Origin of the sequence: Pedobacter sp. BS3 (assembly GCF_008274585.1) — a bacterium.
Classification (GTDB): domain Bacteria; phylum Bacteroidota; class Bacteroidia; order Sphingobacteriales; family Sphingobacteriaceae; genus Hufsiella_A.
Window position 1 is genome coordinate 1 of the sequence record NZ_VTRT01000007.1, and the last position, 57,438, is coordinate 57,438.

The following is a 57,438-nucleotide window of genomic DNA, read 5'->3' on the forward strand; positions in this document are numbered from 1 at the left end:
CAGTTCATCAATAAACAGAATAACAGACCGCTAAATCATTTAAAATATGCTTTGGCTTTTTAATCGCACAACACGTTGTAAACAATAAAACCATATTGAGCGGTGATATAGGAACCGCGAATAATGTTACAGACAACAGTTACCATATCATGGCTATTGCGTATGATGAAAATTCCAGCGTTCACAATCCCATAGATAATTCTACGGTTATTGACGGTTTTGAGTTTACATCGGGAAATGCTAATTCAGGTTCTGTTACCAATGATGGTCTATATCCGCGGTTTTCGGGCAGTGCAGTATTTATAACCTCGTGGGGAGAAGAAGTTAATATTACGCCAACCATTAGTAATTGTACCTTTATTAATAACAGAGCGTTTCAAAGCGGGGCAATATATTGTGATGCTGCCGCTACATCTTCAAACCGGTTAAAAATAAGCGGGTGCCGATTTGAGAATAATTATGCGGAATACGAGGGAGCGGCTATCAATCTATTCAATCTGGCTGATGCGGGTTATGAAGGCGTAAGCGGTTCGTATTCAGCTGAAATTAGCGGATGTACTTTTGTAAATAACAGTGTCAATAATGCTTCGCAGGGTGGAGTAAATGGAGGTATGGGCGCTGCAATCATGGCCTTTGGACAGGGGAGTACCACAATTACAGGCTGCGTATTTGATAATAACCAAAGTACCAATTATGGTTCCGCTATAGCGCTACGGAAAAATGCTACGGTATCAGTAAACAACAGCTTGTTTTATACTACCGAAAATGGCGCTTTTGTGCTGGTATATAACAACCAGTCAAATCTGCAACTGCTTAATTCAACGCTGTATAGTCAGTATGGCGGCGTTTTGCAGGTAGACGGAACTACTGCCTTTGATTTAAGCAATTCTATTCTATGGACAGATGCCAGCGGAACAAATGTAGTAACAGCGGCCGATGCCAATGGCGAGGTGACCAATTGCCTGATAAACAGTACCTATTCGGCTCCCAATATGTTTACAACCAATGTGATAAACCAGAATCCGTTATTTGCCGATATATCTTCTGATAATTATACCTTACAGGCAGGTAGTCCGGCCATCAATGCCGGGAATAATGGCTTATATGCCGGTTTGGATGCCAGCACCACTGATCTGGCAGGTAATCCGCGGGTATATAATTATGCATCGGCAGGGGTAATAGATATAGGCGCTTACGAATATCAGGATGATACTCCGTTGCCTGTTTCTCTGCTCACGTTTACTGCGAAAGCCGATGGTAACCGGGCTTTGCTGCAATGGCAAACAGCTTCGGAGCAGAACAACCGCAAATTTATTGTTTACCGCAGCGGCGATGACGGGAAATTTATTCGGATAGGAGAGAAAGAGGGTGCAGGAACTACAACAATAACCAGTAATTATATTTTCTATGATGCTGCGCCATTATATGGTAACAACTACTACAAGCTGGTACAAGTAGATTTGGATGGTAAGACCACCGAGCTGGGTGTAAAACTATTAACGTATAACTTACAACGTATAACCTATAACATTTTTCCCAATCCAACTACGGGTAGTATCCATGCTAACTTCGAAAAGGGTAAGTACAATAATGTAATACTTACGGATATGACGGGAAGGATATTAACCGAACAGGCGATGGACCACGAGGCTCAAAGCGCTGCTTTTAACCTTTCGGGTTACCCGGCAGGTAATTATTTCCTGATGTTTGTGGGGAATGGCGTTAAGGTAACTGAAAAAGTGATAAAGAAATAAAAAGATTTGCAACGCTGTCAGGGTTTTAAACCCTGACAGCGTTATATAATCCCATTAATGCCCGGAAGCCTGGTTGATGGCTTGCTGCTCTTTCAGCCCTTCCACATTATTTTTATTGCCGAAATTTTCGGTTTTATCGGCAAAGTAAGCCTGGATAGCACTTATGGTATCAAGGTTGTCAGAAACGCGTTGATGCATATCGGTCAGGTCTTTTTCCAGACGTTTATCGCCCAGTTCAATGTTATCAACTTCAATTTTCCCGATCTTCTGAATGATTGCCTGTTGTGAATGCTGCAGATCTTCCAGTTCGCGGACAATTTTTTGCATCAGTTCAAATTTTTTTAACGTGTCCATAAAGTAATTATGTTGGTTTGTATACATACAACCAATTACCTTGCCAGAATCAAAAAATCAGTACCTGATTTTAAAATGCTCTTTTGCCTGTCCTGTTTTAAAGAATACCAGGCCGATCCAGAACAGGTCTACGGTTACGGTTACCTGCGGATGATCTTTGATGCGTTGCCAGGCTTCCATCATACCGGCGCTCCAGTAAATATCATCAAATATCAGTATGGTATCTTCGTGCACTTTGGGTAAGCTCCAGTTAAAATAGCTCAGTGTGGCATCCTTACGGTGATTACCATCGATGAACATGAAGTCTATCCGGTCAAGATCATGAATAATACCGGGAAGGATGGTATCGAAGTTGCCTGTAAGCAGCTCAACATTTGCCGCTGATGCCTGTTTGAGGGTTTCGCCGGCAATGGCCGAAGTTTGCGGACATCCTTCTATAGAAATGATCCGGGCTTTGGGGGCAGCTTTGGAAAGATACGAGGTGGTAATGCCCAGGCAGGTACCAAGCTCGATGATGGTTGAAGGATCAGATCTTGCGGCAAGCCGGTAAATCAACTGGGCCAGCTTAGGCGGTTTTAAGGCATGTCTGGCGATCTGTTTTACCTGTCTGGTACGGTTTTTATTCACATGCGAACCGGCGCCCAGATCGGTAACGGTAATGCTGCGCTCATCATGCAAAAGCTGGCGTCGTAACGCTTCAATTTCGTGGTAAACGGGCTTCGCACCGGTATCGTATATAACCTCATCCACCAATCGGTATACAAACGGCGAATGTACGCCATGACGGGTTTTGGCCGGGAAATAATGTTGTAAATAATTTCTTACAAATTGCAGGTTAACCATGCGGCGAAGTTACGGCTTTAGATTTTTAGTTTGTTAGGTGTCCGTCTTTCATTACTCGTTCTTCGACTTCTACTTTCTGCCTTAATAAAAATTAAACAGATTATTGGTAAATTGCAATGCTTGAAAAATGTGGACGATGTTATGGATGTAAAAGAAATAGAAGCACTGATTAAATTACTGGATGACCCGGATACCGAAATTGCCAGCCATGTGGAAGACCGGCTTTTTACACATGGCAACGAGGTGATCTCGCATCTTGAAAATGCCTGGGAACAATCTTTTGACAGCGTTTTACAGCAGCGTATTGAGAACCTTATTCATCGCATCCAGTTTCAGAACGTTAAGAACGATTTGCAGCTGTGGCAGCTAAGCGGCGCTTTTGACCTGCTACAGGGCGTTATCCTGGTTAATAAATATCACTATCCCGACCTGGATGAGCAGAAGCTGATCAACCAGATCGAAGATATGAAGCGTGAGATATGGCTGCAACTGGTGTATGATATGAGCGCTATTGAGAAGGTGAAGCTGATCAATCATGTTTTGTACAATATTTACGGCTTTTCGGGCAATACTACCAATCACCAGGATGCTAAAAATTCTTACCTGAGCCAGGTGCTCGAAACCCGGAAGGGTAACCAGATATTGCTGGCCACCATTTACTCTGTTATTGCGCAAAAGCTGGATATACCGGTTTATGGTGTTAACCTGCCCCAGCATTTTATTTTAGCTTATGTTGACGAAAGCCAGAAGGACAATTTCGAAAATGGCGTTATATTCTATATTAATGCCTTTAACCGGGGATTTATCTTTGGACGGCGGGATGTTGATTCGTTCCTGAAGCAGCTAAATATAGCACCTGACAGGCAGTTTTATGAACCTTGCAGCAATTCGGCCATTGTTCAGCGTATTATCCGCAACCTGATCAGTGCGTATGAAAAATCAGGCTCCCAAGAGCAGGTGAGAGAGCTGGAAGAGCTACTGGAAATATTTTTATAGCCTCACCCCAACTCCGCCAGTTGGCGGAAGAGGGAGTAACTTTTACATTGTGTCTTGCTTCTCATTACGGATCTCAGACAATATGCTATGAACCATGAACTATAAGCCATCTTATACCGTAAAACTTATATAACTTAATCCGTTTCCCGGTCAAGGCTGCCGAAGATCATTTTTATAATAGCCAGTACAATGGCAAACAGCATAGCCGATAAAAAACCATTGGTGTTAAAGCTGTCCATGAACCTGTCAACTAACAGCACCATTAAAACAGTAATGATGAACGACATTAGCCCCAGCGTCAGAAAATTGATCGGGAAGGTAAGTATCCGTAATATGGTGCCAATGGTAGCATTAGCCAGTGCAATTAAAATACCGGCAATAATGGCGCTGCCAAAGCCGTCAACATGTACACCCGGAATCAAGAATGCAGCTACCGAAACGGCAATGCCCATTAATATAATTTCAATAATAAGTCTTATCATGGTACGCAGGTTAATAATTAGTTATCCGCCAAAATACATATATTGAATGAATAAAGGATATTTTGGTAGATTTGTTTTCGGGGTGACGCTAATTATATAAAATACGTAGCTTATCAGCCAGATTCGGTGCGGTTAACGGATCGGTGTAATTGCCGTCAAAACGCTTTTGCACACTGGCCAGCAAGGCCGGGCGTTCAACATATCCATACCGGGCCGGATGCTCAATGATCATCTTCATGCAGATAAGCTTATACACGTATGTGCCCGTTTCCGGGTTAAGCCTGAGCTTGAAGTAATTATCCTGGTTCTGGCGGTTGATCTGCTTTTTCAGCTTCACATCGCCAAGGTTATAGGCCGCGGCAACCAGTGTCCAGCTTTTCAGATCGTTGAACATAGAGCGCAGATATTTACAAGCCGCAACGGTCGATTTATGTATGTCCTGCCGTTCGTCTGTTTGTTTATTGACCTTTAACCCGAAAATACGTGCCGTGCCTGGCATAAACTGCCAATAACCAGAGGCGCCTTTGGGCGATGTTCCGGAGCGTAATCCGCTTTCAACCAGCGGGATGTATTTAAAATCATTGGGAATGCCATACATTTCCAGGATTGGCTCTATTACCGGAAACCATTTTGCCGCCTTGCGGTGTAAAACCATTGTTTGCAGGTTAGAATACCGGTGAGCGTTGAGGATTTTTGTCATCCGGTAATCTATTTTTGCATCACCAACAGGTATGTCTTCGTTCGCGAAGTTTAAAGAACTTTCCAGATCATTCTGAAAAGATTCAGCGTTAGGTATTGCTGTGCGCTGTTGAGGTATCGCTACCTTTTTGGGTGTATGTATGCTGGCCGCTATACGGGCCGAGAGCGTTACGATCAGCATCACAGAACACGCTACCAGGTGTTTCTTAATCATGTGATCCTTTCTTGTTTTTAATAAAAAAGTTAGCAAAGATATATAATATGTGCTTAATTGCCAAATAGTTACAAAAATGGCCGTTTTTCAACCCGTTAAAACGGTTTTTTGAATGGCGGCTTACAACCTGATAATAAGCAAACTGAAGGGCCAATTGTTTGTTAATTTTTGTACCTTTGTGCCCCTTTACAAGCAAAGGCAAAAAAGCATCGTATGCCACAACAGTCTAACAGGAAAAGTCGTGACGACAAGTCCGGAAATTCAGGCAGGTCAACATCAGGCCGGTCGCAAAAATCTACCTCAAAAAGAAATTTTAGTGGCGAAAGATCAGCCCGGAGCGGAGACCGTCCGTCTGATAACAAACCGGGCAGGCGTAAGCCATATTCAGGCGATTCTACAGAGTGGAGTGATAAAAAAACGTTCAAAAAGCCTTACGGCGAAAGAGGAACATCCGACAGGAGCAAGCCTTTCGGCGAAAAGCGGTTTTCTGACGACCGGAAATCCCGCACTGGCGATAAGCCGTATGCCGGTAAAAAGCCTTTCGGCGATAGAAAGCCATTTGGTAAGCGTACGGCCAATACACACTCCAACCGAAACGAGGAGCCAGGCTGGACCAGCGAGGAAAAATTTCATGTGCCTACCCGCAGTAAGAAAGCGAAAGAAAGTGATGAGCTGATCCGCCTGAACCGGTATATTTCCAATGCAGGTATCTGTTCACGCCGCAAAGCCGACGAACTGATCGCAGCCGGTGTGATCACCGTAAATGGTGAGGTGGTATCGGAGCTGGGGCATAAGGTTAATCCGGCAAAAGATGCTATCCGCTATAATGGCGAGCTGCTGAAACGTGAAAAAATGGTGTATGTGCTGCTGAATAAACCCAAAGATTATATCACCACTACCGATGATCCGCAGGAGCGTCGAACCGTTATGCAACTGATAGAAAAAGCATCGCGGGAGCGTATTTATCCCGTCGGCCGTTTAGACCGGAATACTACAGGCCTCTTATTGTTTACCAACGACGGTGACCTGGCCGAGAAGTTGTCGCATCCTAAAAATAATATCACCAAGCTGTATCACGTAGAGCTGAATAAAAGCCTTTCGCAAGGCGATCTGAATAAAATAGCATTTGGCCTGGAGCTGGAAGACGGGCCAATTAAACCCGACAGTATAGCTTATGTGCAAGGCGGCAGCAAACGCGAAGTAGGCATACAGATACATAGTGGTAAAAATCGTATTGTACGTCGTATATTTGAACATTTAGGTTACGAAGTGGTTAAGCTGGATCGGGCGGTATATGCTAATTTGACCAAGAAGGATCTGCCACGCGGTAAATGGCGTTATCTTAACGAAAAAGAGATCATCCAGCTAAAACATTTGATACATTAGAAGGTTGAAGGCGTAAGAGGGTAAATGATGACAGTTGACAGATGACAATTGACAGATGATAATTGACAGCTGACAGTGTCTATGGTTCATAGTTCATGGCGGATAGTTGGAAAGGGACAAGAAGGTAAAAGACGGGAAGAAGGTAGACGGTTTAAGGCATAAAGCAAACAATTAATCACATGGTTTATCTTAATACTAATTACTGCGACCTGATACTGATAACGAACAACGAAAGACGAACAACGGAATGAACAGAAACTTTTTCGGCAAGAAGATTATATTGCTTTTCGCATTTATCAGCACAATGGGAATAACAGAAGCGCAAACCTATAATCTGCTCATTGGCACTTATACCAAATCGGGCAAAAGCGAAGGTATTTACGTATATACGTTCAATGCCGAAACCGGATTCCTGAATCCTAAAAATAAGGCTACAGGTATCGAAAATCCATCGTACCTGGCGCTTTCACCAGACCTTACCAAAGTGTATTCTGTTTCGGAGTTCGGTAAAGAACGCAACGGAAGCGTATACGCCTATGATTTTGATGCGGCCACAGGTGGGCTTAAATTTCTTATTAAAAAACCCTCGATTGGTGCAGGCCCATGCTATATTGCTGTTGATGCCCATGCTAAGTATGTATTTACCGCTAATTATGCCGGAGGCAGCTTAACCGCTATTCCGCTTAACAACGATGGTTCATTAAGCGACAGTGTGCAGCTTATTCAGCATACCGGCAAAAGTATCAATCCCACCCGGCAGCAGGAACCGCATGTGCATAGTACGGTATTGTCGCCGGATAATAAGTTTGTTTTTGTGTCTGATTTAGGGACTGATAAGATTTATAGTTATCGCCTTTCGGCGGATAATAAGTCAAAGCCGTTAGCTGCCGCGAATCCTCCGTATGTGCAGGTTAAGGCCGGGAACGGTCCGCGGCATTTGGTGTTTAGCAACAATGGTAAATTTGCCTACCTGATAACCGAAATGGGAAGCAACGTGATCGCCTTCCGTTATAAAGATGGTATGTTAAAACAATTGCAAAGTACAAGTATGCTGCCCGAAGGTTTTACAGGGAAAGCAGGAGCGGCAGCCATTCATATCTCACCTGATGGCAAGTTTTTATATGCATCAAACCGGCTTGATTTGAATGAAATTGTGATCTATAAAATCAATACCCACACCGGTAAATTAACATACGTTGGCCGGGAATCGTCAAAAGGTACGCACCCGCGTGATTTTGCCATCGACCCAACCGGCAATTTTTTGCTGGTTGCCAACCAGGATACCAATGACATCTATGTATTCAAACGCAATAAAACCACCGGACTGTTAACCTATAACGGTAATAAGCTGGAAGTTGGCCAACCGGTTTGTTTGAAGTTTGTACATTAAACAATTGCTTGTCGCGATGTGTATGGCGTATGTTCTCACATCATAATCTTGTGTAAGCCAGGTGATAGCGCTCGTTTGTAACGAGTGCTTTATTTTGTTGTGATTGTATCACAAACAAGCATTTTTTTGTGGCGTTATAAACACCTGATAAGGCTGCACTCGTTACAAGCGAGCGCAAGCGGTTTGTTTGAAGTTTGTACATTAAACAATTGCTTGTCGCGATGTGTATGGCGTATGTTCTCACATCATAATCTTGTGTAAGCCAGGTGATAGCGCTCGTTTGTAACGAGTGCTTTATTTTGTTGTGATTGTATCACAAACAAGCATTTTTTTGTGACGTTATAAACGTCGGATAAGGCTGCACTCGTTGCAAACGAGCGCAAGCGGTTTGTTTGAAGTTTGTACATTAAACAAATTGTGTGTTGCGATGTGTATGGCGTATGTTCTCACATCATAGTCTTGTGTAAGCCAGGTGATAGCGCTCGTTTGTAACGAGTGCTTTATTTTGTTGTGATTGTATCACAAACAAGCATTTTTTTGTGACGTTATAAACGTCGGATAAGGCTGCACTCGTTGCAAACGAGCGCAAGCGGTTTGTTTGAAGTTTGTACATTAAACAAATTGTGTGTTGCGATGTGTATGGCGTATGTTCTCACATCATAGTCTTGTGTAAGCCAGGTGATAGCGCTCGTTTGTAACGAGTGCTTTATTTTGTTGTGATTGTATCACAAACAAGCATTTTTTTGTGACGTTATAAACGTCGGATAAGGCTGCACTCGTTGCAAACGAGCGCTAACCGGGATAGTCTCAATACGCACTACCCAATACTAACCCAAAGGCTGGGGAGAAGCTCCCAAATGACCTGCAATCCTCTCAGCAGTGAGGCTCATGCCATCCAGGATATGCTGCGCTTGTGAATAAAATTGTCCGCGGGTGGCCAGCCGTTCGCGTATCAGGTTAACCAGCGCTTCGCCACGCAGGTTTTGTAAAGCCGGCCGTTCATGTACATTCGGTGTATCGAGACGTGCTGCCAATGCTTCGGGGGACATGGAGATATAAACCGTGGTGCCATGTTCATTCATCCAGGTCATGTTATCAAAAAAGCAGGGTAATCCGCCACCGGTTGCTATCACTACGTTTTCGCTAAAAGGATAGGATTGCAGCATATCCCGTTCATACTCACGGAATGCCTGTTCGCCAAACCGGTTGAAATATTCGGGTATTGACATTCCGGTGCGATCTTCAAACAGTTTATCCAGGTCGATAAATTCATAATTCAATTTATTGGCCAGTTTGCGGCCATGCGTAGTTTTTCCGCAACCCATAAATCCTACCAGGAAAATTCTCATAGCAAACCCTCCCGTTTCATAAAGATATAGTCGGTAACCGGTGGCTGATATCCGCCTTTGCGGAAAATAGAAGCAATTTGTGCCCGGTGATAGGTTGAATGATTGATAACGTGAAATAAAATATCGCCTACAGCATCCGTAAATTCTTCACCTTGTGAATTGGCATAGCTTACCCTGGTTTCCAGCGGGTAGGTATCCAGGCAATATCGCAATAAGCTGGCATTTTCGGCCTGAATTTGCCGGAAATTGCTGACAGAATGATGCTGAAACCGTTCGTATTCCTGCGGTTCGTATTGCATACGCTTAACCCAAATGTGTTGTGAGTTTAATACATGGCTGAACAGGGCTTCGGCCTGGGGAATAGGTGAGGTCATGCTTTCAAATACCGAGATAATACGTTTATCGGCTATAAAGGTATAGTTTAGTAGATCATCAAGTTTATCGCGAAAGCTTTGCATGATTATTAAAGTCAAAATTAAAAATCTTATAACTGGCTTATATTGGCCTGATCCCGGATTTTAAATCCGGAGTTATAGCCATCGGGATTACAAATCCCGATGAGCATTACCCTCACTTAATAATGCTGAAAATACTTATTCTCAAGCTCCTGGTAACCCGGTAAGGTGTGATAATGCCACTTATTAATCACCACGCCATTTTTTAATAGCAACAACCCGGGATTAGCCCTTACCATACTTTTTAGCGGAACGGCATCGGCATAGAATATTTCCATCATCAACTTATTTTGTCTGGCAAAAGCCTGTGCGTCCTGCGCCGATGCCGATGTGAGCAGCACGGTACGAATATTATAATTTTCGGCGGCATTAATTGCCAGCGCATTCATATCGCCAATGGCATGAATGTCGGTTGCCTTCAGATCGTATGCAACAATAACCAGGTTATAGTAAGGATTTTCAAGCAGTTCGCTGGTATAATCGGTGCCTTGTGCATCGGTAATTTTCAGATCGCTGATCTTCGCGTGATAACCTTCTTTTACCAGCCGGCTTTTCGGTTCGCCGGTAATTAGCCAGTTCTCGTCCTTCCATATTTCCGTTTTCAGGTATTCTTTATCGGTCATGATTTTCTTTTCACCGGTTTTTTTGTTGACGAGGTTATAGGTGATCTCATATTCATCCAGCGGTGCTCCCGGAGGTATTTTCATTTCCTCGGGTAAATTAGCGCCGATCTTATAGGGAAGAAAATCCATCACCGGCAGGTAATTGTAGGTGTAAATACCCACTCCAAAGCCGATCATGATAATGAGCAGCAGCACAATTTGCTGTGCTTTCGCGGATGTAATAACCGGTTGTATCCGTTTTCGGTTAACAAACAGGACAATAATCAATACCAGCAATACCAGGTCTTTGCTGAACGATTGCCAGGGCGTTAACGGAATGGCATCGCCAAAGCAACCACAGGTACGCACCACATCAAAGGCTGCCGAATAAAAGGTAAGAAATGTGAAGAATATAATGAGCAGCAGTAAGCCCCAGGCTACTTTAATACCCTTAATGCCCAGTATCAGGGCGGCTCCTAAAATAATTTCGAGGGCGCACAGGCTGATAGCAATTGCAGTAGCAAAATCATTGAGAAACAGCAGGTGAAAAACTTCGAAATATTCCTGCAATTTATAGCTGAACCCCAGCGGATCGTTGGCTTTGATCAATCCTGAAAAGATAAACAATAATCCAACCAGCCATTTAGCGGCTTCAACCACAAACTTGTTTGCAGAAACGGTACGTTTTTCCATATCAGCTTAGTTTAATCAGGGCAAAAACGGCATAATTCAGCATATCCTGGTAGTTTGCTTTTACGCCTTCGGATGCCAGGGTTTGCCCCTGGTTATCTTCAATCTGCTTCACCCGCAGCAGCTTCATCAGTATCAGATCCGTTAATGAGCTGATACGCATATCACGCCAGGCTTCACCATAATCGTGATTTTTAGCGAACATCAGTTCCCTGGTTTCGGCTACTTTTTTATCGAACAAAGGTTCAACTTCTTCAGCGCTCAGTTCCATCTTATCGTTGTCGCTCAGTTCCAGTTGCATCATGGCAATAGCACAATAATTCACAATGCCTATGTATTCAGATACAATACCCTCGCCAACTTTAGATATTTTTTTCTCTTCGAGTGTGCGAATACGCTGGGCCTTGATAAATATCTGGTCGGTAATAGAGCTGAGGCGAAGTATGCGCCATGCCGTGCCGTAATCGGTGGTTTTCTTTAAAAATAAGTCCTTACAGGTTTTAATAACCGAATCGTATTCTGCTGATGTTCTGGCTGACAAGCTTTCTGTGTTTTTTTGGTGAAACAATCAAATTGTTAGTACTTTGCTGTACTAATTTATGTGCGATAAAAATACATTTTTTAATTCAAAGACAACGTTAAATGCAGCGGGAAAGCTGATTGATCTTTCCCTGCCCAGGGTAATGGGAATATTGAACATTACGCCCGATTCTTTTTTTGATGGCGGCAGGCATGATGTTCCCGATAAGGCCCTGCAACAGGTGGGCCGGATGCTGGAAGAGGGGGCTACCTTTATTGATATTGGCGCTTATTCATCGCGACCGGATGCGGCCGATATTCCGGAGAGTGAGGAATTGCAGCGATTGCTACCGGTAATACAAGCTATCGTGAGGGAATTTCCTGAAGCCATTATTTCGGTAGATACCTTCAGGTCGGCGGTTGCCCGTGCTGCTATCGGAGAAGGAGCGCATATTATCAATGATATTTCGGCTGGTGAGCTGGATAAGGATATGTTTGATACGATGGCGAACCTGAATGTTCCGTACATCATGATGCACATGCGGGGAACGCCCAAAACCATGCAAACATTAACGGATTATGACGATCTGGTGGGCGAGATGATCGCCTATTTTAGCGCTAAAGTTCAGCGGTTAAAAGAGCTGGGTGTACCCGATGTGATCATTGATCCGGGCTTTGGATTTGCCAAGACCCTGAAAGATAATTACAGGTTGCTTAACGCGATGGAGCAGCTTAAGGTGCTGGAACTGCCGGTACTGGCGGGGCTATCCCGAAAATCGATGTTGTATAAGCTGCTCAACATAACACCGCAGGAAGCATTGAACGCAACAACGGCAGCAAATACCATCGCTTTGCTGAAAGGCGCTTCAATTTTACGGGTGCACGATGTAAAGGAAGCTGTGGAATGTATTCAAATTGTGTCGGTTACAACATCGACGGTATTGCCTTTTACTTCCGGCTAACTCGCCCTTCGTCCATGCAGCAGCTTATCCACCGCATCCTGTAATGAACCGGCACGAACCACTTCGCCTGAATTGACAAAATAAATTTCGTCGGCATTTTCAATGGTATTTAAGCGATGTGCAATAATCACCAATGTGGTATCTTTTGGTAGCTTGTTCAATATTTTATCCAGCAGCTTTTCGGTCACCGTATCAATATTGGCTGTTGCTTCGTCTAAAATCAGCACCTCCGGATTACGAAGTACGGCCCGTATAAAGGCAATAACCTGTTTCTGACCAAGGCTGATGCTGTTCGCTCCGGGCAGCACCTGTGTTTCCAGTCCGTTTTCAAAAAGCGCCAGCAATTCTTCCAGTCCGGTTGCCCGGATAAGCTCGTACAATTGTTCATTGCTGTAATCGCGGTAAAACTCGTTCCCGTAAAGGATATTATCCTTAATCGTGCCGGTAAATAAGAAAGGTTCCTGTAAGATAAAGCCAATTTTCCGGGTACGTTCAGTATCGCTATATGAACGGATATCCTTACCGTCCAGGAAAACGGTTCCCTGGGTAGGGTCGTACAGGCGGGCCATTAACGAAGCGGTTGTAGTTTTCCCGCCTCCGGTAGGGCCAACCAGGGCGTAAGTTTTCCCGCGTTCCAGCCTGAGGTTGATGTGGTGTAATATTTCTTTGCCTCCCGGATAGCTGAAATGAACGTCCTTAAATTCAAGCAGGGCATCAGCCGAACCGGCTTCCGGGTTATCTACAACAGTTAAATTGGTATCAAGCGCCAGTATGAGCGAAATGCGGTCCCATCCGGCCATAGCCACCTGGAAGTTTGACCACAGGGCGGCCAACTGCCTCAGCGGATTATAAAAATTGGTGGTATAAGAGAGGTAACTCACCAGTAAACCGATGCTGAACTGTCCGGCGGCAATCAGGTAGATACCAAATGCGAGCACAATGAGCTGGGCGATGCTGGCGAATAATCCATAAACGGGCATGAAGATATTATTGGCCAGACCGGCGCTAATAGCCGTGCGGTAATTCTGCCGGTTAGCATCGTTAAACCGTTTGCGGAAATAATCACGGCGGTTAAACGCGATAATAACTTTAAAGTTATCCAGGCTTTCCTGGATTTCGGCGCTCATGCCGCCCACGCTTTTCAGGTTAACGGCATTCTTTTTCTTCACCCAGGGTGATACAATTCTGGTAAACAGTAAGATAAATACGGCGGGAACCAGCGCAGCGGCACCAAGCTCAACGTTAATGACCAGCAGGAAAATCCCGGCGCCGAGCATGGTAAAGATGCTGCCGATAAACTGCATCAGCGATTGCGAAAAGAACTGGTTGATTTTATCGGTATCGTTATTGACCCGTGAAATGAGGTCGCCGGCCTTATTCTGGTTAAAAAATGCAACCGGCAATTGTTGCAGCTTATTAAAGATAGCATTACGCAGGGTAAACAGCATGCGTTGTCCCACGCTGCCCATCAGCTTGGTTTGCAGGTAGCCGGTTACCAGCGCCATAAGGTACATGGTGAACAGTATGCCCGAAAAAACCAGCACGCCATGATATTGTTTGGTGACCACATACGTATCAATGGTATGACCAATCAGGAAAGGCCCCAGCAGGTTTAATGCGGCATTCAGGAGTATCGCTATAAAGGCCAGCGTCAGGTTTCTTTTTTCGTGCTGGATAAGCTGGAACAGCTTTTTGAGTGCGGCGTAAGTTGAAACGTTTTTTTGCTGCTCAAAAAGTTGATTGAGGTTATAATTCATAGTTGCTGGTGCTTTGTTGTGATTCAAGTATCTGGATATATTCCGGACTGTTGGTCAGCAGTTGCTGATGTGTGCCTCTGGCAATCATTTCGCCTTCCATTAGCAGGATAATCTGGTCGTAATGCTCAACCGAAGCAATTTTTTGTGTAACCGATAACAGGGTCAGGTCAGGATAATTCTTCCGGATATTGGCTAATATTTGTTGTTCGGTATGTGTATCTACACGGGCGGTAAAATCATCCAACAGCAGGATTGTAGGATTAACAGCCAGTGCCCTGGCCAGCATGATGCGTTGTTTCTGTCCGCCAGAAAGGCTGGAACCACGTTCTGAAACCAGGGTATCTAATTTTTCGGGCAGGCTTTCAATGAATCCGCCGAGCTCGGCGGTAGCTATGGCTTTTTCCAGCGAGGCATCCGTCACAGTATCGCTAAAGGCGATATTCTCGCGGATGCTCATGTTGAAAATAATGCTATCCTGGAATACAAAACCAACCTGTTTATAAAAGGTTTCGGCGTGGTACTCGCTAATGGCATGACCATCATACAGAATGGTACCGGAATCAGGCTGAACCAACCCGGTGAGCAGGTACAGCAATTGCGTTTTTCCGGCCGCTGTAGGTCCGATAATGGCTGTCCGGGAACCAGGTTCGACCGAGAAGGAAATATGTTTTAATGCCGGTTTCTGGTGGTAAGTTAATGTCACGTCTTCCAGGCTGATTGCGCCGCTTAACGGTGTGTTCAATGTTCCGGTGCTTGCTGTTACCGGCGCTTCTATCACATGGCTTATCCGATTATACGAAGCTGTGGCCTGGGCAATCACATTGCTCATAAAACCAATAACCAATATCGGGAAAATCAGCATGGCCAGGTAACTGTTAAATGCCGCAAAATCGCCCAGGCTCATGTTGCCGTTTATTACAAAATGTCCGCCCAGCAACAGGATAGCCAAAGCGGCCATGTTGGCTGTAAAAACAATGACCGGTATTAGCCCGGCAAATAGTCGTAAGATGGCTAAACCGAAGCTTTTGGCTTTGGTATTGGCTTCGAGGAATTTATTGTACTCCAGTTGTTGTGAGTTAATGACGCGGATGAGCGCTGAACCTAAAATACTTTCGTTAATGACCTTGTTAAGCCAGTCTATTACGCCGCGGCTTTGGATAAATAGCGGTCGTACCTTGCGCAAAACCAGGAAGAATGTTCCCCCGATAATTGGGATAATGGCAATAACTGCCAAAGCCAGTTTCCAGTTAATGCTGATGAGCAGGATGCTTGCCCCGATAATGATGAACAGCGATGAGGCAATGGAAACAATGGCTTGTGCCACAAACTGCTTGATGGAGTCTACATCGGCGGTAAGATTGGTTAACAGCTTGGCCGGGTTAGCTTCTTCGATGAAGGCAAAGCTTTGTGCCGATATTTTATCTGAGAGCTGTGTCCGGAGGTCGCGGGCTACCCGTTCTGAAGCATAGGTTTGGATAATGCTTTGCAGGTAAGTGAACACAAATACCACCACGGCAATGGCAGCAAATTGTATAATGATGCGGTTAAACGAAAAATTATCGTGATTGAATGCATCAATGCCGTTCCCGATAATTTTAGGTAGCCATAGGTTTAAGCCGTTACCCAGCAAGGCCAGTAGAATAAGCAATGCCAGCAACCCGCTGTAGGGTTTCAGGAGACTAAAAACTCCCGGTTTATTGTTATTTGTTGGTTTGTTCATGTGTTTGCTTTGTGGCCTCACCCCTCTCTCCAAAGGAGAGGGAGGTAGTTTATGCTCTTTATCTTGTTTCTTGATTCTATGTTCTTGTATCTCTTTTATCGCTTTTCACTTTCAACTTTTCACTTTCAACTTTCATCCGGTTTCAGGCCTTTTAATACAATTTCCAGGGTTTGGTTCATAATATCTTCCGAAAGGGTGAATTTATTTCCGGCCATATTTACGCCTAACTGGTGAAACTGTACCAGGCTGTACAATGGCGCAAATGCCACTGACCAGTACACTTCCACCGGGACTTTGACCAATTCTTTTCGCTCAATGGCATGGTGCACAAACCGATCCATTTTATCTTTAAACGTTTCATTTACCATACCAATTACTTTTTCGTGAAGTGATGAATGCCGGATTTGCTCTATGAAAATTGCTTTGTCTTTATGCTCCATAATGTATCTTGAGCGATTCATCCATTGGATGCGCAGCCCTTCGCTGAAAGGCATAGCCGGGTCGAAATTTTTCATGGTTTCTTCGGACATTCGCTGACTTTCTTCTTTGTATAAGCTCAAAATCAGGTCCTCTTTATCTTTGTAATAAATGTAAATGGTGGCCGGCGATACTCCTGCAGCCCTGGCCAGCTTTTGTATGCTGAATTCGTCCAGGCCCTTTTTTACAATCATATCCAGGGCAGTTTGCCTGAGCTTTATCTCTTTATTACTGTCACGGTTCCTCATTCGCCGATAAATATAAATGAATGTTCATTCTTTTAAAAGGGTCAAGAGAAATTTCTTATAGAAATATTACAGGAATGATAATTGCATAAGAAGTTCTGCAGTACCGTTGAAGAATATCTTATGAACTTAAAGCCTAAAGAAGTTTTAACGGATGAGGAGATACAGAAAGGATTGCGGATAGTTATCTGGGACGGCCTGTCTGTCGAGGTGATGACCGTTTTTACCGGCGGGGCGTTCCTGGTAGCCATGGCTTTGCTGCTGGGAGCTAATAACGTACAGATTGGTTTGCTGGCAACGTTATCGCTGGTTACCAATATTTCGCAAATGCTTTCGATCTGGCTGGTTCGCAGATTTAATAACCGGCGGGCTATTGCAGTGTATTGTGCTTTTCTGGCACGGATACCGCTTATTATTATTGGCGTTAGCGTGTTATGGTTTTCGAATGGCACGCTTAACCTGCTTATCTTCTTCCTGTTTTTTTACTATTTCTTCGGTTCTATTGCCGGACCAAGCTGGAATTCGTGGATGAAGGATATGGTTCCTGAAAATATGCTGGGTAGTTATTTTTCACGTCGCAGCAGGTACACTCAAACTCTTAATGTGGTGCTTAGTATCATACTGGCGTTGGTATTAGACTTCATAAAAGAACGTTATAAGCAATACGAGCTTACCACCTATGCCATTTTCTTTATAATAGCCGGTGTAATTGGCGTTACCGGCGGGTACATCCTGTCAAAGGCTCCTGAACCGATGGCTCACGTATCGAATGCCAATATGTTTACCTTATTCAGACAGCCGCTTAAAAATGCTAATTTCCGGCGTTTGCTGGTATTTAATTCGGCCTGGGTATTTGCCCTGAATATCGCTACGCCGTTTTTTACGGTTTTCCTGCTGAAGGGCCTGGGATTACCGCTTTCGTATATAATTATTCTTACTATTGTTAGTCAGTTGTTTAGTATTCTGACCTTACGGATGTGGGGCATTTTCTCCGACCGTTACAGCAATAAAAGTATTATCGCGTTAAGCGCACCGCTGTATATTGTATGTATTATAGCCTGGTGCTTTGTGGGCATTTACTCGCAACGGTATGCAAACCTTATTTTACTGGCTATCATTTATATGTTTACGGGTATCGCTACTGCGGGCGTCAATCTTTCGCTAACCAATATTGGCCTGAAGCTGGCGCCAAAAGAGGATGCTATTGTGTATCTTTCGGTAAAAAATATCGTTACAGCGATATTCTCTTCGCTGGGCCCGTTATTGGGCGGCGTTCTGGCCGATTATTTTACCAACCGGAGCCTGCATATTTCGGCTCAATGGATTAGTCCGCATATTAATAAAGTATTTCGTTTGGTTGAGCTGCACGAATGGAATTTTCTGTTCCTGATTGGTGCGTTGCTCGCACTGTTCTCGCTGGAACTGCTGACACGTGTAAAGGAAGTGGGCGAGGTGGATAAAGATATTGTGAAGCGGATCATGCGCACCAGTATCCGCAGTAACCTGAAGGAATATTTCCTGATCGGAAACATCATCAGCTGGCACGAGCAGCTTAAGGCCATTTTACGAAAGAAAGGACGGCCTTATACAAAGATCTGACAAAGACCTTGATACAGGAATTGTCTACGCAATAACTATTTCAGCTTCGCCAACGCTTCCCGAACCCGTGGTATCATGGCTTCAATATCCGCCAGCGAGCATGCGCCAACCGATGCCCGGAACCAGGTCAGATCATGGCCGGTGCCGAAGGCTGAGAAAGGTACCAAAGCGCCTTTAGCCTCCTTGATCAGGTATGAATTAATATCAGCCGAATCGTTCAGCACTTTACCATCCGGTGTGGTTTTGCCTTTGATATCGATTTGAACCGTCAGGTAAATAGCGCCCATTGGCTCAATAGCGTTAACCGGGAAACCTTCCGATTTCAGTTGCTGAAATCCGGTATATAACGCGTCCAGACTTTTACGGATACGCTGTTTAAAATTGTCCAGGAAATTATCCACGGCAGCAGCATTACGCAAAAAACCGGCCATGGCTACCTGTTCGGCTTTTGGTGCCCAGGCGCCCATGTGCCCTACAATGGCTTTCATGTTATCAATAATATGTGCCGGACCAAATCCCCAGCCCACACGTACGCCCGTAGCCGCGAAACATTTGGAGCTTCCGTCGATAAACACGACATAGTCCTTCAGCTCCGGACGCAAGCTTACCGGGTCGTAATGTTCAAAATCGCCAAAGGTTAATTGCGAATAAATCTGGTCGTATAAAATATAAAGCGGTTTTTCTCCTGCTTTACGCGATTTGTTTTCTTCAATCACCACATCACAGATAGCTTCCAGGTCAGACTTCCGGAACATGGTTCCCGTTGGGTTCAATGGAGAGCACAAAGCCAGCATGGTTGCCCCCTTAACATGCGGCCGGATATCATCAGCCGTAGGCATAAAATTATTATCCGCATGGGTTTGCACCATCACACCACTAGCGGAGGTCAAATCGCAGTAATGGTTATTGTTCCAGGATGGCGCCGGAAAGATCACCTTGTCGCCCGGGTCAACCAGCGTGAGGTAAGTACCATAAATTAACGGCCTCGAGCCACCGGATATCAGAATCTGGTTAGCGGCATATTCCAGGCCGTAACGTGTTTTCAGAAATTCAGAAACGCTCTGGCGCAGATCCAGCACACCGTCTGCCGGCGGATAATTGGTCTGGTTGTTATCGTACGATTGCACAATAGCCTGTTTCAGCTCTGCCGGAATAGGGTAAATATTGGAATCGAAATCGCCAATGGTCAGGTTGGCAATGTTTTGTCCTTGTTTTTTCAGCTCGTTAATTTCGCCTGCAATCTTTATAATTTCAGAACCGGTAAGATTCTGCGCTAATCTGGATATACTCATTGTATCTGTTATGCTAATAATTGTTGTACGGCGTTATGCACTTTTTCAAACCCGAACTGGCTGATAACCGTCTGGAACGCAGTTTTAATTTCGGGGTTGCATAAATTGCCGATACTTCCTTCGTGTGTATGATTTACGGTTTTTAATGGTTTAAAAGTTCCTTTTTCGATGTTTGCACCAACATTTTTATAGGCCTCGCGGAAAGGTACGCCTTTCAATACCTCGTTGTTTACTACTTCCACGCTGAACAAGTAAGTGTACTTTTCATCATCCAGGATATTATTTTTTACGCTGATGTTTTGCAGCATGAAGGTTGCTATTTCAAGGCATTCGTTTAGCGAAGTAAACGCCGGGAACAGGTTTTCTTTCAGCAATTGCAAATCGCGATGATAGCCCGATGGCAGGTTGGTGGTCATCAGCGCAATTTCATTGGGCAACGCCTGTATCTTGTTGCACCGCGACCGTATCAGCTCAAAAACGTCCGGGTTTTTTTTATGCGGCATAATGCTCGAACCGGTTGTCAGCTCGTCCGGGAAACTGATGAACCCGAAATTCTGGTTAATGAACAGGCAAACATCCATTGAAAATTTGGCCAGCGTAGCCGCAACTGATGACATGGCTTGCGCCAGGATACGCTCAGTTTTTCCCCGGCCCATCTGTGCATAAACCACGTTATAATTCAAGGCATCAAATCCCAGCAATTCAGTGGTCATGGTACGGTTTAAGGGGAACGATGAACCATAACCGGCAGCGGAACCCAATGGATTTTTGTTACATACCTTCCAGGCAGCCAGCATCAGCTCCATATCATCCACCAGGCTTTCAGCATAAGCGCCGAACCATAAGCCGAACGACGACGGCATGGCTATCTGCAAATGGGTATAGCCGGGCAACAGCTTATCTTTATGTTCTTCGCTTAACGCGATAAGCTGCTCAAACAATGCCTCAACATTTTGCACCATCTCTTCAATACGGCTGCGGAAAAACAATTTCAGGTCAACCAAAACCTGGTCATTGCGTGAGCGGCCGCTGTGAATCTTTTTACCGGCTTCGCCGATACGCTGGGTAAGCAGCCATTCTACCTGCGAGTGAACGTCTTCCACGCTATCTTCAATGGTGAATTGACCGGATTCAATCTCGCGATAGATATTTTTCAACTCCTGTTGTACCAGCTCCAGGTCGCTTTGGGTCATCAGGCCAATACTTTCAAGCATCCGCGTATGCGCCAGCGAACCCAATACATCAAAGGCGGCCATCTCACGGTCCAATTCACGATCCTGCCCAACGGTAAAGGCTTCTACCTGTTTGTTAACGTCTGTATTTTTTTGCCAGATCTTCATGAGTTATAGGCTAAAAAGCCAAATTGTTGCAACGATGCCAAAAATACGTTAATAAATTAATTCCCGCAGCCTTGTTTATACATTGGCAGCTCAGGCATTCTTTACGATTTTTTCCAACATCTGCACGTAGAGCGTTATGCCCTCGCGGATTTCATCCACGTAGATAAATTCATCGGCTATATGCGAACGTCCCGAATCGCCGGGACCAAGCTTTAGCGACGGAATATCCAGCAATGCCTGGTCTGATGTTGTTGGCGAACCGTACGTTGTTCTGCCCAAAGACAGGCCGGCCTGAACAATCGGGTGATTTTTATCGATGGATGAAGGCTTTAACCGGATGGAACGCGGTTTCACTTCGCACGAAACATGCTGCCGGATAATATCGAGCACTTCTTCGTTGCGGTAAGCGTCGGTTACACGAACGTCGACAGTAAAGGTACAGGTTGCCGGAACCACATTATGCTGCGAACCGGCGTTGATAATGGTTACGGTCATCTTCAGCGGGCCAAAAACCTCAGAAACTTTCGGAAACTGGAACGTCCTGAACCATTCGATATCGTTCAATGCTTTATAAATGGCGTTTTCTCCTTCTTCTCGGGCCGCATGACCGGCTTTTCCATGTACGGTACAGTCCAGAACCATCAATCCGCGTTCGGCAATGGCCAGATTCATCTGGGTTGGTTCGCCCACAATGGCAAACTCCAGGGGGCCTAAATCGGGAATTACGAGCTCCAAACCATTGTTTCCGGATATTTCTTCTTCGGCGGTTGTGGCCAGGCAGAAATTATAGTTTAAATTTTCCTGCGGATAGAAATACAAAAAGGTGGCGATAAGCGAAACGAGGCATCCGCCGGCATCGTTACTGCCGAGGCCGTACAAAATTCCATCCTCAACATCAGGTGAAAACGGGTCGCGGGTATAACCCGAATTAGGTTTTACCGTATCGTGATGCGAGTTTAACAGAATGGTTGGTTTCGATGCATCGAAATATTTGTTATACGCCCAGATATTATTCAGTTTGGTATATGTCCTGACACCGTGCTGCTTTAAAAACAGCTCGATAATCTGTGCGGTTTGCCGCTCTTCTTTGCTGAACGAAGGTGTTGCTATCAGCTTTTTTAGCAAGCCGATACTTTCATCCGCCAGTTTGTTTAATTCCATTATTCGATTTAGATATATGATTTAGATTTACGAGTGATACTATCACTCTTCATAAATCCGGTTCACTTTTTATATTTTATGCACATCCATTCATTTTCGTCATGCCGGATTTGATTTGGCATCTTAATGCGATTAGTATGTGTAATTAGACCATTTGTACAAATTCTTTATCCCTTGCTTTAAGATTCCTGCCTACGCAGGAATGACGTATGATGAACGGACCCAGCTTATTAAATTGGTTGTAAAACCTGTTAATCATTATACAATCCGCCTGCTTTTTGTGCCGATAACCGGATGCCTTTAATTAAGGCCGAACTGAACCCCTGGTGTTCCATTTCGTTTAAACCGGCAATGGTACATCCTTTAGGCGAAGTCACTTTATCAATTTCAGATTCCGGGTGACTTTGATTTAATAATAGCAGGTCGGCAGCGCCCTTTGCGGTTTGTACCGCCATTTTCAATGCTTCATCGGCATGAAACCCGATTTCAACGCCGCCCTGCGATGCCGCCCGGATGGCACGCAGGAAAAACGCGATGCCGCAGGCACATAAGGCTGTGGCCGATGTCATCAGGCTTTCATTAATGGTAACTACAGCGCCTACAGTTTCAAACATGCGGGTAACTTCGTCCATATCGTCTTTGCCGGCATTGTCGGTAGCCATGCACGTCATGGACTGGCCAATGGAAATAGCGGTGTTCGGCATAACACGTACCACGCGTACATCGTTACCCAGCTTGGCACGTATATCCTGGCAGCTTACTCCGGAAATGATGGAAATAACCAAATGCTTTTGCGGATTTATAGCTGGTTTAATTTGCTCAAATAAAGTATTCAGCTGTTGTGGCAATACAGCCAGTATCACAACAGATGATTCTGTGACAGCCTGCCGGTTATCGCTGGTTACCTGATAGCCCTGCTCCGCATACGTGTTTAGCGCACTTAAATTTCTGCGGGTTAGCGTAATATCACCGGCGTTAACATAATTGGCCTTTACCAATCCGCTGGCAAGCGCCAAACCCATATTTCCACTACCCAGAATAGCTATTTTCTTCATGTTATTAATTTTTAGCCGTTATTTCAGCATTTTGGTGCCAAAAGTATTGTTATCCAACTGGTCAAGCTCATCGGATTTGCCGATATATACCGCATTAACCCCTTTTCGGATAGCATCAAACGCGTTTTGCAATTTGGGAATCATTCCACCGGCAACTATACCATCGGCTTTTAATTGCTCAAACTGGTCAGCTTTGATTTCATGCACAACCGATGCCTCATCGTTAACATCCCGCAAAACCCCTTTCTTTTCAAAGCAATATACCAAATTGGTTTCATATATTGATGACATGGCTACTGCCAGCGCCGATGCAATGGTATCGGCATTGGTATTGAGCAACTGGCTTTCGCCATCGTGTGTAATGGCCGAAAACACGGGAACGAAATTGCTTTGCAATAATTTGTCCAGAGCGTCTGTGCGTACCGAATGTTCATCCAAATCACCTACAAAACCGTAATCAATGGAAGCCCCCTCTAAATCTCCCCCTAAGGGAGAGACTTTTTGGATTGGACGTTTTTTTGCCCGGATAATATTCCCGTCGGCTCCGGTTAGCCCGATAGCATCGCAGCCTTTAGCCTGTAGCTGTGCTACCATATTTTTATTGATGAGTCCGGCGTAAACCATAGTGACTACCCGCAACGTCTCAATATCGGTTATCCGGCGACCATCCACCATTTTTGCTTCTATTCCCAGCGTTTTGCTTAATTCGGTAGCGATTTTACCGCCACCATGTACCAGGATTTTATTTCCTTTCAGAGCAGTAAAATCCAGCAGGAACTGGTGCAGGTTTTCGGAGTTATCGATAACATTGCCGCCGATTTTTATAACGTAGAGTGAAGGCTTTTGCATGTTTTATTGTAAATCCGATAATATTTGTTTCAATACGGCCTGTGCTGCCCAAAGCCTGTTACCGGCTTCGTGAATAACCAGCGAGTTCGGGCCATCTAATATTTCAGAGGATAATTCCAAATCCCGGCGTACCGGCAGGCAATGCATTACTTTCCCGTTGTTGGTCAGTTTCAGCTTTTCATTGTTCATCATCCAGCCATCGGGATAAGTTAATACTCTACCATATTCTTTATAGCTCGACCAGTTTTTTACGTAAATATAATCGGCTCCGCTCAGGGCTTCTTCTAAACTGTGGGTAATGGTTGCTCCGGGTGTAAAGTCAGGATTTAATTCGTATCCCTCAGGTTGGGCAATGGTAAAATCGAGCATGCTTTCCTGTTGGGCACGACACATCCACTCGGCAAATGAGTTAGGTACGGCCTGCGGCAGGGCTTTTACATGCGGCGCCCAGGCAAGTACAACTTTAGGAAGCCTCACCCCAACCTTCTCCGAAGGAGAGTGAGCTTTCCATGTTTCGGTAATGGTCACCAGGTCGGCAAGGCTTTGCAGCGGATGCCGGGTAGCGCTCTCTAAACTTACTACCGGAACGCCGCAATATTTCACAAATTTATTGAAGAAGTCTTCGTTGTAATCTTCTTCGCGGTTATGCAGCTTGGGGAATGAGCGCAGGCCGAGAATATCACAATACTGTCCCATTACAGCCGCCGCTTCGCGGATATGCTCTACAGTAGTTCCGTTCATTACTACGCCATCCTGTGTTTCAAGCGCCCAGCCTTCTTTATCCATGTTCATTACCATCACACTCATGCCCAGGTTTATAGCAGCTTTTTGGGTACTTAACCGTGTGCGCAAACTGGGGTTTAAGAATACCAGCCCTAAGGTTTTATTTTTCCCCAAATGCTGATGCGCATACGGATTGGCTTTTAAATCCAACGCATCCTGAACTAACTTTTTGATGTCTGTTACATCGTGTACGGAAGAGAAGAGTCTCATTTTAAGTTGTAAGTTTTAAGTTATACGTAATACGTAGTTTGCACTACTTATTTCTAACTTTAGTAATCAAATTAATGAGCATTGCCTTAATAGTATTTATTGTGTTCTCCAATTCAAAAAAATCGGTTTCGGAAATGTATTGCAAATCTTTACATAATAGTAAAAAGTAATCTGTTTCATTTGCAGAACCAAGCGAAATGTTTAGGAAATTAGCCATATCGAGCTGAGAGTTCTTCCCACATCCCTCAGCAATATTTGCAGGAATTGAAGCCGCTGATCTTCTAATCTGACTTGTAATTCCGAAAATCTCTTCTTTAGGGAATTTGGCAGTTATCCGATAAATATCAAGAACAAGCAAGTGCGATTTCTCCCAAACTTTTAGCTCCTTGTAGTTCTGCATAATTTCTTACATAGCTTAAAAACGTATCACTTATAACGTATCACTTATAACCTCTTTAAATGCCTCCAAAAACTCATCTGCATGTTCCTTTGTCAGGTTTAATGCGGGTAGCAGCCGGATAACGTTTGGCTTGGCTTCGCCGGTAAAGATATGATGTTTGAATAACAGGTTCTTTCTTACCGCCGATTTTTCTGCGGGCAAATCAATGCCGATCATCAGTCCCCGTCCACGAACTTCATGAATGCCATCCAGTTTTTTCAACTCGCTAATCAGGTAGTTGCCAACTTCGGCGGCATTTTGCATCAGGTTATCGTGCTCCATAATTTCAAGCACAGCCAACGCTGCTGCACAGGCCAGATGGTTGCCTCCGAATGTGGTACCCAGCATACCATGCCAGGGTTTAAATTTAGGCGCAATAGATATTCCGCCAATCGGGAAACCGTTGCCCATTCCCTTTGCCATGGTATAGATATCGGCCTCAACGCCGGCATAATCATGCGAATAAAATGAACCGGTTCGTCCGTAGCCGCACTGCACGCTATCGGCAATGTAAACAGCATTATATGCATCGCAAAGCGACCGTATTTTTTGCAGGAAACTTTTTGACGCTTCTTTAATACCGCCTACGCCCTGGATACCTTCAATAATAATCGCCGCGATTTCGTCGCCTTGTTTTTGAAAAAGCTCTTCCAGAGCAGCTTCATCATTGTGCGGCAAAAAAATCACATTGCCGGTTTGGTTTACCGGCGCTACAATTTTAGGGTTATCGGTTACAGCAACAGCTAACGACGTCCGTCCGTGGAAAGCGCCGGAAAAAGCTACAACTTTCTTTCTTCCGTTATAAAACGATGCCAGCTTTAACGCGTTCTCATTAGCTTCTGCCCCTGAATTACACAAGAACAGCTGATAATCCGTTTTTCCCGAAACCTGACCGAGCTTTTCGGCCAGTTGCTGCTGTAACGGAATTTTCACTGAGTTGGAATAAAAACCAACTTTATTTAACTGCTCAGTAATGCGTTTTACATAATGCGGGTGGGTGTGCCCGATGGAAATTACAGCATGACCGCCGTAAAGGTCTAAATATTGTTGTCCCTCAGCATCCCAGACATTACTGCCTGCTGCTTTTACAATTTCTATGTTGTTAAGTGGGTAAACGTCGAATAGATTCATTTTGTTAAGGTTTAAAGGTTGAAGGCGGAAGGTTTGAAGGCACAGCCTGACTATCCTGCCCTTTCCTTAAAAATTTAATAAACGCAATTAACATTGCTTTAATCTCATTAATGTCTTTATAAACAATCAAATAGTCTTCTTCACTTATATATCCTAAGTCCTTAATCAGTATAAACGCATATTCCACTTCTTTTGTCGAACCAAGTGCATTATCAAGATAGTGGGTAAAATCTTTGTCTGTGTTTTTTCTAGAACCCTCTACAATGTTTAGTGGAATAGAATACGCCGCTCGTCGAATTTGCTGAGTCAATGCAAATTTTTCTTCCGAAGGCATTAAAGGCAATATCTTTTGATATACCTGCAAGGTAAAAGAATGCGCTTTTTTCCAAATATCTAACTTCTGATAATCTCTCATTGCTTATCGTTCATTTGACCTTCTGCCTTTCTACCCTCCACCTTCAACCTAAAACCCGACAGCCTTCAGCCTCAGTCCAGCCCGCTCATCCAGTCCAAAGAGCAGATTCATATTCTGAACGGCCTGTCCGCTGGCGCCCTTTAGCAGGTTATCGGTGATGCTTACAATAAATAACCGGTTACCGTGCTTTTCTAAATATATCAGGCATTTATTGGTGTTCACCACCTGCTTTAAATCGATATTCTTACGACTTACGTGTGTAAACGGTTCATTAGCGTAATAATCTTCGTACAGGTTTTGGACTTCTTCTAATGACAGGTCGCAGTCGGTGTACATGGCGGCCAGAATACCGCGTGTAAAATCGCCGCGTTGCGGAATAATGGTAAGCTTCTGTGCCGCCCGTTCCAGTAAGGAAAGTTCAGACACCGGCAGAAATCCTGGTTGTAATTGATTTAACGATTCGCTGATTTCCTGCAAATGCTGATGCGTAAATACCTTGTAAACCGATAGGTTATTATTCCTCCAGCTAAAATGTGAGGTTGCCGACAGACTTTGTCCCGCTCCGGTAGAACCAGTGGTGGCGTTGATATGAACCTCGCTTTTCAGCAAACCTTTTGCCGCCAATGGCAATAAACCTAACTGTATACCGGTTGCAAAACAGCCGGGATTAGCAATGTTCTTAGCGGTTTTTATGCTGTCGCGATTAAGCTCAGGTAAACCATAAACAAAAGCCCCTCCCAGCCTCCCCGAAAGGGAGGAGTTGGCCTTCAATCTAAAATCTTGCGATAAGTCGATAATTTTAATACGTTCAGCAACCGGGTTTGCTTCGAGGAACTTCCGGGCATCGCCGTGCCCAACACATAAAAATAGTATATCGGCCTCTCCCAAACCCTCTCCAAGGGAGAGGGCTTCGAGCACCTCGTTGCCACAAAATTTCAAATCAGTATCGCCAAACAAATCGGTATGCACATCCGATATGAAATTGCCGGCATTACTTTTACTGTGCACAAATGCTATTTCAACATCCGGATGATTGACCAGGATACGCAGCATTTCGCCGCCTGTATAACCTGCTCCGCCTATAATTCCCGCCTTTATCATAAGTTTAAAGTTGAATGTTCAAAGTTTAAAGTTCAGGGCTCAAATCTGACTTTCTTAATTAGTGAAATTAACATTGCCTTAATTTCTCCCGCTTCTTTTTCTAATTCCACAAACAATTCGTTATCAATAAATTTTAAATCTTTCGACAATAATAATTGATATTCTAACTCATGAACTGAACCCAAAGCTGTTTGTAGAAAATTCGCCAGGTCTTTTTGTGTGTATCTACCGCATCCTTCGGCAATATTAGTTCCTATGGATGAAGCAGACCGCTTAATTTGACTTGTTAAATTGTAGGTTTCTTCTTTAGGGAAAGACGTAACAACAGCATACATTTTCAATGTAAAATGATGTGCTTTCTGCCATACCAACAGTTCTTTGTAATTTTGCACGGTACTTTTAACTTTCCACTTTTAACCTTCAACTCTGCTCGCTGTTTACCTTATGCCAAATCATTACCTGGTTGCCAAAGATTTTTGAAAATCCTTTCACATCTTCGCCGGTCCAGGCATTGTTCATTTCGCCATAGCTGCCAAATTTGCTACTCATTAAATCGTGCGGCGATTCAATACCGATAACCTGGAAGCGATAAGGCAACAATTCTACAAATACATTTCCGGTCACCGTACGCTGGGTAGAGGTTAAGAAGGCCTCAATATCTCTCATAATGGGGTCGTGAAACTGCCCCTCGTGCAGCCAGTTACCGTAAAACGATGCCAGTTGCTCTTTCCAACTCAGCTGCCATTTGGTTAAAGTATGTTTTTCGAGCGTATGGTGCGCTTTGATGATGATCATCGGTGCAGCTGCCTCAAAACCAACCCGGCCTTTGATACCGATAATGGTATCGCCTACATGAATATCGCGACCAATGCCATACGCTTGTGCAATAGCCTGTAGCTTCTGTATCGCTTTAACAGGAGAAAGTTTCTCACTATTAATACCTGTCAGCTCGCCTTTTTCAAATGATAATTCCAGCCTGCGTGGCGCTGTTTCGGTTACCTGTGTTGGCCATGCTTCTTCCGGAAGGGTATCATGACTGGTCAGCGTTTCTTTACCGCCAACGGACGTTCCCCATAAACCTTTATTGATAGAATACTTCGCTTTTTCAGCATTATAGTTTACGCCGTGCTTGTGCAGGTATTCTATCTCCGCTTCTCGCGATAACTTCAAATCGCGGATAGGTGTGATGATCTCAACATTCGGAATAAGGATATTAAAGATCATATCAAAACGCACCTGGTCATTACCGGCGCCGGTGCTGCCATGTGCCACGTAATCGGCACCGATCTTTTTTACATAATTGGCAATAGCCGTTGCCTGGCTCACCCGCTCGGCGCTTACCGATAGCGGATAAGTGGCGTTTTTAAGCACATTGCCAAATACCAGATATTTAATGCAGCTGTTGTAATAATTTTCAGTTTCGTCTACTACAGCATGCGAAGCTACGCCCAGGACATAGGCACGTTTCTCAATCTCATTTAGCTCTTCATCAGAAAAGCCACCGGTATTCACAATAACTGTATGCACTTCCAGCCCGCGATCCTGCGCCAGATAAATGCAACAAAACGAGGTATCCAAACCTCCGCTAAATGCTAAAACAACTTTTTTCTTCATTATAATTTATGTAAAAATCCGGGTAAAACCGATGTAAAAACAACAATCATTTTTGTGGTACGCCTCAATTTCGCCTCGATACGTTCAAGCAGCGACGCTTTACGCGTTACCTTGCTCATCTGGTCTTCAGCCTGCTTTTGTTTTTCTTCAGGATCCCAGAGCATGGCTGTGCACAAGCAGTTTTTACGCTCTTTCATGGTCAGGATATCGTAGTTTACGCAACTCTGGCAGCCTTTCCAGAAATTTTCATCCTGTGTCAGCTCTGAATAAGTTACGGGCTCATACCCCAGTTCGGAATTGATTTTCATCACCGCCAGGCCCGTAGTCAGACCGAATATCTTGGCTTTGGGATATTTTTCTCTCGATAAGGCAAATATCCTTTTTTTAATGGCTTTAGCCAAACCGGCCTTGCGGAATTCAGGACTTACAATCAAACCTGAATTAGCTACAAACTCACCGTGGCTCCAGGTTTCTATGTAACAAAACCCGGCCCACCGGCCGTCTTTATGCAGGGCTATTACAGCCTTGCCTTCCAGCATTTTCTGCGCTACATATTCGGGCGAACGCCTGGCTATACCTGTACCCCGTGCTTTAGCCGACTCTTCCATCTCCTTACAGATCTGCTCGGCATATACGATATGTTTTTCTGTTGCGGGAATAACAACAAAATCTGATTCTTGCATTTTAGTAAAATACCCGGGTTTTAATCGGACTGGAAAGCTTCTTTTTCAATGCGCCTTCGGGTTAAAATCTATGTTAAAACTACTAAAAGAGACACCGTATTAAACGGTTTGTTTGGAGAGAAAGCCAAAGAATCAAGCTCTTGGCCTAAAAGATCGTCGGTGTTTAAAAACAAGCTTTTCACTGTTAAACAGGGCATACGCAACGCTGAACAAACATCCGTTTGCGCCTTTGGTTGCATTTGCAGCTATGTAAACACCTATATTCATCGCTATGTCTTTTGACTTACAGTGAATTAAATTTGATATCAGGCTGCAAAAGTTCGAATAAAATTTGTTTATTACAATAGTTATTTTTGATTTTATTGTAATTTTTTCAGGTATTCTTATCGCAACATGGTTAGCTTCACTGCGTTGATTTTACAATTTGCCGAACAGGGCGAAAAAACCGGCTGGACGTATATTGAAATTCCGGCACATATCGCTGCCGAACTTCTGCCGGGAAATAAAAAATCATTCCGGGTAAAAGGTACGCTGGATAATCATCCGATCAGGCAGGTGGCTTTAATGCCTATGGGCGAGGGAAATTTTATTATGGCTATTAATGCCACCATGCGCAAGGGCATTAGAAAAGGTAAAGGCGCCACCTTAGCGGTTTCCCTGGAAGTGGATACTTCCGAAATTGAAATATCTCCGGAACTGTTGGAATGCCTGAAATATGAGCCCGAAGCGCTGGATTTTTTTAATTCCCTGACCAAAGGACATCGCAATTATTTCAGCAAATGGATAGAAAGCGCCAAAACCGAAGCCACCAGGGCAAACCGCATCGCAAAAGCGGTTAATGCCTTAGCAAAAGGCTGGAGTTTCCCCGAAATGATGCGGGCTGCCAAAGCACAAAAGCAGTAATTACTGTCGAAAAATCTTTTTGAAAAGCAGTTGCTGTAGTATGTCGGTACCGATAGTCCCGCCATCCGCTATAGCCCTCATTGCATTCGGGGCTGCCGCTGCTGTCGGGTTTAGCTTGATTAGGCCAGTGCTGCTATTACTTTTCTGAGACGTTAACGCAGACAGCGTTCAAAACGCTGTCTGCGTTGTAATCAGACGGAAGGGTATCCATCAGGCAATTTTCCATACACATTTTTGTAGGCCTGTACCAACGGGATCAAAGGCTGATACCTGGCATTTTCATATTCTTCTCTGTGTATCTTGTCCAGATCATCCCGGAGGTTTTTAATTTCCTTATCTCTTTCGATAGTTTCGAGCTGCTTTCGCATTGACTGTTCGGGGCTGTAATCTTCGGGTTTGGTGCTATCAGTATTATCCGAAAGCTGTTTCGGGTCTATCACATACATTCTTGGGAAATGATACCTCCAATCGCCTTTCAAATCTTTGATCTTTTGAAAAATATATTCATAAAACGGCAGCAGGTTTCCTCTTTCGCCTATTACGTAAGTTCCCATATAAAAATCCAAATAGTCGTAATCGCCTGCATGTTCAGGAAAATATTCGTTTAAAAAATCAGCTATAAACCCGCCGCTTCCTCTGAACGAGCCTAAATCATACACTTTGTTATCTGCCCCAATTACTTCATGATTATTAGAAAAAATATCATATACCGTTAAACCCAACACGTACAGAAACTCTTTGCATTCGGGTATATCTCCTAAATCATCCTGCTGAAACTCATGTATATCTTTCTTCTCAATTCCGGTTTTCTTTGTAAGCCTGTTTATATTTTCGCTTATGCGGATATACTCCTCGTATTGTTGTTCAGGTGTAGGATGCAGCAATAATACAAATTCTGAATGTTTCCACCCGTCGGGGGCAATTTTATTGTTTAGCTGCAAAGCATCCCGGAAGATATATTGCAGCATATCCTTACATTCTTTGTCTGTTTTGTATAAAATATCATCTGTCATGCTGTTTTTGAATAAAAACCAATGCTGTCGGATGAAACAATTATTTACTCAAACTATCGGTTAGTTAAGGATAAGTGTTTTTATGGCTGTATGTTGCGGGCATCAATATCGCTGTTTATTTGAATAATTTCATGGGAATATATATAATAATCAGATCATCTTTTAAATCGTTCTGCTATTATCGTTTCTTTACCATCGCTTTAAGCTAATTATTAACAGATTGCATAATGCAAGGTTTATTGTTATCAAACCTGCTTGGGCTTTAAGCCTTTGGCTTTCCGCTTCAAGCTTACTTTCTAACATTAGCCGCCCAATCACCCAGAATATGTTGTATCGTATAAATTTTAGCTTCCTCGTCTGTCAATTGATGCGACCAGTTCACCCGGCTCCCGGGTTTAAAACCCGGCCCTGAATTTTTATACTCGGCATAAAAAGCCGTGCTTTTATTTGATTCCTTTCCCCAGGGATCCCAGCCTCCGGGTTTAATAAAATCCTCCAGGCTGCAGTATAAATAAACCACACGGGCATACGGTCGCCATGGACGACCGAGAAAATACGAGGCCCCACTTTCACCCCTGATATTGCAGTGTAAAAATACATAGCCAAAAGGTGTGTTTTCGGGCGTAGAAGCTGCGGTAATATATTGTCCGCCTTTTTTACAATAAATGGTACAGCGGTTAAACACAGCAGTAGCCGAACCAAAAATAAAATCGGTGGTGCCTTCAATATAACAATCTTCATATAGCTGACGTGCGCTGTAAGTATAAAGCGTATCCTGGAAACCCAGAAAACGGCAGTTCTTAAAATAGCAGCGGTCAGCGGCAACCCAAACGGCTACGGCCTGTCCCACCGGGCCGGACGAATTTTCGAACGTGATATTTTCTGCAGAGAAGTCATCGCCATAAATGAAAAAGCTGGAAGATCCGGAAGTGCCAATGGTCTCGCTAAAAACATTCTTCCGGGTGGCATAATCGTCATAGGTCAGAATGGTTTTATCGGCACTTTCGCCAATAAACTGCACCAATTTTTTAGAGCCGGGGAGGATCAGCTTTTCCTTATAAACGCCGTTCTTTATAAAGATAACGGTAGTCTCATGCCTGAAATCGGGCACGGCATTAATGGCTTCCTGTACCGTTTTAAAATCGCCGCTGCCATCTTGGGCAACTGTAAAGTGCGGTTGGGTATCTGCCTGCAAGCGCAATATGCCCAATAAAATCATAGCAAGCAGCAGAATTGCTTTTCCGGTTATACCTGACATCGTCATGTTTATGGTGGTTAGCTATATCGTTAACAAACAACAATACAACAGTTTACTAAAAAAGCCAAGCAATATACCGGAAAATTTGATGCAATCGTTCCCGGCATCGATGCCGTAATACGACCGTTACGTGAATATTTAATCCGTTAGTTTTTGGATCAATTGCTCCCTGTCCAGTTGCTGCTGCTCGCCGGTTTTCATATTTTTCAGCGTCAGCTTACCCGACTGAATTTCTTCGCTGCCTATCAGGATAACAAACGGAATTTGCTTGGCATCGGCATAGCTCATTTGCTTTTTCAACTTCGCTGACGCCGGGTACAATTCTGTTGCTATTTGCAGCGAGCGTAACTGTGTAAGCAAAGGCAGGGCATAGCGCTCGCTTTCCGCATCAAAATTGGTGATCAATACCTTAGTGGTTTCGTTAGCCGATTCAGGGAACAGTTGGAGCTCTTCCATTACATCATAGATACGATCGGCGCCAAATGAAATACCCACGCCTGTCAGCCCTTTGAGCCCGAACATCCCCGTAAGGTCATCATAACGGCCACCACCGCCAATGCTGCCAATAGAAACACCATTAGCTTTTACCTCGAAGATGGCCCCGGTATAATAGTTCAGTCCGCGGGCAAGGGTAATATCTAATTGGATTTGAGATTTGAGATTTGAGATTTGAGATGTGAGGTCTTTCAGGTATTTAAAAATAGTTTCAATTTCTGCGATGCCTTTCAGCCCGGTTGCTGATACGGCCAGTACTGCTTTTAACGAAGCTATTTTTTCTTCGTTTGTGCCTTCCAGCAGGATAACCGGTTTCAGCTTTTCGATGTCAGAAGCAGTAAAGCCACGTTCAAGCAGCTCATTAATTACGCCATCCAGCCCGATTTTATCCAGCTTGTCAATGGCCACGGTCATATCCACAATGAGTTCCGGCTTGCCGATAATTTCTGCTATACCCGATAATATTTTGCGGTTATTGATCTTGATGGTAACATCGGTCAATCCCAGGTTGCACAGGGCCTCATCGTAAATCAAAATGAACTCCGCTTCGTTCAGCAGGCTGTCTGAACCAACCACGTCGGCATCGCACTGGTAAAATTCGCGGTAACGTCCTTTTTGCGGACGGTCGGCCCGCCAAACCGGCTGTACCTGGAAACGTTTGAACGGAAACGCGATATCGTTCTGGTGCATCACTACATAACGGGCAAAAGGTACGGTGAGGTCATAGCGAAGCGCCTTTTCTGAAATATAGGAGGTTAGTTTTGCACTGCCGTTTTCATCAGTAAAATCAACATCCTTTTTCCGGGCAGCATTCAGAAAATTCCCTGAGTTCAGTATCTTAAAAATCAGCTTATCGCCTTCATCACCGTATTTGCCGGTCAGGGTATCCAGGTTTTCCATGCTTGGCGTCTGTATCTCCTGGTAGCCGTATTTCCTGAACACTGTTTTAATGGTGTCAAAAATATAATTGCGTTTTACCATCTCAACCGGTGAAAAATCGCGTGTGCCTTTTGGAACAGAAGTCTTAATGCTCGCCATGCGGCAAAGGTACAAAAACGGTGAAATGGTTTTTATGTAAAGTTCACGGGAGGTAAATCTTGTTTTTCAATGGTATTGGATATTGAGAAGCGGATGAAGTTCCCTCTCTTTTAAATAAAGCATATCTCTCTGCCAATTCGGTCAGCTCAGTGGTAGCTGTCCGTTTAGATATTTGATTCAGCTCCTGATACTCCTTATTCGTAATCTTACCTTTCTTTTTTGCATACAATACCGCTTTCACTTGTCTTTCATTCAGTCCAAGCGATTGTAAGTATTCCCTATGATAAATGTCTTTCCTGAACTCTACCCAAAAGTCTGAACCCTCAACAAGGTAAGTTGGTTTTGGAAGTCCTTCAGCTACGCACAATTCAGTCATTTTACTGATACCCCGCCCCCATGATTCTACATAAATGCCCGTTGTCATCAGATAAATTACCTTCTTCAAGACGTTCGGGCATGACTCAAATTTGCGAAAAATATGGACATTATGTCCGACCGCCGAAATTTTGTTTATTACATTTATTCCTTATCTTAGCCCTACGGAAATGGTGTCTTCCGATTTAACCGCCCTAAAAAGCTGATGGCGCCTGCAAACAGAATGAGCAATGTTGCTTGTTCTGAAAATTATTTGCAGGTGAATCAGAAAGAATCAAACTTCAGTGTAGATTTTGCCGTGCGGCTTTTAGCTGTGTCCGGTTTTCTTACTGCCTTTTTCTGTCAATTGCAAATAAACACATGATTTAAATGGTATTGACATGAAATTAGCTCTTTTTAGCGATATCCATGGAAACCTGCCGGCACTGGAAGCCGTATTGGCAGATATTGAGGCACATCACCCCGATGATATATATTGTTTGGGTGACCTGGTGAACTTTGCTCCCTGGACAAACGAGGTTATCAATGTACTGCGGGAACGCAATATCCCGGTAATTATGGGCAACCACGATGAGGGCATAGGCCATAACAAAACGTCCTTTGCATTTTCTTTCAGGTCCGAAGAAGAACGGCAGGCCGGCTTGCAGGCCATTGCCGTTACCAATAAGCAGATAAGTGCGGAAAACAGGGAATACCTGAGAACTTTACCCCGTAATATGCGATTGGAAACGGGCGATTCAATCCCTTATATCCGCATGCTGATGACACACGCCAGTCCCGAAAGCATTAACCAGTATATCCAGGAGGATTTTAATGAGCCGGAGCTGCTGGCCATGATGGACAGCTACAATGCGGATATCATGTTGATGGGGCACACCCACCGTCCTTATCATCGCCTGTTGTTTACCGAACAGAACAATGAAAAAATATACAAGCATGCCATTAATGCAGGTTCCGTTGGAAAGCCGAAAGACGGCGACATGCGTGCCGCCTGGTGCTTGCTGGAAATAACAGAAAACAGCTCCCTATATGATGCGGACAGCATACAAGCGCATATCCACCGGGTAAATTATGATTGGTACAGAACCATACAAGCGATAATAGAAAGTGAAATCCCGGATTTATATGCCGAATTACTGATTGGTAGTAGTGCTATATGATTAATAACCGAAACATTTTAAGATATAATTGCAGTAAACTATGAAAATAAAAGAATTAAAAGCAAGAGAAGTCCTGGATTCACGCGGTAATCCAACGGTAGAAGCAGAAATCGAGCTGGCAGATGGCTCAAAAGGCAGAGGAATTTCGCCATCGGGCGCCAGTACCGGCGAGAAGGAAGCCGTTGAACTGAGAGATAACGATGCCAAACGCTACGGAGGCAAGGGAGTGGAGAAAGCCGTTTCGCAGCTCAACAACGAAGTAGCCCGTAGTATCGGCAATGCAGACTTTGATTCACAGGCCGCATTTGACCATTTTTTAATTGATTTAGACGGCACTACGAATAAAGAGCGTTTAGGGGCAAACGCTATCCTGGCGGCATCCATTGCTTTTGCAAGGGCAACGGCCGATGCTAAGAAAATACCCCTCTACCGGCAACTGGTAGAGCGGGAACAGTATATCATACCCGTACCCTGTATGAACGTAATCAATGGTGGCCGGCATGCCGATAATAACCTGGATTTCCAGGAATTTATGATAGCCCCGCATCATGCGCCGTCCTTTAAGGAAAGTATCCGCATGGGCGAAGAGGTGTTTCACACCCTGAAAAACCTGCTGAAAAGTAAAGGCTATTTCACCGGTGTAGGCGATGAAGGCGGTTTTGCGCCCAATCTTAATTCTAACGAAGAAGCTATAGAAGTTATCCTGGAAGCCATTCATCAGGCAGGTTATACACCGGGCACACACATTTCTATATGCATTGACCCCGCAACCAGCGAAATGTGGCAAAATGGCAGATACGTTTTCTATAAGAGCAGCCAGAAACAGGTAAGTTCCGAAGAATTGATTATGCTGTGGGATAAATGGATTAAACAATATCCTATCGTACTGCTGGAAGACGGCTTGGGTGAGAACGACTGGCATGGCTGGAAGGAAATGACCATTGCTTTAGGCAGCAAAGTAGAACTGGTGGGCGATGATATTTTCTGTACCAATCCGAAAATCATTGCCGAAGGTATCAGGCAGGGTATCGGCAACAGCGTGCTGATAAAGCTGAACCAGATTGGAACTATTACCGAAACGCTCGACGCCGTTAAGCTGGCACAGGAAAATAATTATAATTGTTTTATCTCGCATCGCAGCGGTGAAACTGAGGACACCATCATTGCCGACCTGGTAGTGGCAACCAATGCCGGGCATATTAAAACCGGTAGCGGATGCCGGTCTGAGCGGGTAGCTAAATTTAACCAGCTAATCCGTATTGAAGAAGAGCTGGGCGGCAAGGCATTCTTTGCCGGATTAAATACGTTTAAAATATAGTTAATGTAGTTCGATGGAATACCTAAAAGATTGCCTCTTCCGAATAGCGCAGAAAAAATAATGATGACCCTGTTTTCGTCATTGCGAACTGAAGAGGTTGCAATGGTGGGCGGAGTGAAGCAATCTTAATATAGAATGTTAAAAATCAATAAATTACAGTCAAACTTACATTAAATTGCACAAAAACAAATAATGAGCTCGCATAGTAAAATAACATTTAAAGAACACCACATTATTATTAAGCACCTGTTACGCTGGACGATACTCGTTGTTCCCGTTTCGCTGGTCATTGGCAGCATGATTGCCTTTTTCCTGTGGTTGCTTAACACAGCTATCCATTTCCGTTTCAATCATAACTGGCTGTTATTTTTGCTGCCCCTGGCCGGATTGCTCATTCATTTTATTTACCAGTGGATAGGAAAATCGGCAGAAAAGGGCAACAATCTGATAATGGAGCAGATACATCAGGAAGGCGGCGGCGTGCCTAAACGCATGGCGCCCATTATCCTGCTCACTACCGTGATGACGCATTTGTTTGGCGGTTCTGCCGGTCGTGAAGGTACAGCCGTACAAATTGGAGGCAGTATTGCCGCCATGTTTGGCGATTGGTTTAAACTGAAAGGACTGGATATGCGCATGTTGCTGACAGCCGGTGTAGCAGCCGGGTTCGGCGCAGTGTTCGGAACGCCGCTAACAGGCGCCATTTTTGCCATGGAGGTGCTAACTATCGGGCGTATACAATACGATGCCTTGTTGCCGGCCTTGATAGCCGCGGTTATTGGCGACATGACCGTAGCAGCATGGAATGTTCAGCATACGCATTACCATATCGATAACCTGGTGCATGTACCGTTTGTGATGTCGGATTTATTTCATACCGATGTACTGCTGCTCGGCAAAGTGATTATCGCATCAGCCGCTTTCGGACTGGCCAGTTTTCTTTTCGCCGGTATGGTGCATGAAATCAAAACCATCTGTATTAGCATCTTTAAACACTCGTGGATGATACCGGTGTTTGGCGGTTTGGTGATTATCGGCCTGTTTTTCCTGCAGGGTAAACCCGATTATCTCAGCCTGGGCGTAGATGCCGAATACCCGGGAGCGATAACCGTACCCTCGGCATTTCATACAGGAGGTGCAGATACCTGGAGCTGGCTCTGGAAAACCATTTATACCACCATTACACTGGGAACCGGTTTTAAGGGTGGCGAGGTTACCCCACTGTTTTACATTGGTGCTACCTTGGGTAATACCCTGTCAGGTATATTAAACGCCCCGGTAAGCTTGTTTGCCGCGTTAGGTTTTATAGCCGTATTTGCCGGGGCAACCAACACACCGCTAGCCTGTACCGTGATGGGCATTGAGCTGTTTGGCGGTGAACATACTCTGTTGTTTGCTATAGCCTGCTTTACTGCCTATTTTTTTAGCGGACATTCTGGTATTTACAGCGCTCAGCGAATAGCAATCCCTAAAATATTTGATGACCATGTTGCCGATGATGCATCCCTCTCCGAAGCGATGAAGCGTCGTGGATACATCCATCAGAAGTTAAGAAAATACAAATTACCATTTAAGAAAAAGGAAAATGGATAAGCCGGTAATTATTGAGAAAACATTGGGTAAGCTCCAGATTTATGTTAAGCCTATGGAAAAGATACAGGCTACGGGATTTATTCACCGGCTTAAATCAAGACAATTGTACCGTGAGCTGGTTAAATATGCCAAACATGACCACCTGATGAATGCTTCGGTTTATCAAACCCATCACGGTTATTCCATGCATGGCAAAATCAACACTGGAAATGTAGAATTGGCTAACCAGGATTTATTTGTGTGTGTAGAGCTTATTGACGAAAAACAAAAACTGGAAGCATTTTGTCAGAAACATGCAGGCCTCCTGAAAGGAAGAATGCTGGTATTCAAACCGGTAGAGTTTTGGGAGGTTAAGTTTAACTAAACTGTAGAGCCGATTAACTGTAAGTTATGATACATGTAATTTATCTTTATCGTGATGATTCTAAACCAGGTGGGTACTTTAAACCTTTAACTTTATACTTTTAACTTTCATGCGACCCTTACTCATTATATTTTTAGGTGGTGGTTTAGGCTCCGTTTTACGGTACCTGGTAAACCGGTGGGTAACCGGTTTAATAGCCTCTGTTTTTCCCTACGGAACGTTTCTGGTAAACATTACCGCCTGTTTTCTTATTGGCTTTTTAGTTTTTTTTAGCGACCGGCTGGGGGCAGGTTCGCTAAACTGGCGCTTATTCCTGATAACAGGACTTTGCGGCGGTTACAGCACATTTTCATCCTTTACATTCGAAAACGTACAGTTAATAAGCGACCATCAGCTGTTTACCATGTTGCTGTACACCGTGAGCAGTATTGCACTGGGATTTTTAGCAACCTATATGGGCATATTGGTTGCACGTAACATTTAAAAATAGAACGTATGAAGTACGACAGGATTTTAATAGTTGCCGATGACAGTCCGCCATCACTAAAAGCTGTTCAGTACGGCTATGATTTGGCAGCGCAGTTGCATGCGAAAGTAGGATTAATAGGAGTTACCGACCAGGCTTTGGCCGAAGGAAATGTAGATGCGGGGGTATTTCCCGACCAGGCGGCTCATCTTCTGAAAAAGCACATGGAAGAGTTTCTGCACCAGGTTGTCAGGGATTACTCCAATGGTGTTGAAACCGAGATTTTTGCACCGGAAGGCGAGGTGAAAGCCACCGTTCTGCAAATGGCCAAAGTTTGGGACGCACAGCTTATTGTGGCAGGCACACACGGGCGAAAAGGGCTTAACCGCCTGCTAATGGGTAGTATGGCCGAAGGTATTTTGCGGGATTCGCATGTGCCGGTGTTTATCGTCCCGATTGATAAAGAACATTAACAATTGTGCAAATCAGGTTCTTCATTCTGCTGGGAACAGGCCTGGGTATAGTTGCCGGAATAATGGCATATCTTATTGCGTATAACGAGCTCCAGCATCATTTTAAAGGCAGGCGTGTGTTCACAGAATCCGTTAAGAGCGCTGTTGTTGCATTTATTTTCTTTTTTGTGCTAACCATTGCGATTTACTATGCGATTTATAAAAGTAATCTTTAAAAAGCAGCTGATTTGCCTTGTGACAACTATTGTTATATAGCTTAATTATTATGAAACTTTATGTCGTTTGTGATGTTGAAGAAACAACTGTTATTTAGCCGATCCGGCATAGTAATGTTTTACAAAAAATGAGCTCACCCCAGCAAATCACAGAGAAGTTACTGGAAAAAACAGGTATTGTCATTAATGGAGACCATCCCTGGGATCCGCAGGTGCATCATCCCGGATTTTATGATCGTATTTTTAGTAAAGGTTCCCTGGGCCTGGGCGAAGCATATATGGACGGATGGTGGGATTGTAATGCCCTGGATGAGTTTTTTACACGTATATTGTATCACCAGTTAGACAAGAACGTGCCGTTTAACTGGTCAGCTTTCTGGTATGCTCTAAAGGCGAAATTCATCAACCGGCAAACCCGTTCCCGGTCAAAAGAAGTGGCCCTGAAACATTACGATATTGGTAATGACCTGTACCGGAAAATGCTGGATAAGCGAATGGTTTATTCGTGCGGTTACTGGAAAAATGCACAAACCTTAGACGAAGCCCAGGAAGCAAAGCTGGATTTGATTTGCCGGAAACTAAAACTTGAGCCCGGTATGCGTTTGTTAGATATTGGTTGCGGCTGGGGCGGACTCGTTAATTTTGCGGTTACTCATTACGGCGTTTCGGCGGTAGGGATAACACTATCTGAACAACAGGCCATTATTGCCCGGCAGGTCAACAGCAGTTTACCCGTTGATATACATATACAGGATTACCGGGATTTGCATGAAAAGTTTGACCGGATTGTTTCGGTAGGCATGTTTGAGCATGTTGGCTATAAAAACTACCGCACGTTGATGAAAACAGTGTCTGAAAATCTTAGCGATGATGGAATTTTTCTACTGCATAGCATCGGTGGTAATGAATCGGTAAACGCAACCGATCCGTGGATAAACAAATACATATTTCCAAATGGCATGCTACCCTCTATAGCACAAGTTGCCGGGGCAATTGAGGGGCTATTCATCATGGAAGACTGGCATAATTTCGGTACATATTACGATCGTACCTGTATGGCCTGGTTGAAAAATTTCGAACAACACTGGCCGGAACTGAGCAGTCATTACGGCGATACATTTTACCGGATGTGGAAATATTATTTATGTGTCAGCGCTTCCGCGTTCCGGTCGCGAAGAAATAACCTGTGGCAAATCGTACTTACCAAACCGGTTCGAAAAGTAGGTTATGATTCTGTACGATAATTGGATTTAGATTTTAAAGCCCCGATGGTTAGTGATTCGTCCATTATCAACTGTCCATTGTCAACTATCAAATCGCTTCCGAACTTTTCCAGCTTTCGGACTAAACCCTCCGCCTTCCGCCCTTTAACCTAAAAAACGTACCACGTAAAACCTACAACTTATAACCTTCCACCTTTCAACTATCTTATTCCCCGGCTCATGTATTCATCCAGCTTATTGCGTTCGTCCTGCAGTTCACGGGCAAGTTTTTTCTCCTTTTCGTTGGCCCGGATCTTATGGTTTTGGTATTCTTCCGATAGCTCCTCAAAAAGTTTGATCCGGTAACGGGCTTCTTTTCTATGACGTGCCCCCTGGAAAACAAAAAAAGCCAGCACAGCTGCCAGGGCAAAAACCAGTAGCCACATAATGGTGCTATAAGTGCCTTTATTAATAGGTATGCCCAGGAATTTAATTTCGTTTACCATCGCGTTTGATTCGGCAAGCGTTTTATCCTTATTGGCCATGTTGTTTTTCAAATCGGCTATCACCTGTTGCTGTTCGTTCAGCTTATTTTGTAACTGGGCAGCATGGGCTCTTGCTTTACTTAAGGTGTCTGAAAAGTTTTTCCAGAGAGCGGCTAACCGCGATTGATTAATGACCTTGTAACCCTGGTAATTGTTCGATTTGGATAGCATGTACAGGTACTGGCCCCGCAAGGTATTGTCTTTCACAGCTGTGGTGTCCTGCGCCATTGCCACCGAAACGGCAGACAGCCATCCCAAAAACATGCACGAAATAAATAATAGTTTCATCTGTTATTTTATATTTTTAATGGTTAGATGGAACCTTTGATGATTAAAATAAATATTTATCTTGACGTCTAATATTTATTTTAATCATGTCGGGCTCATAGTTTAGTATTCTGGTTCCACTTATCTAAACAGCATACGTATAAATTTATTGTGTTTTACCGTGGGATATTAATTGCATAGCTATCTTTACAGCATGAACATAGGTATCATTGGTTTAGGCGATATGGGGAAGCTTTATGCCAAAGCTTTTGCCAAAGCCGGTTACAGGGTAATGGGTTGCGATGTTCCGCAGCTGCGTGAAAGCCTTTCTGCCGAGCTATCTCCTTTCGGGATAGAAGTGGCCGAAGACGGTATCCAGGTTTCCCGGTCGTCAGATTTTATCATTTATTCGGTAGAAGCCGAGAAGATAAAAGATGTAGTGGCAGCTTATGGTCATGCTACCAAATATGGCGCTATTGTTGGCGGACAGACCTCGGTCAAACATCCCGAAATCGAGGCTTTCGAAACCTATTTGCCAAAAGATGTCAATATTGTAACCTGTCATTCATTACATGGGCCTGGTTTCTCAACAGCGGGGCAGCAGCTTATTGTTATCCGGCATCGAGCTACAGACGACGCCTATAAAAAAGCGCTTAACATATATGAAGCGCTTGGCTCAAACATTGCCGAGATACCGGATTACCATGTGCACGATAAAATTGTTGCCGATACGCAGGCTCTTACACACATGGGTTTTGAAAGTATGGGTACGGCCTGGAAAAACGCTAAATTTTTTCCCTGGGATAACGATTCGTACAATAATGGCGGTATTGATAACGTGAAAATTCTGACTACCTTACGGATATTTGCCTATAAGGCACACGTATATGCCGGGCTTGCTATCCTCAATCCGTATGCCCGTAAGCAGGTTAAGCGTTATGCCGAATCTGAGTCGGAGTTATTTAAGCTGATGATACAGGAAAACGCCAAAGCCTTTCGCGAACGTATTTACCGGGCAAAAGAGTTTGTTTTTCATGAGAGCTGTGAGCTGCTGATGTTGGACGACAGTATTATGAAAACCTATAAGCTGTCGGAAGGTTCCGGCGTACGCAAACCCAATTCGCATTTAAGTTTGCTGGCGATGGTTGATGCCTGGTACCATTTAGGTGTTAACCCTTACGATAACCTGGTGGGGCAAACACCACCTTTCCGGCTGCGGTTGGGTATTGCCGAGTACCTGTTTAAAAACGAGGACTTGCTGGAAGAATCGCTGGAAACCGCTTTGTTTGATAAAACGATCCGGGGCGATGACCTGGAATTTCACTCGGCGGTACGGGAATGGGCTTCCATTATCGGCTACGGCGACCTGGTTGGTTACAAAGCCCATTTTGAAGATACCAAGGCTTTCTTTGAAGATAAATTGCAGGACGGACTGAAGCAAAGTGCCGAACTGATCAAGCGGCTGGGATAGCGGTTCTATTCCGGCTAAATTATAAGGTTCTGCTTTTCATCTTAGCCAGTTCATTGCTAAAACGTGTAACATATTCTTTGGGTAATAACTTCTTCTTAGCGGTTCTGATAGCGATTTTTTGTGCAACTTCGGCTTTTGTATAAAGTTGCAGGCGATAATATAAATGCGCCTGGGTATCGTAATAAGCCGGACTCGGGTTGATAGCTATTGCCCGTTCAACCCAGGATAAGGCTTTATTTAGATAAACGGGATTTGTGGTACCGGTCTGGTAAAAGTCCCAGGCTATGTTATTTAGTTTTGAGGCATAGCCGGTTGGAGTAGTAATTCTTGACGGGCTGTAAACTAAAGTTCGGTTGGCGGTATCGCTAACGGATGCCTGAATTTTCTTTCGTGCTGCCTTTGCCGAATCCAATTCCCGTTGGTGAAAACGTTTTGCTGAGTCTAAGCTGATGTTGAGATAATAACGACTGACAAAATCCACGCCCCGGGCCAAAAAGTTGGCGGTGTCTTTAGTGCCTTTAAAGTAGGCAAGTAGCTGGCTTTGACCTGCGCCTCTGCCGGCTTCCAGGTTTTTTCCATAAGCGCCTTTCGCGAAGCTTGCAATTTGATAGGCCAGGCGAATATTGCAGGTAGCTATAGCTTTGGCCATAGAGTTTGTGATAATCCGGGAGTTGATATTGGTGCGACTGACTGAAGGCAATGATTTATAAATGCTGTCTTTTAGTTTACGGTTCAAGGTAGCCAGTTTATAAGCACTGCTATCAATAGCTGGCCCGGCCTCCAGGATAAATACCACTTCATCAAATGAGTTGAGATCATCAATTTTTAATTGCTTTACATATTCTTCAATCAAATTGGCATTATCTAAATATCCCAGGCGCTTCCTTTCAGTGATATAGGTTTTAAGGAAAGTTCGCGACCGGTCACCTTTACGGTACAGGCTGTCGTAAGCAGAAAGATTTTTACCGCTTTCCCATATATTGAGCGCATAATTTGCAGCTGCTACATATCGTTGCGCAGACGAAGAATAGCCTGTTGTACGATAAATAGGTGTGCCGTTAGTATCCAGGTAAAGGAAGCAAGGCAATGTGTAAATTTTATAATGTGCAGCCAGCTTAGAGGTTTCTGCATTGTTCCAGGTCAGCCGCTGGTAAATAAACTCGCTGATTAAAACCTGCTGAACGGATTTATCGTGAAAAACAGACAATATCTTCCTGCTTTGTTCATTGCTTGCCATTACCGGTACATCAAACATTAGCAGTACCGGCTTATGTTCTTGTCTGGCCTTATTTAATAACGAAGCAAGGAGTGCGTTATTAGCCGGAACTTGTGCGTATAAATATCCTGATAAAGTAAGCGCTGTCGCTACAAGCGAAAAGAAGATCCTTTTCATGGTTTGATAAGATGTTAGGTTTAAAGATTTTGCTTTAAATATAAATCTTTTTAATTGGATAACAGGAACAAACGGGTGCATTTCAAATTGTCGCATTACTTGCTTCGTGTGGTTGGTGGGGACACCGCCCACGGCTTCCGCCCCGGTTGGTGTCCCCACCAACCGGCGACAATTTGAATTGCACCCGAACAAACTGTGCCGGTATTTTTAATTGCAAGGTTACATTCTGTGCTCGAGGTGTATTAACTGGAAATAACCAATTAGTGATGAAAAAACGTAAGGTAATTTTATGGGGATGTATGGGCATGCTGCTCTATGCATGCAGTAATGGCAATAAATCGGCCGAGAGTATTAATATGGCTTTAGATACGATGGCTATGCCCGGCGATGATTCGGTAAAGCTGGTTAAAACGGCCGGTATGGATTTTAAGGTATCCGATGTTAATAAAACCAGTATGGAGCTGTCGGGTATTGTTCGTCAGAACGGGGGGCTGGTAACGCATAAGCGGATAGAAACGGTAGAGAATGGCAGTAAACATATCCGCTTGTCAGCAGATTCGTTATTGGTAATCAGTTCATCGTTTAAACGGGCGGAAATGACCGTTCGGATTCCGTCAGAGCAGTTGGAAGATTTTATGTACCGGGTTGGTTCGCTGGCTAAGGTAATATGGTCGAGTAACCTGGATGTAGACGATAAAGGCCTGGATTACCTGTCGTCAAAACTAAAACAAAAGAATTATTCGGCTTTACCTTTAAAACCCGGAGCAGTAAATAAAGCCAGCGATGCGGTAACAGCTATTGATAAACAGAACGAAAATGTAGACTTGTTAATAGCCAACAAACGTATCGATGCCGCGGTGCAGTACAGTACGCTTCAGCTCAATTTCTCTGAAAATGCGCTTGTTCATAAGGAAACCATAGCCAACACCGACCTTTCTGATTATAACCTGCCGTTTCTCAGTCGCGTAGGGCAGGCTTTTGTAAGCGGCCTGAATTTGTTCGAAACCTTTATTGTAGCCTGTGTGCACCTGTGGTTATTCATTATAACCGGCATACTGGTATGGTTTATCATCCGGAAGTACAAAGGCAAAGGAGCGGCGGTGTAATAGGATAGACAAAAGCATTAGCGCAGAATTACGACCCATCCGGAAATGGTCTTTTCATTTCTTTCTTTAAGGTCAATGGTGTAGTAATATATTCCTGCCGGCAGATCTTTACCTCCGTTTTTACCATCCCAGGCATCCGGGTATCCAACACTTCTAAAGGCAACATTACCATAACGGTTATAAACTGTTAATACTGAATGGGGATAAGTGTTTAACGCGGCGATATTCCAGGTATCGTTGATACCATCTCCATTGGGAGAAAACGTATTCGGAATTTCAAGCGACTGGTACACCCGTATAAAAACCTGGTCTTCATTCATCGGGCAACCATCGCTGGTAAAGGCTTTTAATGTATAGGTGATATCGTGTAGAGGTGTGGCAATGGGAGTGAGACTGTGCGGGTTGTCCAGGAAGTCGGACGGTTCCCATACAATATAGTAATCGGAGTTCCGGTTAACGGTACCTTTTAAATAGACCGGGTGCTTTTGCACTGTTATTTGGTCATCGCCGGCATTAACCTCTATTTTTGGAGATACCTTGAGGGTTACCTTGGCTGAAGCCTGGCAGCCGCTGGCACTGGTTACCAGCACGGTATATGTAGTTGTGGTTAGAGGCTTGGCTACAGGGTTCTGAGTGTTGGGATCTGAAAGCCCCGTAGCCGGCGACCACTGGTACATTATTCCACCGCTTGCATTGAGCGTGGTGCTTTCGCCCTCGCATAGCATGATATCCTGGCCGGCATCGGCATGAGGCAATGGATTTACGGTTACCTTGGTCGTCCTGTTATAGGTACAGAGGCCGTTATTGATAGTAACGGAATAAGTTCCGGCCTGGTTTAATTGAATATGGGGAATAGCAGGTTTTTGCTCAGTTGAAGTCCAGCCATTGGGGCCGGTCCACTTAAAAAAACCGGTGGCTTCGAGGTTAAGCTGCAAGGTGCTTCCTTCACAAACGGGAAGTGTTTCTGCTGCAATAACAGGGGGCGGATCTACAGTTACGCTTATCGGATCGGAAGCTACGCGGCAGGAGGGCGAGTTGAAATTAGCGGTTTCTGCAACCAGCATGCGGTAATAGTAGGCGCCTGCCGGAACGTTGACAAATGAAGCGGTATAAGCAGGATGAGTGGCACTGTTTCCGGGAATATCCATCCAGTTTATTCCGTCATCACTTTGCTGCCATTGGTAGCGGGGTGAGGTATAAAAGGTAGAAACATCTGCTGTAGTAAATTCAAGGGATCTTGTATCTCCTTCGCACAGGTGTGTGCTGTTTGAACCGGTACCGGTAATAACAGGATTTAATGTGGGGCCGGCCGGCCGGAAGGTAATATCGTCAAGCGCCAGGTCATTGCCCGGAATGGAGCCCCCGGGTGCATTGTTTTTTATAGCCAGCACAATATCAGGCTGTCCCGGCTGTGTTGTAAAGGTAACACTGTATTTTTTCCATTCGGGAGTTGCCGTTTTCTCAATATCACCTGTGTTTATATTCTTTAAAACAGTGCCATTGGGTGTTTCAATGGTAAAAGTAACATTGGGGTATAAGTTGTCTTTTTTGTTGATATTAATTATCCAGGCGGCAAATTCGTAAGTAGTATTGGGGCAGAGGCCGGTCACGGTTTGCCGGTAAAAATCTTTGCCGGCCACAGGATCGGAGTTTACAACCATCATATATCCGTTGGTATCTCCGGGAGTATGATCTTCGGGTAAAATATGCCAGGCGCTGCTAAAGCAGTTTGGCGATCGTGTTGCGATAATATAATTTCCATCGTTAGGACAATCGGTATAAATCCGCTGATAGCCTGTGCTGGCGGTAAAGTTTGGGCCGGTGGCTGCCGAACCGAAATCGATATTAACTACCGGATCGCCAAAGCTTCCTCCTGCAGGTTGTGAAAAACTAAGAAATGGCAGCAGTATGAAAAAAAGTATAGCCAATAATTCTCCTGCCTTCATGCAAGTATCCTGCTGTTTAAATGTGGCGCAATATGATTCTTTTTTATCAAACAAACAATCCGGGGTACACAACAAAAATCTGTTATTGCTTATTTACTTTCTGCTTTGAGTCTTCAGCCTTAGCTGTTTTCCGGCGAATCCAAATTGCTTTTGTATAAATGGCCCAGTGGAAGTTTGATATCGGCTATAAAAACATGGTCGACGGTATAGGATTGCATAAAAGCTTTGTTTATGGCGTATGAACGGTGTACCTGTACCATAAACGGCTTGTCCAATTTGGTTAAAAACGATTTCAGAAACTCCCGGACGATATATGTTTTTTTATCGAGGGTATGTATTTCAGTATACATATTATCCGCCTTTAAATAAACAATCTGGTGGTAGTTTATAACTGTCTTTTTAGTGCCCTGTTTTACCATAATGGTTTCTGACGGACTCCCCGAGAAATATTTATGCAGCACTACTTCTATATTGCTGTATATGGCGCTCTCATTAAAAGGTTTGGTGATATAGGCGGCAGGTTCGGTGGTTTTGGCCCGGTTTACAGTGGCCATATCGGCATTGGCGGTAATGTAAATAAACGGTATCTTATAAAGATGGTTAATGTGAGAGGCTAAGTCTATACCATCGTTTTGGGAGTAATTTAGGCCAATGTCCAATAGCACGAGGTTGGGCAAATGTTTTTCCATGAGCGCAATCGCTTCCTGATAACGATGTGCGACCCCTGCCACCTGATAGCCCAAGCGTATAATCATCCGCCTTAATTCTTCGGCAATAATGGATTCATCTTCTACAATTAATATCCTTACCTCACTGTTCATACGGTAAAAGTAATAATGGTTTCAAGTCCATTTTCAGATTTGCGTTCCAATTTGGCATCAATCTGTTTGCACAGTACATCAATCAGCAAAAAACCGAGCCCGCTATGCTCAAGCGTGTCTATGTTCAGCCCATCGCCGTTATCTTTAATGGAGAGTATATATGCCTTTCCCGATTTTTTCCCGATAATTTCCAACAGGGCCGGTTGGTTGGGTTTAAAGGCATATTTAACAGCGTTTGAAATAACTTCGGCTATAATCAATCCTAATGGAATAGCGTAGGTTAAATCGGCTTTATGTGGTGCTATCGCTATTTTTTTAACTAACGCTGTCTGCTTGTTTTGGTGCATATTCAGCAAAAGCTCCACCAGTTCATCCACATAGCTATCCAAATCGATATACTCGAAATCGTTTTTGGCATACAGCTTATTATGTACGGTTGACATGGCCACCACACGAGCTTTTATATCCCTGATAATGGCAATGGTTTCGGGCAGTTGCTTGTCGTTTTCCTGAATGCCCAACATACTTACTATCACTTGCAGGTTGTTTTTAACACGGTGGTGGATTTCTTTAATAAGGATGTCTTTTTGTTCGATATTATGCGTGAGCTCACGTTGATAATCCAACGCACTTTGTTTAAAGGAAAGCAGACCAATGATGATGAGTAGCACCATCATGAGCGTATAGGTAATTTCCAGACGCAAAGCTTCGTTTTTGTCAACAGGGACGATCGGATGCAACAGCGAATGGCTGTCGGCAATATGCCAAAACAAGAGGATGGATACCGTGATGAACGTAAAGAGGGCAAGCAGGCGGCCATCGGTATAAATGGCAAAGAAAAACACCAAAAACACCAGGTATAGCCCTTCAGCATTGAGGGAATGCGGAATGGTAAACGGCCCCGTTAACATAATGGCAATGAGCAGGCCGCTGAAAAGTGCTTTGGCAAGCTGTATTTTGTGCCAGTAGTTGAGGTAAAGCACCAAAATTACCAGTAAATCGGACACAACACCATGTACAATTAACCATGTACTTCTTAATTGGAAAGTGAAAATATGCTCAAGTATTTGGGATAGTACCGAGAAAAAACAAATGGTGTTTACCAAGCGTACCGAATGTTTTTCGTACGGGGCGAGGGCGGCAGCATCCGTTCCCAAATCCAGTATCTTTTTAATCCATTTCAGCATAAATATTTGCAGGCTTGACCTTTACAAGTTATACATTTTTTTGTGGCCTGTATGGTTGATGTACCAAATTGTATGTTAACAGGGCAAAAATGTATGTGAGTTTTGCTTTTCGTCTATCGTTCTTCGCTTATCATTGTTCGTTTGTCAGACTGAGCTTGTCGAAGTCCTTTTCACATACAAATACCGTGTATTCACATACAAAACCATTGAATACCTTAGCATTGCATTTTGGGGCTGTTTACTTTTGGGCTTAAGTCTTTAATAATTAATCAAAGTTCTAAATACAATGAAAAAAATTTATGCCTCGCTACATAGTACAACAACCGAACCGGGCATCACAGCAGTATCAGGAAGAAAAATAAAATTTATGCCCCCAAAACTTTACTTTTTCTGTCTATTATTTTTATTGGCACCGGGTTTTGCGAATGCTCAGGAGACCGTGACCATACCCGATGAGAATTTCAAAAACTATCTGGTAGCCAATACCGACATCAATAAAAATGAAGATGAAGAAATACAGGTTTCTGAAGCGGAAGCATTTACCGGAACAATTGATTGTTCCGGTAAAGGTATTGCCGACCTTACCGGTATAGAAGCGTTTGTGAATATTACACAATTAAATTGTTCTATAAATCAGCTGACAAATCTGAATGTAACCCAGAATAAGGCTTTGGAAAATTTAAATTGTGTCAATAACCAGCTGACAAATCTGGATATAACCCAAAATACGGCATTACAAGTTTTACTTTGTGATGGTAACCAGTTGACAAACCTGAATGTAAGCCAGAATACCGCTTTGACAGAATTAAGATGTAGCAGTAACCAACTGATAAATCTGGATGTAAGCCAAAATACGGCATTACAAATTTTACTTTGTTACAATAACGAATTAACAAAGCTGAATGTTAAAAACGGGAACAATACAATATTGCAACACATGCAGGCACAAAACAATCCAAACCTAAGCTGCATACAGGTAGATGATGTTGCCTATGCAAATTCAGGCTCAAGAATATACAATTGGCAAAAAGGAACGGGAGACTATAACACAGATTGCTACGTTACGTTGCCCGTAACCCTTGTAAACTTTACAGCCAAAACCGATGGTAACCACGCCAAACTGCAATGGCAAACTGCATCAGAGCAGAACAACAAAGGCTTTGAGGTTTATCGTAGTGGCGATGATGATACTTTTGTAAAGATAGGCGAAGTAGGCAGTCAAACACCTTCCGCCCTCCAACCCTCCGCCTTTTACACCTTTACAGACAAAAATCCCCTAAACGGCACAAACTATTACAAATTAGTGCAAATAGACAACAATGGTAAGACAACGGAATTGGGCATTCGGCAGGTAACCTTAAACCTTACGCCTTCTACCTTAAACCTCCACCCCAACCCCACCACAAACCAAGTTACGGTTAACTGGGACGATGCTTCGGTTAGCTCAATCAAACTGGTGGATGTAAGCGGTAAAATATTGCAGGTTATACAGCCACACTTATCGGCTACATCTATAACCATATCATTGGCAAACTACCCTGCCGGAACTTATGTGTTACGTATTGAAGGTAATATGGATGTAGAAATCAGAAAAATAGTGAAGTTGTAAGGCGGGTAGGGGGTAAAACTTTGTCAACTTTCTGTACAGCTTGCCAGAAAGTTGACAAAGTTAAGTCCTAAAACTACCCCTTCGTACCAGCGTTATGAATAAATACGAACCTTCTGAAGTTTAATCTGCAACAGACAAGAGAACTTCGGAAGTCTTGATTGTTTTGCGTTTTAAGGCTTTTCCTTTTACCTCATTCGCTTCTACTTTTTACCTTCATTGCCGCATCAAAAAGGCTCTATAATATTTCTTCAAAAAATAACTCGCTAAGTGTTTGATAATTAATCAAACATTCCTATCTTTGCCGTCCCTTTCGAGGGGTTTACTATGTCTTGAGCGAAGCCCTACTGCTTCGATGGACAAAAATGAATTAAAGAAAATGTCAGGAATTATTGGAAAAAAAGTAGGAATGACCAGCATCTTCAACGCGGAGGGAAAGAATATTCCCTGCACGGTGATCGAGGCTGGCCCATGCGTAGTTACGCATGTTCGTACCGTCGAGAAAGACGGTTACGAGGCAGTTCAGCTGGGTTTTGATGAGAAAAAAGAGAAAAACACCACTGCTGCATTAAAGGGACATTTCTCAAAAGCCAATACAACGCCAAAGCGCAAGCTGGTGGAGTTTAAAACTTTTGAGGATAAAAAACAACTGGGTGATACCGTTACGGTTGAGATCTTTGCCGAAGGCGACTTTGTAGATGTAGTAGGTACATCAAAAGGTAAAGGCTTTCAGGGCGTTGTAAAACGTCATGGTTTTGGCGGTGTTGGTATGCAAACCCACGGTCAGCACAACAGGCTGCGGGCTCCCGGTTCACTGGGTGCATCGTCATGGCCTTCACGCGTATTTAAAGGCATGCGTATGGCAGGCCGTACCGGTGGCGACCGCGTTAAAGTTCAGAATCTGGAAGTTCTGAAAGTTTATCCCGAGCAAAATTTATTAGTAGTTAGCGGCTCGATTCCAGGAGCCAAGGGTTCGTTCGTAATCGTTGATAAGTAAGAAGATGGAAGTTAACGTAGTAAACATTTCAGGTAAAGAAACAGGTGCCAAGGTGCAGCTTCCTGATGCGATCTTCGGTGTAGAGCCCAACGATCATGCGATCTATTTAGATGTGAAACAATATCTGGCCAATCAGCGTCAGGGTACTCACAAAGCTAAGCAGCGTAACGAGATTGCCGGTTCAACCCGCAAATTACATAAGCAAAAAGGTACAGGCGGTGCACGTGCCGGTAACATCAAATCGCCATTATTTAATGGTGGTGGCCGTGTTTTCGGTCCTCAACCCCGCGATTACAGCTTTAAACTGAACAAAAAGTTAAAGTCTTTAGCTCGTAAATCAGCCTTATCTTACAAAGCAAAAGATAACAACATTGTAGTTTTAGAAGATTTCAGCTTTGATTCTGTTAAAACCAAAAACTACGCCAAGCTAATTGCCGATTTAAAGGTGGCTGGCGAAAAAACATTGTTGGTATTACCCGCTGCAAATAATAATATCTATTTATCAAGCAGAAATATTAAGAAAGCGAAAGTGGTAACAGCATCGCAGTTAAATACATACGATGTGCTGAATGCCGGTAAACTTTTGCTGACTACAGAAACTGTTAAAACTTTGGAGGAGGCATTTGCCGGCTAAGATGGAAATTTTAAAGAAACCTATTTTAACAGAAAAAGCATCGATTTTAACAGAAAAGTTAAACCGCTATGCTTTTAAAGTAGATCACAGAGCCAACAAACTGCAGATCAAATCTGCAATTGAAAAAATGTATGGTGTAAACATTCAGGCAATAAACACCATCGTGGTATCTGGTAAAGCAAAATCACGTTATACAAAAGCAGGATTTGTATCGGGTCAAACCCCTAAATACAAGAAAGCCATTGTAACGTTGAAAGATGGTGAAACTATTGACTTTTACAGCAATATATAATTAGAAATGGCAGTTAAAAGATTTAAACCGGTTACCCCTGGTACTCGTTTCCGCGTAGGAGGCGATTATTCGGATGTTACAACCAATGTTCCCGAAAAATCATTGGTAGTATCTATCAAGAAGTCAGGCGGTAGAAATAATACCGGTAAAATGACTATGCGTTACATCGGTGGGGGACACAAAAAATCATACCGATTGATAGATTTTAAACGCGATAAAAAAGATATCCCCGCAACTGTTGCCACAATTGAATACGATCCGAACCGTACAGCCCGTATTGCACTGGTGCATTATGCCGACGGTGAAAAGCGGTACATTATCGCTCCGGAAGGATTAAAGGTTGGCCAAACCATTGTTTCCGGCGACCTGGTAGCTCCCGAAGTTGGAAATGCCCTGCCGTTGAGAAATATCCCTCTTGGATCTGTTATTCATAACATTGAGCTGAACCCCGGTCAGGGTGCTTCTATTGCACGCAGCGCCGGTACTTATGCCCAGCTTTCTGCCCGCGACGGTAAGTATGCCATTATTAAGATGCCTTCCGGTGAAACCCGGATGATCCTGGCAAGCTGCATGGCTACCATCGGAACAGTATCTAATTCTGAGAAAGCAAACGAAGTATTAGGTAAAGCCGGTAGAAAACGCTGGTTAGGCGTTCGTCCAAGAGTGCGTGGTGTTGCCATGAACCCGGTAGATCACCCGATGGGTGGTGGCGAAGGCCGCGCTTCAGGAGGTCACCCACGTTCACGTAAGGGATTACTGGCCAAAGGTTACAAAACCCGCGACAAGAAGAAAACATCTGATCGTTACATCATTGAGAGAAGGAAAAAATAATGGCTCGTTCAATTAAAAAAGGACCTTATATTGACCACAACCTGCTTAAAAAGGTTGATACAATGAATGAAGGCAACAAAAAGTCTGTCATTAAAACCTGGTCACGCAGATCAATGATCTCTCCGGATTTCGTTGGTCATACATTTGCAGTACATAACGGTAACAAGTTTATCCCGGTATATGTAACTGAAAATATGGTTGGTCACAAGTTGGGAGAATTTGCTCCAACCAGGACATTTAGAGGTCACGCTGAAAAGAAAAAATAAGCAATGGAAGCAATAGCAAAATTAAATAATTGCCCTACATCTCCGCGTAAAATGAGGTTAGTTGTTGACCTTATCCGTGGAGAGCGTGTAGAAAAAGCGCTATACATTTTAAAGTATACCAATAAAGAAGCGGCACAACGAGTTGAGAAACTCCTGTTGTCTGCCATCAAAAACTGGGAAGCCAAAAATGAAGGACAACGTCCTGAAGACAGTGGCTTATTTGTAAAAACCGTTTTTGTTGATGGCGGTCGCCAGTTAAAGCGCTTAAGACCAGCTCCGCAAGGTCGTGGTTACAGAATCCGCAAGCGTTCTAACCACGTAACTTTGGTAGTTGATAGTAAAAATGTAGAATCTCAAGCTAATTAAGGAGAAATGGGACAAAAAGCACATCCAATAGGTAACAGATTAGGAATCATCAAAGGTTGGGATTCTAACTGGTTCGGTGGCAACAACTACTCCGATAAATTAGTTGAAGATGAAAAAATAAGGAAATACTTAGCTGCACGTATAACCAAAGGCGGTATCTCTAAAGTAGTTATCGAGCGTACATTAAAACGTATAACCGTTACCATTCACACTGCCCGTCCGGGTATTGTAATTGGTAAAGGCGGTCAGGAAGTAGACAAGGTAAAAGAAGAGTTAAAGAAACTGACCAGGAAAGACGTTCAGATCAATATCTTCGAAATCAAACGTCCTGAGCTTGACGCTCAATTGGTTGGCGAAGGTATTGCCAAGCAATTAGAGGCCCGTATTTCTTTCCGTCGTGCGATGAAAACAGCCATTGCATCAACCATGCGTATGGGTGCAGAAGGAATTAAAGTAATGTGTTCCGGACGTTTGGGCGGCGCTGAAATGGCCCGTACCGAGCAATATAAAGAAGGACGCATTCCGTTACACACCTTCCGTGCCGATATTGATTACGCATTGTCAGAAGCATACACTACCTATGGTAAAATTGGTATCAAGGTGTGGATCTGCAAAGGCGAAGTTTATGGCAAACGTGATCTTTCTCCGAACATTGGCCAGACATCTAATGTAAAAGGTCGTGGTGAAGGTGCTGCCTCATTTGGTGGCGGCGAGCGTCGTGGCGGAGACAGAAGAGGCGGAGAAGGTCGTGGCGAACGTCGTGGTGGCGGTCGTGGCGGTTTCAAAGGAAAGAAATAATTTAAGTTAAGGATATCGTTTTAACGATTAATAGATACGAACATGTTACAGCCAAAGAGAACGAAGTTCAGAAAAATGCAGAAAGGCCGCATGAAGGGCCTGGCCACCCGCGGTGCTGACCTTGCATTTGGTTCTTTCGGAATAAAATCATTAGAACCGGCCTGGATCACCAGCCGTCAGATAGAAGCTGCACGTATTGCCGTAACACGTTTCATGAAACGTGAAGGCCAGGTGTGGATCCGCATTTTCCCGGACAAACCGGTTACCAAAAAACCTGCCGAAGTACGGATGGGTAAAGGTAAAGGTGCTCCCGAGTATTGGGTAGCGGTAGTGCGTCCCGGAAGAATGATTTTTGAGGCCGAAGGTGTGCCTTTAGAAGTAGCTAAGGAAGCATTGCGCCTGGCAGCTCAGAAATTACCGGTACAAACAAAATTTGTAGTACGTAGAGATTACGTAGAAGCATAAAGAGGAGT

The 57,438-nt window shown here is 43.9% G+C and carries 59 protein-coding genes and 1 riboswitch; of the genes, 26 read left to right on the forward strand and 33 right to left on the reverse strand.

What is annotated here, in order from left to right:
• The first annotated feature begins 95 nt into the window (after positions 1-95).
• On the forward strand, positions 96-1,754 hold the full coding sequence (locus FW774_RS16665; protein WP_149349358.1) for a T9SS type A sorting domain-containing protein: 1,659 nt from the start codon (positions 96-98) through the stop codon (positions 1,752-1,754).
• Positions 1,755-1,808: 54 nt separating this feature from the next.
• On the opposite strand, the gene FW774_RS16670 is transcribed toward FW774_RS16665, so the two are convergent.
• On the reverse strand, positions 1,809-2,108 hold the full coding sequence (locus tag FW774_RS16670; RefSeq protein ID WP_149349359.1) for a hypothetical protein: 300 nt from the start codon (positions 2,106-2,108) through the stop codon (positions 1,809-1,811).
• A gap of 57 nt (positions 2,109-2,165) precedes the next feature.
• Positions 2,166-2,951, reverse strand: a complete 786-nt coding sequence (locus FW774_RS16675) for an O-methyltransferase (RefSeq protein ID WP_149349360.1) — start codon at positions 2,949-2,951, stop codon at positions 2,166-2,168.
• 141 nt (positions 2,952-3,092) lie between these two features.
• Here FW774_RS16675 and FW774_RS16680 point away from each other — a divergent pair, with 141 nt between their 5' ends.
• On the forward strand, positions 3,093-3,947 hold the full coding sequence (locus FW774_RS16680; RefSeq protein WP_149349574.1) for a transglutaminase-like domain-containing protein: 855 nt from the start codon (positions 3,093-3,095) through the stop codon (positions 3,945-3,947).
• Between the two features lie 134 nt (positions 3,948-4,081).
• Here the strand turns inward: FW774_RS16680 and FW774_RS16685 are convergent, their stop codons facing one another.
• Together FW774_RS16685 and FW774_RS16690 are read right to left on the reverse strand one after the other, a co-directional pair.
• On the reverse strand, positions 4,082-4,426 hold the full coding sequence (locus FW774_RS16685) for a phage holin family protein (RefSeq protein ID WP_149349575.1): 345 nt from the start codon (positions 4,424-4,426) through the stop codon (positions 4,082-4,084).
• A gap of 91 nt (positions 4,427-4,517) precedes the next feature.
• A complete protein-coding gene (locus FW774_RS16690) occupies positions 4,518-5,342 on the reverse strand; it encodes a lytic transglycosylase domain-containing protein (RefSeq protein WP_149349361.1) in 825 nt (274 codons plus the stop codon).
• A gap of 213 nt (positions 5,343-5,555) precedes the next feature.
• Here FW774_RS16690 and FW774_RS16695 point away from each other — a divergent pair, with 213 nt between their 5' ends.
• On the forward strand, positions 5,556-6,728 hold the full coding sequence (locus tag FW774_RS16695; RefSeq protein ID WP_149349362.1) for a pseudouridine synthase: 1,173 nt from the start codon (positions 5,556-5,558) through the stop codon (positions 6,726-6,728).
• A gap of 247 nt (positions 6,729-6,975) precedes the next feature.
• Entirely contained in the window at positions 6,976-8,118 is a 1,143-nt protein-coding gene (locus FW774_RS16700) for a lactonase family protein (RefSeq protein WP_242457865.1), read from the forward strand.
• An 827-nt stretch (positions 8,119-8,945) separates the two neighbouring features.
• Here FW774_RS16700 and FW774_RS16705 read toward each other — a convergent pair.
• The 4 genes from FW774_RS16705 to FW774_RS16720 all read right to left on the reverse strand — a co-directional run bounded on the left by FW774_RS16705 (position 8,946) and on the right by FW774_RS16720 (position 11,755).
• Positions 8,946-9,467, reverse strand: coding sequence for a shikimate kinase (locus tag FW774_RS16705; RefSeq protein ID WP_149349363.1), 522 nt, complete (start codon positions 9,465-9,467; stop codon positions 8,946-8,948).
• Positions 9,464-9,925 (reverse strand): DinB family protein, encoded by a 462-nt coding sequence (locus tag FW774_RS16710; RefSeq protein ID WP_149349364.1) that lies wholly within the window; start codon positions 9,923-9,925, stop codon positions 9,464-9,466. Before FW774_RS16710 ends, FW774_RS16705 begins: the two co-directional genes overlap by 4 nt.
• Before the next feature lie 116 nt (positions 9,926-10,041).
• Positions 10,042-11,217, reverse strand: a complete 1,176-nt coding sequence (locus FW774_RS16715; RefSeq protein WP_149349365.1) for a BT_3928 family protein — start codon at positions 11,215-11,217, stop codon at positions 10,042-10,044.
• 1 nt (position 11,218) lies between these two features.
• Positions 11,219-11,755 (reverse strand): DUF1599 domain-containing protein, encoded by a 537-nt coding sequence (locus FW774_RS16720; protein ID WP_149349366.1) that lies wholly within the window; start codon positions 11,753-11,755, stop codon positions 11,219-11,221.
• A 58-nt stretch (positions 11,756-11,813) separates the two neighbouring features.
• Here FW774_RS16720 and folP point away from each other — a divergent pair, with 58 nt between their 5' ends.
• Positions 11,814-12,695, forward strand: a complete 882-nt coding sequence (gene folP, locus FW774_RS16725; protein WP_149349367.1) for a dihydropteroate synthase — start codon at positions 11,814-11,816, stop codon at positions 12,693-12,695.
• Here the strand turns inward: folP and FW774_RS16730 are convergent.
• From FW774_RS16730 to FW774_RS16740, 3 genes are all read right to left on the reverse strand, one after another.
• Positions 12,692-14,452, reverse strand: a complete 1,761-nt coding sequence (locus FW774_RS16730) for an ABC transporter ATP-binding protein (protein ID WP_149349368.1) — start codon at positions 14,450-14,452, stop codon at positions 12,692-12,694. The genes folP and FW774_RS16730 overlap by 4 nt on opposite strands.
• Complete coding sequence (locus tag FW774_RS16735) at positions 14,442-16,172, reverse strand: ABC transporter ATP-binding protein (protein WP_149349369.1); 1,731 nt, start codon at positions 16,170-16,172, stop codon at positions 14,442-14,444. Before FW774_RS16735 ends, FW774_RS16730 begins: the two co-directional genes overlap by 11 nt.
• A 125-nt stretch (positions 16,173-16,297) precedes the next feature.
• Entirely contained in the window at positions 16,298-16,897 is a 600-nt protein-coding gene (locus FW774_RS16740) for a TetR/AcrR family transcriptional regulator (RefSeq protein ID WP_149349370.1), read from the reverse strand.
• A 120-nt stretch (positions 16,898-17,017) separates the two neighbouring features.
• On the opposite strand from FW774_RS16740, the gene FW774_RS16745 reads away from it, so the two are divergent.
• Entirely contained in the window at positions 17,018-18,493 is a 1,476-nt protein-coding gene (locus FW774_RS16745) for an MFS transporter (RefSeq protein WP_149349371.1), read from the forward strand.
• Between the two features lie 35 nt (positions 18,494-18,528).
• Here FW774_RS16745 and FW774_RS16750 read toward each other — a convergent pair whose 3' ends face one another.
• The 13 genes from FW774_RS16750 to FW774_RS16810 form a co-directional block, all read right to left on the reverse strand.
• Positions 18,529-19,785, reverse strand: a complete 1,257-nt coding sequence (locus FW774_RS16750; RefSeq protein WP_149349372.1) for a pyridoxal phosphate-dependent aminotransferase — start codon at positions 19,783-19,785, stop codon at positions 18,529-18,531.
• An 8-nt stretch (positions 19,786-19,793) separates the two neighbouring features.
• Positions 19,794-21,125 carry an argininosuccinate lyase gene (gene argH, locus FW774_RS16755; RefSeq protein WP_149349373.1) on the reverse strand — a complete coding sequence of 444 codons (1,332 nt, stop codon included), beginning with the start codon at positions 21,123-21,125 and terminating at the stop codon, positions 19,794-19,796.
• A 90-nt stretch (positions 21,126-21,215) separates the two neighbouring features.
• On the reverse strand, positions 21,216-22,286 hold the full coding sequence (locus tag FW774_RS16760; RefSeq protein WP_149349374.1) for a M20 family metallo-hydrolase: 1,071 nt from the start codon (positions 22,284-22,286) through the stop codon (positions 21,216-21,218).
• A gap of 251 nt (positions 22,287-22,537) precedes the next feature.
• Positions 22,538-23,341 carry a pyrroline-5-carboxylate reductase gene (gene proC, locus FW774_RS16765; RefSeq protein WP_149349375.1) on the reverse strand — a complete coding sequence of 268 codons (804 nt, stop codon included), beginning with the start codon at positions 23,339-23,341 and terminating at the stop codon, positions 22,538-22,540.
• 18 nt (positions 23,342-23,359) lie between these two features.
• Entirely contained in the window at positions 23,360-24,190 is an 831-nt protein-coding gene (gene argB / locus FW774_RS16770; RefSeq protein ID WP_149349376.1) for an acetylglutamate kinase, read from the reverse strand.
• Between the two features lie 3 nt (positions 24,191-24,193).
• A complete protein-coding gene (locus FW774_RS16775; RefSeq protein ID WP_149349377.1) occupies positions 24,194-25,183 on the reverse strand; it encodes an acetylornithine carbamoyltransferase in 990 nt (329 codons plus the stop codon).
• A gap of 43 nt (positions 25,184-25,226) precedes the next feature.
• Positions 25,227-25,583: a four helix bundle protein gene (locus FW774_RS16780; RefSeq protein WP_149349378.1), complete on the reverse strand. Its 357-nt coding sequence runs from the start codon at positions 25,581-25,583 to the stop codon at positions 25,227-25,229.
• 30 nt (positions 25,584-25,613) lie between these two features.
• Complete coding sequence (locus tag FW774_RS16785; RefSeq protein ID WP_149349379.1) at positions 25,614-26,753, reverse strand: aspartate aminotransferase family protein; 1,140 nt, start codon at positions 26,751-26,753, stop codon at positions 25,614-25,616.
• A gap of 4 nt (positions 26,754-26,757) precedes the next feature.
• Positions 26,758-27,168, reverse strand: a complete 411-nt coding sequence (locus FW774_RS16790) for a four helix bundle protein (RefSeq protein WP_149349380.1) — start codon at positions 27,166-27,168, stop codon at positions 26,758-26,760.
• Positions 27,169-27,216: 48 nt separating this feature from the next.
• Complete coding sequence (gene argC, locus FW774_RS16795; protein WP_149349381.1) at positions 27,217-28,269, reverse strand: N-acetyl-gamma-glutamyl-phosphate reductase; 1,053 nt, start codon at positions 28,267-28,269, stop codon at positions 27,217-27,219.
• A gap of 32 nt (positions 28,270-28,301) precedes the next feature.
• A complete protein-coding gene (locus FW774_RS16800; RefSeq protein ID WP_149349382.1) occupies positions 28,302-28,661 on the reverse strand; it encodes a four helix bundle protein in 360 nt (119 codons plus the stop codon).
• Positions 28,662-28,689: 28 nt separating this feature from the next.
• A complete protein-coding gene (argG, locus tag FW774_RS16805) occupies positions 28,690-29,883 on the reverse strand; it encodes an argininosuccinate synthase (RefSeq protein WP_187774936.1) in 1,194 nt (397 codons plus the stop codon).
• The gene (locus tag FW774_RS16810) at positions 29,883-30,566 is read right to left on the reverse strand and encodes a GNAT family N-acetyltransferase (RefSeq protein WP_149349384.1); all 684 of its coding nucleotides are present in this window, start codon (positions 30,564-30,566) and stop codon (positions 29,883-29,885) included. Before FW774_RS16810 ends, argG begins: the two co-directional genes overlap by 1 nt.
• 393 nt (positions 30,567-30,959) lie before the next feature.
• Here FW774_RS16810 and FW774_RS16815 point away from each other — a divergent pair, with 393 nt between their 5' ends.
• Positions 30,960-31,469 (forward strand): YdeI/OmpD-associated family protein, encoded by a 510-nt coding sequence (locus FW774_RS16815; protein WP_149349385.1) that lies wholly within the window; start codon positions 30,960-30,962, stop codon positions 31,467-31,469.
• Positions 31,470-31,660: 191 nt separating this feature from the next.
• On the opposite strand, the gene FW774_RS16820 is transcribed toward FW774_RS16815, so the two are convergent.
• From FW774_RS16820 to FW774_RS16835, 4 genes are all read right to left on the reverse strand, one after another.
• Entirely contained in the window at positions 31,661-32,482 is an 822-nt protein-coding gene (locus FW774_RS16820; protein ID WP_149349386.1) for a hypothetical protein, read from the reverse strand.
• A 289-nt stretch (positions 32,483-32,771) separates the two neighbouring features.
• A complete protein-coding gene (locus tag FW774_RS16825; protein WP_149349387.1) occupies positions 32,772-33,740 on the reverse strand; it encodes a pectinesterase family protein in 969 nt (322 codons plus the stop codon).
• A 138-nt stretch (positions 33,741-33,878) separates the two neighbouring features.
• Positions 33,879-35,273 (reverse strand): histidine--tRNA ligase, encoded by a 1,395-nt coding sequence (gene hisS / locus FW774_RS16830; protein ID WP_149349388.1) that lies wholly within the window; start codon positions 35,271-35,273, stop codon positions 33,879-33,881.
• A 43-nt stretch (positions 35,274-35,316) separates the two neighbouring features.
• On the reverse strand, positions 35,317-35,697 hold the full coding sequence (locus FW774_RS16835) for a hypothetical protein (protein ID WP_187774937.1): 381 nt from the start codon (positions 35,695-35,697) through the stop codon (positions 35,317-35,319).
• A 108-nt stretch (positions 35,698-35,805) separates the two neighbouring features.
• Positions 35,806-35,870, forward strand: a riboswitch (Fluoride riboswitch).
• Positions 35,871-36,028: 158 nt separating this feature from the next.
• Here FW774_RS16835 and FW774_RS16840 point away from each other — a divergent pair.
• The 8 genes from FW774_RS16840 to cfa all read left to right on the forward strand — a co-directional run bounded on the left by FW774_RS16840 (position 36,029) and on the right by cfa (position 42,481).
• The gene (locus FW774_RS16840; RefSeq protein WP_149349390.1) at positions 36,029-36,808 is read left to right on the forward strand and encodes a metallophosphoesterase family protein; all 780 of its coding nucleotides are present in this window, start codon (positions 36,029-36,031) and stop codon (positions 36,806-36,808) included.
• 40 nt (positions 36,809-36,848) lie between these two features.
• Positions 36,849-38,126 (forward strand): phosphopyruvate hydratase, encoded by a 1,278-nt coding sequence (gene eno, locus FW774_RS16845; RefSeq protein WP_149349391.1) that lies wholly within the window; start codon positions 36,849-36,851, stop codon positions 38,124-38,126.
• A 192-nt stretch (positions 38,127-38,318) separates the two neighbouring features.
• Entirely contained in the window at positions 38,319-39,719 is a 1,401-nt protein-coding gene (locus tag FW774_RS16850; protein WP_149349392.1) for a voltage-gated chloride channel family protein, read from the forward strand.
• Positions 39,712-40,083, forward strand: coding sequence for a DUF190 domain-containing protein (locus tag FW774_RS16855; protein WP_149349393.1), 372 nt, complete (start codon positions 39,712-39,714; stop codon positions 40,081-40,083). The genes FW774_RS16850 and FW774_RS16855 overlap by 8 nt, the downstream gene beginning before the upstream one ends.
• Positions 40,084-40,192: 109 nt before the next feature.
• Positions 40,193-40,567: a fluoride efflux transporter CrcB gene (gene crcB / locus FW774_RS16860; RefSeq protein ID WP_149349394.1), complete on the forward strand. Its 375-nt coding sequence runs from the start codon at positions 40,193-40,195 to the stop codon at positions 40,565-40,567.
• A gap of 11 nt (positions 40,568-40,578) precedes the next feature.
• On the forward strand, positions 40,579-41,022 hold the full coding sequence (locus FW774_RS16865; protein WP_149349395.1) for a universal stress protein: 444 nt from the start codon (positions 40,579-40,581) through the stop codon (positions 41,020-41,022).
• Between the two features lie 5 nt (positions 41,023-41,027).
• On the forward strand, positions 41,028-41,237 hold the full coding sequence (locus FW774_RS16870) for a hypothetical protein (RefSeq protein ID WP_149349396.1): 210 nt from the start codon (positions 41,028-41,030) through the stop codon (positions 41,235-41,237).
• 128 nt (positions 41,238-41,365) lie between these two features.
• Complete coding sequence (gene cfa, locus FW774_RS16875; RefSeq protein ID WP_149349397.1) at positions 41,366-42,481, forward strand: cyclopropane fatty acyl phospholipid synthase; 1,116 nt, start codon at positions 41,366-41,368, stop codon at positions 42,479-42,481.
• A 179-nt stretch (positions 42,482-42,660) separates the two neighbouring features.
• On the opposite strand, the gene FW774_RS16880 is transcribed toward cfa, so the two are convergent.
• Positions 42,661-43,272 carry a hypothetical protein gene (locus FW774_RS16880; protein WP_149349398.1) on the reverse strand — a complete coding sequence of 204 codons (612 nt, stop codon included), beginning with the start codon at positions 43,270-43,272 and terminating at the stop codon, positions 42,661-42,663.
• Positions 43,273-43,465: 193 nt separating this feature from the next.
• On the opposite strand from FW774_RS16880, the gene FW774_RS16885 reads away from it, so the two are divergent.
• Complete coding sequence (locus tag FW774_RS16885) at positions 43,466-44,722, forward strand: prephenate dehydrogenase (protein ID WP_149349399.1); 1,257 nt, start codon at positions 43,466-43,468, stop codon at positions 44,720-44,722.
• Between the two features lie 19 nt (positions 44,723-44,741).
• Here FW774_RS16885 and FW774_RS16890 read toward each other — a convergent pair whose 3' ends face one another.
• Complete coding sequence (locus FW774_RS16890; protein ID WP_149349400.1) at positions 44,742-46,115, reverse strand: hypothetical protein; 1,374 nt, start codon at positions 46,113-46,115, stop codon at positions 44,742-44,744.
• A 266-nt stretch (positions 46,116-46,381) separates the two neighbouring features.
• Between FW774_RS16890 and FW774_RS16895 the strand changes: the two genes are divergently transcribed.
• Positions 46,382-47,221 carry a DUF4349 domain-containing protein gene (locus FW774_RS16895; RefSeq protein ID WP_149349401.1) on the forward strand — a complete coding sequence of 280 codons (840 nt, stop codon included), beginning with the start codon at positions 46,382-46,384 and terminating at the stop codon, positions 47,219-47,221.
• 17 nt (positions 47,222-47,238) lie between these two features.
• Here FW774_RS16895 and FW774_RS16900 read toward each other — a convergent pair whose 3' ends face one another.
• From FW774_RS16900 to FW774_RS16910, 3 genes are all read right to left on the reverse strand, one after another.
• Entirely contained in the window at positions 47,239-49,167 is a 1,929-nt protein-coding gene (locus FW774_RS16900) for a gliding motility-associated C-terminal domain-containing protein (RefSeq protein ID WP_149349402.1), read from the reverse strand.
• A gap of 119 nt (positions 49,168-49,286) precedes the next feature.
• On the reverse strand, positions 49,287-49,988 hold the full coding sequence (locus tag FW774_RS16905; RefSeq protein ID WP_149349403.1) for a response regulator: 702 nt from the start codon (positions 49,986-49,988) through the stop codon (positions 49,287-49,289).
• Complete coding sequence (locus FW774_RS16910) at positions 49,985-51,175, reverse strand: sensor histidine kinase (RefSeq protein ID WP_149349404.1); 1,191 nt, start codon at positions 51,173-51,175, stop codon at positions 49,985-49,987. The genes FW774_RS16905 and FW774_RS16910 overlap by 4 nt, the downstream gene beginning before the upstream one ends.
• Positions 51,176-51,461: 286 nt before the next feature.
• Between FW774_RS16910 and FW774_RS16915 the strand changes: the two genes are divergently transcribed.
• The 9 genes from FW774_RS16915 to rplP all read left to right on the forward strand — a co-directional run bounded on the left by FW774_RS16915 (position 51,462) and on the right by rplP (position 57,430).
• Positions 51,462-52,784, forward strand: a complete 1,323-nt coding sequence (locus tag FW774_RS16915) for a T9SS type A sorting domain-containing protein (protein ID WP_149349405.1) — start codon at positions 51,462-51,464, stop codon at positions 52,782-52,784.
• Positions 52,785-53,160: 376 nt separating this feature from the next.
• Positions 53,161-53,778 (forward strand): 50S ribosomal protein L3, encoded by a 618-nt coding sequence (rplC, locus tag FW774_RS16920; RefSeq protein WP_149349406.1) that lies wholly within the window; start codon positions 53,161-53,163, stop codon positions 53,776-53,778.
• 4 nt (positions 53,779-53,782) lie between these two features.
• Positions 53,783-54,412: a 50S ribosomal protein L4 gene (rplD, locus tag FW774_RS16925; protein WP_149349407.1), complete on the forward strand. Its 630-nt coding sequence runs from the start codon at positions 53,783-53,785 to the stop codon at positions 54,410-54,412.
• A 1-nt stretch (position 54,413) separates the two neighbouring features.
• A complete protein-coding gene (gene rplW / locus FW774_RS16930) occupies positions 54,414-54,704 on the forward strand; it encodes a 50S ribosomal protein L23 (protein ID WP_149349408.1) in 291 nt (96 codons plus the stop codon).
• A gap of 6 nt (positions 54,705-54,710) precedes the next feature.
• Positions 54,711-55,535 carry a 50S ribosomal protein L2 gene (gene rplB, locus FW774_RS16935; protein ID WP_149349409.1) on the forward strand — a complete coding sequence of 275 codons (825 nt, stop codon included), beginning with the start codon at positions 54,711-54,713 and terminating at the stop codon, positions 55,533-55,535.
• Entirely contained in the window at positions 55,535-55,801 is a 267-nt protein-coding gene (gene rpsS / locus FW774_RS16940) for a 30S ribosomal protein S19 (RefSeq protein WP_149349410.1), read from the forward strand. The genes rplB and rpsS overlap by 1 nt, the downstream gene beginning before the upstream one ends.
• A gap of 3 nt (positions 55,802-55,804) precedes the next feature.
• On the forward strand, positions 55,805-56,167 hold the full coding sequence (gene rplV / locus FW774_RS16945) for a 50S ribosomal protein L22 (RefSeq protein WP_149349411.1): 363 nt from the start codon (positions 55,805-55,807) through the stop codon (positions 56,165-56,167).
• Positions 56,168-56,173: 6 nt separating this feature from the next.
• Complete coding sequence (gene rpsC, locus FW774_RS16950) at positions 56,174-56,965, forward strand: 30S ribosomal protein S3 (protein ID WP_149349412.1); 792 nt, start codon at positions 56,174-56,176, stop codon at positions 56,963-56,965.
• Positions 56,966-57,007: 42 nt separating this feature from the next.
• A complete protein-coding gene (gene rplP / locus FW774_RS16955) occupies positions 57,008-57,430 on the forward strand; it encodes a 50S ribosomal protein L16 (protein WP_149349413.1) in 423 nt (140 codons plus the stop codon).
• Positions 57,431-57,438 lie beyond the last annotated feature (8 nt).

Bases quoted from the DNA above. Each gene is read 5' to 3' on its own strand.
- FW774_RS16895 (WP_149349401.1), top strand. From the start codon at position 46,382: ATGAAAAAACGTAAGGTAATTTTATGGGGATGTATGGGCATGCTGCTC.
- FW774_RS16810 (WP_149349384.1), bottom strand. From the start codon at position 30,566: ATGCAAGAATCAGATTTTGTTGTTATTCCCGCAACAGAAAAACATATC.
- FW774_RS16900 (WP_149349402.1), bottom strand. From the start codon at position 49,167: ATGAAGGCAGGAGAATTATTGGCTATACTTTTTTTCATACTGCTGCCA.
- FW774_RS16760 (WP_149349374.1), bottom strand. From the start codon at position 22,286: ATGGAATTAAACAAACTGGCGGATGAAAGTATCGGCTTGCTAAAAAAG.
- cfa (WP_149349397.1), top strand. From the start codon at position 41,366: ATGAGCTCACCCCAGCAAATCACAGAGAAGTTACTGGAAAAAACAGGT.
- FW774_RS16715 (WP_149349365.1), bottom strand. From the start codon at position 11,217: ATGGAAAAACGTACCGTTTCTGCAAACAAGTTTGTGGTTGAAGCCGCT.
- eno (WP_149349391.1), top strand. From the start codon at position 36,849: ATGAAAATAAAAGAATTAAAAGCAAGAGAAGTCCTGGATTCACGCGGT.
- hisS (WP_149349388.1), bottom strand. From the start codon at position 35,273: ATGGCGAGCATTAAGACTTCTGTTCCAAAAGGCACACGCGATTTTTCA.
- FW774_RS16890 (WP_149349400.1), bottom strand. From the start codon at position 46,115: ATGAAAAGGATCTTCTTTTCGCTTGTAGCGACAGCGCTTACTTTATCA.
- rplD (WP_149349407.1), top strand. From the start codon at position 53,783: ATGGAAGTTAACGTAGTAAACATTTCAGGTAAAGAAACAGGTGCCAAG.
- argH (WP_149349373.1), bottom strand. From the start codon at position 21,125: ATGAAGATCTGGCAAAAAAATACAGACGTTAACAAACAGGTAGAAGCC.
- rplB (WP_149349409.1), top strand. From the start codon at position 54,711: ATGGCAGTTAAAAGATTTAAACCGGTTACCCCTGGTACTCGTTTCCGC.
- FW774_RS16785 (WP_149349379.1), bottom strand. From the start codon at position 26,753: ATGAATCTATTCGACGTTTACCCACTTAACAACATAGAAATTGTAAAA.
- FW774_RS16885 (WP_149349399.1), top strand. From the start codon at position 43,466: ATGAACATAGGTATCATTGGTTTAGGCGATATGGGGAAGCTTTATGCC.
- FW774_RS16690 (WP_149349361.1), bottom strand. From the start codon at position 5,342: ATGATTAAGAAACACCTGGTAGCGTGTTCTGTGATGCTGATCGTAACG.
- rpsS (WP_149349410.1), top strand. From the start codon at position 55,535: ATGGCTCGTTCAATTAAAAAAGGACCTTATATTGACCACAACCTGCTT.
- FW774_RS16790 (WP_149349380.1), bottom strand. From the start codon at position 27,168: ATGAGAGATTATCAGAAGTTAGATATTTGGAAAAAAGCGCATTCTTTT.
- FW774_RS16820 (WP_149349386.1), bottom strand. From the start codon at position 32,482: ATGACAGATGATATTTTATACAAAACAGACAAAGAATGTAAGGATATG.
- FW774_RS16705 (WP_149349363.1), bottom strand. From the start codon at position 9,467: ATGAGAATTTTCCTGGTAGGATTTATGGGTTGCGGAAAAACTACGCAT.
- rplC (WP_149349406.1), top strand. From the start codon at position 53,161: ATGTCAGGAATTATTGGAAAAAAAGTAGGAATGACCAGCATCTTCAAC.
- FW774_RS16815 (WP_149349385.1), top strand. From the start codon at position 30,960: ATGGTTAGCTTCACTGCGTTGATTTTACAATTTGCCGAACAGGGCGAA.
- FW774_RS16835 (WP_187774937.1), bottom strand. From the start codon at position 35,697: ATGACAACGGGCATTTATGTAGAATCATGGGGGCGGGGTATCAGTAAA.
- FW774_RS16735 (WP_149349369.1), bottom strand. From the start codon at position 16,172: ATGAACAAACCAACAAATAACAATAAACCGGGAGTTTTTAGTCTCCTG.
- FW774_RS16840 (WP_149349390.1), top strand. From the start codon at position 36,029: ATGAAATTAGCTCTTTTTAGCGATATCCATGGAAACCTGCCGGCACTG.
- FW774_RS16855 (WP_149349393.1), top strand. From the start codon at position 39,712: ATGGATAAGCCGGTAATTATTGAGAAAACATTGGGTAAGCTCCAGATT.
- FW774_RS16780 (WP_149349378.1), bottom strand. From the start codon at position 25,583: ATGCAGAACTACAAGGAGCTAAAAGTTTGGGAGAAATCGCACTTGCTT.
- FW774_RS16750 (WP_149349372.1), bottom strand. From the start codon at position 19,785: ATGAGTATATCCAGATTAGCGCAGAATCTTACCGGTTCTGAAATTATA.
- proC (WP_149349375.1), bottom strand. From the start codon at position 23,341: ATGAAGAAAATAGCTATTCTGGGTAGTGGAAATATGGGTTTGGCGCTT.
- FW774_RS16675 (WP_149349360.1), bottom strand. From the start codon at position 2,951: ATGGTTAACCTGCAATTTGTAAGAAATTATTTACAACATTATTTCCCG.
- FW774_RS16745 (WP_149349371.1), top strand. From the start codon at position 17,018: ATGAACTTAAAGCCTAAAGAAGTTTTAACGGATGAGGAGATACAGAAA.
- argB (WP_149349376.1), bottom strand. From the start codon at position 24,190: ATGCAAAAGCCTTCACTCTACGTTATAAAAATCGGCGGCAATGTTATC.
- argC (WP_149349381.1), bottom strand. From the start codon at position 28,269: ATGATAAAGGCGGGAATTATAGGCGGAGCAGGTTATACAGGCGGCGAA.
- FW774_RS16905 (WP_149349403.1), bottom strand. From the start codon at position 49,988: ATGAACAGTGAGGTAAGGATATTAATTGTAGAAGATGAATCCATTATT.
- FW774_RS16680 (WP_149349574.1), top strand. From the start codon at position 3,093: ATGGATGTAAAAGAAATAGAAGCACTGATTAAATTACTGGATGACCCG.
- folP (WP_149349367.1), top strand. From the start codon at position 11,814: ATGTGCGATAAAAATACATTTTTTAATTCAAAGACAACGTTAAATGCA.
- rpsC (WP_149349412.1), top strand. From the start codon at position 56,174: ATGGGACAAAAAGCACATCCAATAGGTAACAGATTAGGAATCATCAAA.
- FW774_RS16695 (WP_149349362.1), top strand. From the start codon at position 5,556: ATGCCACAACAGTCTAACAGGAAAAGTCGTGACGACAAGTCCGGAAAT.
- FW774_RS16740 (WP_149349370.1), bottom strand. From the start codon at position 16,897: ATGAGGAACCGTGACAGTAATAAAGAGATAAAGCTCAGGCAAACTGCC.
- rplP (WP_149349413.1), top strand. From the start codon at position 57,008: ATGTTACAGCCAAAGAGAACGAAGTTCAGAAAAATGCAGAAAGGCCGC.
- rplW (WP_149349408.1), top strand. From the start codon at position 54,414: ATGGAAATTTTAAAGAAACCTATTTTAACAGAAAAAGCATCGATTTTA.
- FW774_RS16775 (WP_149349377.1), bottom strand. From the start codon at position 25,183: ATGAGACTCTTCTCTTCCGTACACGATGTAACAGACATCAAAAAGTTA.
- FW774_RS16730 (WP_149349368.1), bottom strand. From the start codon at position 14,452: ATGAATTATAACCTCAATCAACTTTTTGAGCAGCAAAAAAACGTTTCA.
- crcB (WP_149349394.1), top strand. From the start codon at position 40,193: ATGCGACCCTTACTCATTATATTTTTAGGTGGTGGTTTAGGCTCCGTT.
- FW774_RS16670 (WP_149349359.1), bottom strand. From the start codon at position 2,108: ATGGACACGTTAAAAAAATTTGAACTGATGCAAAAAATTGTCCGCGAA.
- FW774_RS16710 (WP_149349364.1), bottom strand. From the start codon at position 9,925: ATGCAAAGCTTTCGCGATAAACTTGATGATCTACTAAACTATACCTTT.
- FW774_RS16865 (WP_149349395.1), top strand. From the start codon at position 40,579: ATGAAGTACGACAGGATTTTAATAGTTGCCGATGACAGTCCGCCATCA.
- FW774_RS16910 (WP_149349404.1), bottom strand. From the start codon at position 51,175: ATGCTGAAATGGATTAAAAAGATACTGGATTTGGGAACGGATGCTGCC.
- FW774_RS16825 (WP_149349387.1), bottom strand. From the start codon at position 33,740: ATGTCAGGTATAACCGGAAAAGCAATTCTGCTGCTTGCTATGATTTTA.
- FW774_RS16850 (WP_149349392.1), top strand. From the start codon at position 38,319: ATGAGCTCGCATAGTAAAATAACATTTAAAGAACACCACATTATTATT.
- rplV (WP_149349411.1), top strand. From the start codon at position 55,805: ATGGAAGCAATAGCAAAATTAAATAATTGCCCTACATCTCCGCGTAAA.
- FW774_RS16915 (WP_149349405.1), top strand. From the start codon at position 51,462: ATGAAAAAAATTTATGCCTCGCTACATAGTACAACAACCGAACCGGGC.
- FW774_RS16880 (WP_149349398.1), bottom strand. From the start codon at position 43,272: ATGAAACTATTATTTATTTCGTGCATGTTTTTGGGATGGCTGTCTGCC.
- argG (WP_187774936.1), bottom strand. From the start codon at position 29,883: ATGAAGAAAAAAGTTGTTTTAGCATTTAGCGGAGGTTTGGATACCTCG.
- FW774_RS16700 (WP_242457865.1), top strand. From the start codon at position 6,976: ATGAACAGAAACTTTTTCGGCAAGAAGATTATATTGCTTTTCGCATTT.